Annotated in this window: 47 protein-coding genes (1 of these 47 running past the window's edge); 24 read left to right on the top strand and 23 right to left on the bottom strand. The window is 44.5% G+C overall.

The annotated features are described in order from the left end of the window. Positions 1–240: 240 nt before the first annotated feature. The 4 genes from rplT to thrS all read right to left on the bottom strand — a co-directional run bounded on the left by rplT (position 241) and on the right by thrS (position 3418). Complete coding sequence (rplT, locus tag L3V33_RS07735) at positions 241–594, bottom strand: 50S ribosomal protein L20 (RefSeq protein WP_004733517.1); 354 nt, start codon at positions 592–594, stop codon at positions 241–243. A 42-nt stretch (positions 595–636) separates the two neighbouring features. Then, positions 637–831 (bottom strand): 50S ribosomal protein L35, encoded by a 195-nt coding sequence (gene rpmI / locus L3V33_RS07740; RefSeq protein ID WP_004733518.1) that lies wholly within the window; start codon positions 829–831, stop codon positions 637–639. Positions 832–935: 104 nt separating this feature from the next. Next, on the bottom strand, positions 936–1487 hold the full coding sequence (gene infC, locus L3V33_RS07745) for a translation initiation factor IF-3 (RefSeq protein WP_076646145.1): 552 nt from the start codon (positions 1485–1487) through the stop codon (positions 936–938). A gap of 2 nt (positions 1488–1489) precedes the next feature. Then, a complete protein-coding gene (gene thrS, locus L3V33_RS07750) occupies positions 1490–3418 on the bottom strand; it encodes a threonine--tRNA ligase (protein ID WP_029222173.1) in 1929 nt (642 codons plus the stop codon). 403 nt (positions 3419–3821) lie between these two features. On the opposite strand from thrS, the gene L3V33_RS07755 reads away from it, so the two are divergent. Continuing rightward, the gene (locus L3V33_RS07755; RefSeq protein WP_171316109.1) at positions 3822–4805 is read left to right on the top strand and encodes a DUF3187 family protein; all 984 of its coding nucleotides are present in this window, start codon (positions 3822–3824) and stop codon (positions 4803–4805) included. 115 nt (positions 4806–4920) lie between these two features. Here the strand turns inward: L3V33_RS07755 and L3V33_RS07760 are convergent, their stop codons facing one another. Next, complete coding sequence (locus tag L3V33_RS07760) at positions 4921–5664, bottom strand: sporulation protein (RefSeq protein ID WP_237290184.1); 744 nt, start codon at positions 5662–5664, stop codon at positions 4921–4923. Between the two features lie 181 nt (positions 5665–5845). On the opposite strand from L3V33_RS07760, the gene hutC reads away from it, so the two are divergent. From hutC to L3V33_RS07790, 6 genes are all read left to right on the top strand, one after another. After that, entirely contained in the window at positions 5846–6559 is a 714-nt protein-coding gene (hutC, locus tag L3V33_RS07765) for a histidine utilization repressor (protein ID WP_054547395.1), read from the top strand. Positions 6560–6672: 113 nt separating this feature from the next. Continuing rightward, positions 6673–7923: an imidazolonepropionase gene (gene hutI / locus L3V33_RS07770; protein WP_237290185.1), complete on the top strand. Its 1251-nt coding sequence runs from the start codon at positions 6673–6675 to the stop codon at positions 7921–7923. After that, positions 7910–8974, top strand: coding sequence for a formimidoylglutamase (gene hutG, locus L3V33_RS07775; RefSeq protein ID WP_237290186.1), 1065 nt, complete (start codon positions 7910–7912; stop codon positions 8972–8974). Before hutI ends, hutG begins: the two co-directional genes overlap by 14 nt. 84 nt (positions 8975–9058) lie before the next feature. After that, entirely contained in the window at positions 9059–10753 is a 1695-nt protein-coding gene (hutU, locus tag L3V33_RS07780; RefSeq protein WP_102474737.1) for a urocanate hydratase, read from the top strand. 14 nt (positions 10754–10767) lie between these two features. Further along, entirely contained in the window at positions 10768–12300 is a 1533-nt protein-coding gene (hutH, locus tag L3V33_RS07785) for a histidine ammonia-lyase (RefSeq protein WP_065204796.1), read from the top strand. 226 nt (positions 12301–12526) lie between these two features. Further along, positions 12527–13252, top strand: a complete 726-nt coding sequence (locus L3V33_RS07790; RefSeq protein WP_010438254.1) for a DUF3581 domain-containing protein — start codon at positions 12527–12529, stop codon at positions 13250–13252. A gap of 141 nt (positions 13253–13393) precedes the next feature. Here L3V33_RS07790 and L3V33_RS07795 read toward each other — a convergent pair whose 3' ends face one another. Together L3V33_RS07795 and L3V33_RS07800 are read right to left on the bottom strand one after the other, a co-directional pair. Beyond that, positions 13394–13855: an isoprenylcysteine carboxylmethyltransferase family protein gene (locus tag L3V33_RS07795; RefSeq protein WP_237290187.1), complete on the bottom strand. Its 462-nt coding sequence runs from the start codon at positions 13853–13855 to the stop codon at positions 13394–13396. A gap of 66 nt (positions 13856–13921) precedes the next feature. Continuing rightward, positions 13922–16957: an FAD-binding and (Fe-S)-binding domain-containing protein gene (locus L3V33_RS07800; protein WP_237290188.1), complete on the bottom strand. Its 3036-nt coding sequence runs from the start codon at positions 16955–16957 to the stop codon at positions 13922–13924. 221 nt (positions 16958–17178) lie between these two features. Here L3V33_RS07800 and L3V33_RS07805 point away from each other — a divergent pair, with 221 nt between their 5' ends. The 7 genes from L3V33_RS07805 (at position 17179) to L3V33_RS07835 (ending at position 23323) form a co-directional block, all read left to right on the top strand. Beyond that, positions 17179–17862 (top strand): DUF3334 family protein, encoded by a 684-nt coding sequence (locus L3V33_RS07805; protein ID WP_004733423.1) that lies wholly within the window; start codon positions 17179–17181, stop codon positions 17860–17862. A 208-nt stretch (positions 17863–18070) separates the two neighbouring features. Beyond that, positions 18071–18760: a DUF2786 domain-containing protein gene (locus L3V33_RS07810; RefSeq protein ID WP_004733422.1), complete on the top strand. Its 690-nt coding sequence runs from the start codon at positions 18071–18073 to the stop codon at positions 18758–18760. Between the two features lie 142 nt (positions 18761–18902). Continuing rightward, the gene (locus L3V33_RS07815) at positions 18903–19571 is read left to right on the top strand and encodes an OmpA family protein (RefSeq protein WP_004733421.1); all 669 of its coding nucleotides are present in this window, start codon (positions 18903–18905) and stop codon (positions 19569–19571) included. Positions 19572–19728: 157 nt separating this feature from the next. Then, the gene (locus L3V33_RS07820) at positions 19729–20802 is read left to right on the top strand and encodes a tetratricopeptide repeat protein (protein WP_237290189.1); all 1074 of its coding nucleotides are present in this window, start codon (positions 19729–19731) and stop codon (positions 20800–20802) included. A gap of 165 nt (positions 20803–20967) precedes the next feature. Beyond that, positions 20968–21156: a hypothetical protein gene (locus tag L3V33_RS07825; RefSeq protein WP_017059767.1), complete on the top strand. Its 189-nt coding sequence runs from the start codon at positions 20968–20970 to the stop codon at positions 21154–21156. 329 nt (positions 21157–21485) lie between these two features. Next, the gene (locus tag L3V33_RS07830) at positions 21486–21893 is read left to right on the top strand and encodes a SulA-like leucine-rich domain-containing protein (protein WP_004733418.1); all 408 of its coding nucleotides are present in this window, start codon (positions 21486–21488) and stop codon (positions 21891–21893) included. Positions 21894–22219: 326 nt separating this feature from the next. Then, positions 22220–23323 (top strand): phosphoribosylaminoimidazolesuccinocarboxamide synthase, encoded by a 1104-nt coding sequence (locus L3V33_RS07835; RefSeq protein ID WP_004733417.1) that lies wholly within the window; start codon positions 22220–22222, stop codon positions 23321–23323. Between the two features lie 216 nt (positions 23324–23539). Here the strand turns inward: L3V33_RS07835 and L3V33_RS07840 are convergent, their stop codons facing one another. Next, complete coding sequence (locus tag L3V33_RS07840; protein WP_054547386.1) at positions 23540–23917, bottom strand: hypothetical protein; 378 nt, start codon at positions 23915–23917, stop codon at positions 23540–23542. 203 nt (positions 23918–24120) lie between these two features. Continuing rightward, a complete protein-coding gene (locus L3V33_RS07845; protein ID WP_237290190.1) occupies positions 24121–26499 on the bottom strand; it encodes a helicase-related protein in 2379 nt (792 codons plus the stop codon). A gap of 184 nt (positions 26500–26683) precedes the next feature. Between L3V33_RS07845 and L3V33_RS07850 the strand changes: the two genes are divergently transcribed. The 3 genes from L3V33_RS07850 (at position 26684) to L3V33_RS07860 (ending at position 30914) form a co-directional block, all read left to right on the top strand. After that, complete coding sequence (locus L3V33_RS07850; RefSeq protein ID WP_004733414.1) at positions 26684–28372, top strand: NAD-dependent malic enzyme; 1689 nt, start codon at positions 26684–26686, stop codon at positions 28370–28372. A gap of 174 nt (positions 28373–28546) precedes the next feature. After that, a complete protein-coding gene (locus L3V33_RS07855; protein WP_054547384.1) occupies positions 28547–29347 on the top strand; it encodes an ElyC/SanA/YdcF family protein in 801 nt (266 codons plus the stop codon). A 196-nt stretch (positions 29348–29543) separates the two neighbouring features. Continuing rightward, the gene (locus L3V33_RS07860) at positions 29544–30914 is read left to right on the top strand and encodes a DASS family sodium-coupled anion symporter (RefSeq protein WP_054547383.1); all 1371 of its coding nucleotides are present in this window, start codon (positions 29544–29546) and stop codon (positions 30912–30914) included. A 332-nt stretch (positions 30915–31246) separates the two neighbouring features. Here L3V33_RS07860 and L3V33_RS07865 read toward each other — a convergent pair whose 3' ends face one another. Next, the gene (locus L3V33_RS07865) at positions 31247–31597 is read right to left on the bottom strand and encodes a GlpM family protein (protein WP_004733411.1); all 351 of its coding nucleotides are present in this window, start codon (positions 31595–31597) and stop codon (positions 31247–31249) included. 124 nt (positions 31598–31721) lie between these two features. After that, positions 31722–33017: a GGDEF domain-containing protein gene (locus L3V33_RS07870; protein WP_237290191.1), complete on the bottom strand. Its 1296-nt coding sequence runs from the start codon at positions 33015–33017 to the stop codon at positions 31722–31724. A 304-nt stretch (positions 33018–33321) separates the two neighbouring features. On the opposite strand from L3V33_RS07870, the gene L3V33_RS07875 reads away from it, so the two are divergent. Continuing rightward, entirely contained in the window at positions 33322–34146 is an 825-nt protein-coding gene (locus tag L3V33_RS07875; RefSeq protein ID WP_171309139.1) for a DUF2797 domain-containing protein, read from the top strand. A gap of 325 nt (positions 34147–34471) precedes the next feature. Here the strand turns inward: L3V33_RS07875 and L3V33_RS07880 are convergent, their stop codons facing one another. Together L3V33_RS07880 and L3V33_RS07885 are read right to left on the bottom strand one after the other, a co-directional pair. Then, positions 34472–35695: a sensor domain-containing diguanylate cyclase gene (locus tag L3V33_RS07880; RefSeq protein WP_054547439.1), complete on the bottom strand. Its 1224-nt coding sequence runs from the start codon at positions 35693–35695 to the stop codon at positions 34472–34474. Positions 35696–36097: 402 nt separating this feature from the next. Then, positions 36098–36982, bottom strand: a complete 885-nt coding sequence (locus L3V33_RS07885; RefSeq protein ID WP_237290192.1) for a LysR family transcriptional regulator — start codon at positions 36980–36982, stop codon at positions 36098–36100. Positions 36983–37221: 239 nt separating this feature from the next. Here L3V33_RS07885 and L3V33_RS07890 point away from each other — a divergent pair, with 239 nt between their 5' ends. After that, positions 37222–37893 carry a type 1 glutamine amidotransferase domain-containing protein gene (locus L3V33_RS07890; RefSeq protein WP_102555981.1) on the top strand — a complete coding sequence of 224 codons (672 nt, stop codon included), beginning with the start codon at positions 37222–37224 and terminating at the stop codon, positions 37891–37893. A gap of 194 nt (positions 37894–38087) precedes the next feature. Here the strand turns inward: L3V33_RS07890 and L3V33_RS07895 are convergent, their stop codons facing one another. The 4 genes from L3V33_RS07895 to L3V33_RS07910 form a co-directional block, all read right to left on the bottom strand. Next, positions 38088–39323, bottom strand: a complete 1236-nt coding sequence (locus L3V33_RS07895) for a cysteine desulfurase-like protein (RefSeq protein WP_237290193.1) — start codon at positions 39321–39323, stop codon at positions 38088–38090. After that, the gene (locus L3V33_RS07900) at positions 39307–39963 is read right to left on the bottom strand and encodes a 2OG-Fe dioxygenase family protein (protein ID WP_029224756.1); all 657 of its coding nucleotides are present in this window, start codon (positions 39961–39963) and stop codon (positions 39307–39309) included. Before L3V33_RS07900 ends, L3V33_RS07895 begins: the two co-directional genes overlap by 17 nt. Before the next feature lie 1079 nt (positions 39964–41042). After that, positions 41043–41636 carry an NAD(P)H-dependent oxidoreductase gene (locus L3V33_RS07905; RefSeq protein ID WP_237290194.1) on the bottom strand — a complete coding sequence of 198 codons (594 nt, stop codon included), beginning with the start codon at positions 41634–41636 and terminating at the stop codon, positions 41043–41045. Continuing rightward, on the bottom strand, positions 41633–42541 hold the full coding sequence (locus L3V33_RS07910; protein WP_237290195.1) for a DMT family transporter: 909 nt from the start codon (positions 42539–42541) through the stop codon (positions 41633–41635). The genes L3V33_RS07905 and L3V33_RS07910 overlap by 4 nt, the downstream gene beginning before the upstream one ends. 130 nt (positions 42542–42671) lie before the next feature. Between L3V33_RS07910 and L3V33_RS07915 the strand changes: the two genes are divergently transcribed. Together L3V33_RS07915 and L3V33_RS07920 are read left to right on the top strand one after the other, a co-directional pair. Beyond that, complete coding sequence (locus L3V33_RS07915) at positions 42672–43154, top strand: MarR family transcriptional regulator (protein WP_237290196.1); 483 nt, start codon at positions 42672–42674, stop codon at positions 43152–43154. A gap of 305 nt (positions 43155–43459) precedes the next feature. Continuing rightward, positions 43460–44257, top strand: a complete 798-nt coding sequence (locus L3V33_RS07920; protein ID WP_237290197.1) for a CPBP family intramembrane glutamic endopeptidase — start codon at positions 43460–43462, stop codon at positions 44255–44257. A gap of 143 nt (positions 44258–44400) precedes the next feature. Here L3V33_RS07920 and L3V33_RS07925 read toward each other — a convergent pair whose 3' ends face one another. Further along, positions 44401–44787, bottom strand: coding sequence for a DUF6575 domain-containing protein (locus tag L3V33_RS07925; protein WP_237290198.1), 387 nt, complete (start codon positions 44785–44787; stop codon positions 44401–44403). A 313-nt stretch (positions 44788–45100) separates the two neighbouring features. On the opposite strand from L3V33_RS07925, the gene trxB reads away from it, so the two are divergent. From trxB to cydC, 3 genes are all read left to right on the top strand, one after another. Continuing rightward, positions 45101–46060: a thioredoxin-disulfide reductase gene (trxB, locus tag L3V33_RS07930; protein ID WP_050052961.1), complete on the top strand. Its 960-nt coding sequence runs from the start codon at positions 45101–45103 to the stop codon at positions 46058–46060. Positions 46061–46221: 161 nt separating this feature from the next. Beyond that, complete coding sequence (cydD, locus tag L3V33_RS07935; protein ID WP_237290199.1) at positions 46222–48006, top strand: cysteine/glutathione ABC transporter permease/ATP-binding protein CydD; 1785 nt, start codon at positions 46222–46224, stop codon at positions 48004–48006. Beyond that, positions 47999–49720, top strand: coding sequence for a cysteine/glutathione ABC transporter ATP-binding protein/permease CydC (cydC, locus tag L3V33_RS07940; protein ID WP_237290200.1), 1722 nt, complete (start codon positions 47999–48001; stop codon positions 49718–49720). The genes cydD and cydC overlap by 8 nt, the downstream gene beginning before the upstream one ends. Positions 49721–50146: 426 nt before the next feature. Here cydC and L3V33_RS07945 read toward each other — a convergent pair whose 3' ends face one another. The 5 genes from L3V33_RS07945 to L3V33_RS07965 form a co-directional block, all read right to left on the bottom strand. Beyond that, positions 50147–52030 carry a methyl-accepting chemotaxis protein gene (locus L3V33_RS07945; protein ID WP_017083880.1) on the bottom strand — a complete coding sequence of 628 codons (1884 nt, stop codon included), beginning with the start codon at positions 52028–52030 and terminating at the stop codon, positions 50147–50149. A 298-nt stretch (positions 52031–52328) separates the two neighbouring features. Continuing rightward, on the bottom strand, positions 52329–53900 hold the full coding sequence (locus L3V33_RS07950; protein ID WP_017093820.1) for a BCCT family transporter: 1572 nt from the start codon (positions 53898–53900) through the stop codon (positions 52329–52331). A 272-nt stretch (positions 53901–54172) separates the two neighbouring features. Next, complete coding sequence (locus tag L3V33_RS07955; protein WP_108156071.1) at positions 54173–55771, bottom strand: BCCT family transporter; 1599 nt, start codon at positions 55769–55771, stop codon at positions 54173–54175. Between the two features lie 169 nt (positions 55772–55940). Then, on the bottom strand, positions 55941–56579 hold the full coding sequence (locus L3V33_RS07960) for a response regulator transcription factor (RefSeq protein WP_004733393.1): 639 nt from the start codon (positions 56577–56579) through the stop codon (positions 55941–55943). Next, positions 56572–57671 carry the 3' portion of a cache domain-containing protein gene (locus L3V33_RS07965; RefSeq protein ID WP_102553388.1) on the bottom strand. 256 nt of this gene lie beyond the right edge of the window, so only the last 1100 of its 1356 coding nucleotides appear in the window; its start codon lies beyond the right edge, outside the window; it ends in the stop codon at positions 56572–56574. The genes L3V33_RS07960 and L3V33_RS07965 overlap by 8 nt, the downstream gene beginning before the upstream one ends.

A 57671-nucleotide genomic window follows, 5' to 3' on the forward strand; every position in this document is an offset into this window, starting at 1 on the left:
TCCTAAGGATAGTGCTACTGACTTAACGGTATCAGAAGAATCGAGAGATCGCTGAACAGCTTCTCGTTTAAATTCGTCTGTATATTGTCTTTGTGATTTTACTTTCATGACACTCAATGCTCTGTATTAAGTGTCTACTTTTATGGGGTCACATCAGAGAATATGGCAAAGACAAATTACAGGCAATAAAAAAGGAGAACCGAAGTTCTCCTTTTCTTAAACCTTTAAGCTAACTCTAAATTATAGAGATGCTTTCGCTTTTTCAACTAGAACAGCAAATGCTGCTTTGTCGAATACTGCGATGTCAGCAAGAATCTTACGGTCGATCTCGATAGATGCTTTCTTAAGGCCATTGATGAAACGGCTGTAAGATAGACCATTTTGACGAGATGCCGCATTGATACGTGCAATCCAAAGTTGACGGAATTGACGTTTCTTGTTGCGACGGTCACGGTAAGCGTATTGACCAGCTTTGGTAACTGCTTGGAAAGCTACGCGGTAAACACGTGAACGTGCTCCGTAGTAACCTTTAGCTTGTTTTAGAACTTTCTTATGACGTGCACGAGCTTGTACACCACGTTTTACGCGAGGCATTATGCTTCTCCTAAACTAAACGAATTTATAAACTAAAAAGAATTAAGCGTATGGCATCATACGTAGAACTGCAGCCACTTCACATTTTGGAAGGATTGAGTTCGGACGAAGCTGACGCTTGTTCTTAGTAGTACGCTTAGTCAGGATGTGACGTTTACCAGCGTGCTTAAACTTAATACCACCAGCAGTTTTCTGGAAACGCTTAGCAGCACCTTTGTTGGTTTTCATCTTAGGCATGATGAATAACTCCGCATTGTTGAGTTGTTAATAACATAGTAATTAGGGCGAATAAAACCCTACAGCCTATGGCTGCAAGGTTTAATTACTTGCAAAGCCGTTAATTACTTCTTTTTAGGGGCCAACACCATGATCATCTGGCGACCTTCAATTCTCGTTGGGAAAGATTCGACAACTGCAAATTCTTCAGTATCGATTTTCAAACGATTAAGAACGTCAACACCGATTTCTTGGTGAGCCATTTCGCGGCCACGGAAGCGAATTGTTACCTTCACTTTGTTGCCGTCTTCAAGGAAACCAGTCAGGTTGCGTAGTTTTACCTGATAGTCTCCAATATCAGTTCCAGGTCGGAATTTAATTTCCTTGATCTGAACCTGCTTTTGCTTTTTCTTCTGCTCTTTCGCAGCTTTGCTCTTCTCGAAGAGGAACTTACCGTAGTCCATCACACGACAAACTGGCGGCTCGGCGTTAGGGCTGATCTCTACGAGATCCATACCAGCTTCATTTGCAGCTTCCATCGCTTCAGCGATTGTTACTACACCAACAGCTTCGCCGTCTGCGCCAGTTAGACGCACTTCACGAACGCCACGAATGTCACCGTTTAAACGGTGCTGGTTTTGTTTGGCCGGTTGTTGGCCACGTCTTCCGCCTTTAATAGCTATTCCTCCAGATTGAGCTTACGGTTTGAAACCTCGGCTTGGATGTATGAAATAAAGTCATCCACTTTAAATTTACCAAGGTCCTTACCTTTACGTGTACGTACTGCAATTTCGCCGGCTTCCATTTCTTGGTCACCACACACAAGCATGAACGGTACACGTTTCAAAGTATGTTCGCGGATTTTAAAGCCAATCTTCTCATTTCTCAAGTCTGCTTTGACTCTAAATCCACTTTTTTGCAGTTTTTTCGCAATTTCTTGTACATATTCAGACTGTTTGTCTGTAATGCCCATAACAATTGCTTGTTCTGGCGCCAACCACGTTGGGAAGAAGCCAGCGTATTCTTCAATAAGAATACCGATGAAGCGTTCTAGTGAACCTAAAATCGCGCGGTGGATCATAACTGGCGTGTGACGCTCGTTATCTTCACCTACGTAAGTTGCACCTAAACGTTCTGGTAATGCAAAATCGAGCTGCACTGTACCACATTGCCATGCGCGGTCCAAACAATCATGCAAAGTAAATTCAATCTTAGGTCCGTAGAACGCACCCTCGCCTTCTTGAATCTCGTATGCAATCTCCATCGCCTCAAGCGCTTGCTTAAGATCGGCCTCTGCACGGTCCCACATTTCGTCTGAACCTACGCGCTGTTCTGGACGAGTAGATAGCTTAACAACAATGTTTTCGAAACCGAAAGTTGTGTAAGTATCGTAAACCATTTCAATACAAGCTTTAACTTCTTGTTGAACTTGGTCTTCAGTACAGAATACGTGAGCATCATCTTGAGTGAAGCCACGAACACGCATAATGCCGTGAAGTGCGCCAGACGGCTCGTTACGGTGACATGAGCCGAACTCAGCCATACGTAGCGGTAGATCACGGTAAGATTTCAAACCTTGGTTAAAGATTTGAACGTGACCAGGACAGTTCATTGGCTTGATCGCGTATTCACGGTTCTCTGAAGAAGTCGTGAACATCGCTTCAGCGTACTTATCCCAGTGACCAGAACGTTCCCAAAGAACACGGTCCATCATTAATGGGCCTTTTACTTCTTGGTAATCGTACTCAGTCAGCTTCTGACGAATAAATACTTCTAGCTCACGGAAGATAGTCCAACCGTTGTGATGCCAGAAAACCATGCCTGGTGCTTCTTGCTGCATGTGGAATAGATCTAAGTGCTTACCGATTTTACGGTGATCACGCTTAGCCGCTTCTTCTAGGCGCACTAGGTGAGCCTTAAGCGCTTTCTTGTCGTGGAATGCAGTGCCGTAGATACGTTGAAGCATCTTGTTGTCACTGTTACCACGCCAGTAAGCACCCGCTACGTTAAGTAGTGTGAAATGTTGGCAGAAGCCCATATGTGGAACGTGTGGACCACGACACATATCAATGTATTCTTCATGATGGTACAGGCCTGGACGATCGTCTTTAGAAACGTTCTCATCCAAGATTTCGATTTTGTAAGTCTCGCCGCGAGCTTCGAATGCGTCACGCGCTTCCTGCCAGCTAACTTTCTTCTTAACAACCTGATACTTGGTCTTCGCTAGCTCTTTCATACGCTTTTCAATCTTTTCTAGATCTTCTTGCGTTAGAGAGTGCTCAAGGTCGATATCGTAGTAGAAACCGTTATCGATGGTAGGACCGATCGCCATTTTCGCTTCTGGAAAAAGCTGCTTAATCGCGTGACCTAAAAGGTGAGCACAAGAGTGACGAACGATCTCAAGGCCATCAACTTCATCTTTAGCTGTGATGATTTCTAGGCTTGCATCGTTTTCGATAAGATCACAAGCATCAACACGCTCGCCGTCTACACGACCAGCAATCGTTGCTTTCGCAAGACCAGGACCGATTGATAGGGCAACATCTAGAGTTGATACAGGGTTGTCAAATTGACGCTGACTACCGTCAGGAAGAGTAATAATTGGCATTATTTGTCCTTTACAGTGGTGTTGCACACCAAGCAACACATGAAAATGTTTAATATATGTTTTTCAACCAACAAGTATGTTGATCGGAGATATATGCATAATAAATATACCCACATAGAAGCAAATACAGATGCCCCATTTGTGAGTAGCCGAACATTGTAACGAAATTATATGAAATGACAATGACAGAGAGAATCTGCCCGCTCTCCAACCACTTCGTTTGATAAGGTTTTATCATAATAGCGGTAACTTCCCTGCCCCTCCGAACCCTCTTTCCAATCGAGCAGTATCAACCCTACTAATTCTCCTATCTCCTGTAAGGTCGCTCTTCCAACTTATCTCTTACAAACGAGTTATTTAGAACTAAGCTATATAGAAGCAACGGATTGCGGATGAGGTGCATATGGGAAAACAGGCTACTTTTATATCGCTCATACCACCTTTATCGTTAATAGTAGCCACAGCTATGTATGCTCCCGCGACATGGGCCAACAAAGATTACGGCCCGCTAATCAGTTATACCCAAGCACCATTACAGTCCGTTCGTCTTACTCCAACGCTCCGCTCTGGCTTTCCGCTCGAAGAAAACAAGCTTGAAGTGTTTGCTTCTTTAACCGCCGCGAGTATCTGGGCCAATTCCCACGACTATCATTTAGACTATTATCAGAACCAACTTCAAACAGGCCTGAAATGGCAACTAACCACAGCATGGCAAGTCGAGTTCAATTATCGCTGGCTATACGCTGCTAACAATCACCTAGATAAAATAACCATCAACTACCACGATTTACTTGGCCTCGACCAAGCAGGGCGAACTCGTAAAGAGCGACACCAATTTGATATCTACGCACCAGACCACGACATAAATACTAGAGACTTCTCTGGCGACACGTTGACTAGCGCTTTCACCCTCTACACCCAATACCAAATCATAGACCTTGAAAACCACGGACTATCTTTTGGTGTCTCCCTTTATCACAACAACGTCAACCACGGTGCATTTAAGGGAAACAGCACCGAACAAAGCGCTCAACTCAACTATGCATACCAACTCGACATCAATACCTTCTATACAAGCTTAGGGTTGGCCAATCAGTCTAATCGAGAGGTGGAAAATAGTTTTACACATAAGAAAACAACATGGTCATGGATGGGAGGATATCAACTCACGCTATTTGAAAACCATGAGTTGCACCTTGAGTATCGTTGGTATGAAGGCGCCGAAGACGGCGACACTGAGTTTTCAGAAGCCGCAAATGAAATAATGCTTGGATATCGCTATCTCATGCAACGTTCAGCGATCGAGATATCCATTATCGAAAACATCTTCAACATGGACAACTCCACCGACGTTGCCTTCCAATTGGCCTATCGTCATCAGTGGTAAGTCCATTTAGGGTCGAGATAGTAGAATTAAAAAAGCCGAACGGTTAAGTTCGGCTATAGAAATCGTACTGTCTTGTCTCTATTAATAGAAAAAGCGACTACTAACAGAAAGGGAACTACGCACTCATGATTCTTGAGACTGCGTTACGAATGTCTGAATCCGCCGCGTTTGCTGGCAAGCTGAATGAGATGTATTGATCGCCGCGGAAGCTCATTGAGCGGTCGATTTCTGCTAGGCAGTGAACCATTGAGCCTTCAACAATGAATGACAGTTCTATATCTTTTTTGTTCATGAAACCACCACTGCGAAATTCAATCTCTTGGTAACAGCCCGAACGAGAAGCAAAGCTGTTGCCTTTTAAGAAGCCCTTCTCAACGTCGGCTTTCACCATTGCCATACCCGATGCTTCGACACCTTGGATGATTTTAGCGACTGTTGGCAATGGGTGTACGGAGATGAAGTCGCGGTCTTTAGGATCAATCGCGAAGCCTATATCTAGGTTGGTTTCAACCCACACATGGCATTGGTTCATTTGTGCGTTCAACGCGGTGACTGGCGTTTCATCATTTAACTTAAGTCGGAATGGAACCAGTTTGGTTTCGCCCGGTTGGATAACGAAAGGCTCTACGGCTTGAATACGACCCAGTGAAAAGGTTTCGTAGCTGGTGCTGTCTTCCGTTTCTACTTTCACTTCTGTGTTGAGAACTAAGTTGATCAAGTCAATTTGTTGCTCAACGTCGCCGCCAACAATGTGAACATTGCCAGACAACTCCCCACCTTGGAAAACTTCAATATTATCTAAGACAGTATCAACCTTTGCTGCACCGATGCCCAACGAGGCCTTTAATTTCTTAAACATATTATTTCCCTTTCAAATTATCTGATTTACGAATAGTTATTGCGTGACAATTTGCGACACTTGCCTCACAGAATCAAGCAATTTGCCCCATCTATGTTGAATAAAGTCACATTGCCCGAGGAAATGTTGAAATCATGAAAAAATCCGTTACTCTATTTGTATAGTCAAATAAGGTTTCATTATGTCGAAAGCGCCGCTCTACCTTCAGATAAAACAGTTCATAGACGACAATATCACCAGTGGTCACTGGCCAGTGGGTTATCAAATCACCACCGAACTCGAGCTCACAGAGCAGTTCAAAGTGAGTCGAATGACGGTCAATAAAGCCATTCGAGATCTGGTGTCTGAAGGCAAGCTCATTAGGAAGCCAAGGCTAGGTACTTTTGTTTGTGAACCCGACGAAAAAGCGCAATCTCCCCTGCTTGATATCAACAACATCGCGCAAGAGATCAAAGACAGAGGCCAAACGTATACTAGCCAAGTTATCAAACACGATAGCATTAAGGCTGATGAAAGCACCGCCACACGGTTAGGTGTAATGATTAACGCAGAAGTATTCTATAGTGAAATCATCCACTTTGCGGACAACGCGCCGATACAATTGGAAGCGCGCTGGGTGAACTCTCAAGCCGCCCCAAAATACCTAGAGCAAGACTTTTCAACCTCTACGCCCAACGAATACCTTTCAAAAAACTGCCCGTTGAGTGCTATCGAGCATACGGTTGAAGCCATTATTCCTGACTCTCAAATCAGAACGTCACTAAAACTTTTTGAATCAGAGCCTTGCCTACTTTTGAATAGAAGAACGTGGAGTAAAGAGCGTCTCATCAGCTTTGCATTACTCTACCATCCTGGCTCTAAGTACAAATTAAGCTCCAAGATACTTCTAGATTAAAGAACATCATCCTGATCTCCGATCACATTTTTGCAACATCAACTTGATTCGGGTCAGCGTTTAGCCTATTTATTTGTATATACATTTAATGTTTAGCAAAGATCTAGGTGATTATGAATTTGATCCTCAAAAACGCACGAGTGGTCTCCATGAGTTCGGGAGCCGATGGTTATCAGCCCTCTTCCCCTCAAGATATCGTTATCGGAAACGGTAAGATCGTGTCCATCTCTTGTTCAAACCACGAGGGACATGCTTCTGAGGTAGAACAACCGAGCACTGATAGCTCTGCGGATTACATCACCTATGACTGCAAAAACAAGCTCGTCACTCCTGGGCTGATTGATTGTCACACTCACCTCGTATTTGCGGGTAATCGTGCCAACGAGTTTGAGCAACGTTTGAATGGTGTGTCTTACACCGACATCGCCAAGCAAGGCGGTGGCATTCTAGCGACAGTCACTGCAACACGCGCAGCACAAGAGTCTGAACTGGTTGAAATGGCGTTACCGAGACTCGATGGTCTGCTAAGAAGTGGCGTAACCAGTATCGAAGTAAAATCTGGTTATGGTTTAACACTTGAAGATGAGCTCAAGATGTTACGTGCAGCCAAAGCGTTAGAGAATCATCGCCGTATTAAGATCACCACCACTCTCCTTGCTGCCCATGCTATTCCACCAGAATATAAAGAGAAACCGGACAGCTATATCGATCTGGTTTGCCAAGAGATCATTCCTAAAGCTGCAGAGCAAGGGCTCGCCGATGCAGTTGACGTGTTCTGCGAATCTATCGGCTTCAACCTAGAACAAACCGAACGTGTCTTTGCAACAGCCAAAGCGCATGGGCTAGCGATTAAAGGCCACACTGAACAACTTTCGAATATGGGTGGCAGCGCGCTTGCAGCTAAATACGGCGCACTCTCTGTTGACCATGTTGAATACCTTGATGAAACCGGAGTAAAAGCACTGGCAGAATCAGGCACAGTTGCCACCTTGCTACCCGGTGCTTTCTACTTCCTGAAAGAGACTCAACAGCCTCCTATTGCTTTACTTCGTGAACACAACATTCCAATGGCAATAGCGACCGACTTAAACCCCGGCACTTCTCCCTTTGCTGATTTAACTCTAATGATGAACATGAGCTGCACCCTGTTTGGTACAACGCCTGAAGAAGCGCTGCGCGGTGTAACTTGTAACGCTGCTTCTGCCATTGGCGACTCACAAACCAAAGGCAAAATTGAAATTGGTTATGCCGCTGATTTGGCTATCTGGAATATCGAGCACCCTGCCGACTTAAGCTATCAAGTTGGTGTTCCTCATCTGTATAAACGCATTGTTAACGGCGAGGTGTGTCATGACTCAATCTAAGTCTAACGGCATCCGAGATAATGCAGCAACCACACATAACTTTGTATGGACTGGGCGTAATGATCTTGAAGATGGCGCACTCGGTACTCGCGTTCATCACATTACCAAACAAGTTCACAGTAGTGAGTTAAGTAACGAGCTTACTGATGGCGCTATCGCCTTAGTTGGCTTTGCCAGCGATGCTGGAGTTGCAAGAAACAAAGGACGCGTAGGCGCGAAACAAGCACCTAACCTGATTCGCCAAGCGTTGGCTAATATGGCTTGGCACAGTGACGCGCACATCGCGGATCTTGGTGATATCGAATGTAATGATGGCCAGCTCGAAGTCAGCCAAAAACAGTGTGCTTCTGTAATTACTAATGCTTTATCAACCAACAAAGTGATTACCCTTGGCGGTGGTCACGAGGTTGCTTGGGCGTCTTTCCAAGGACTTGCTGAGCATTTACACCAAACGGAACACCGACATAAAACTAAACACCTTCATAAAGATCAGTCAGAACGCAAACCTAAGATCGGCATCGTTAACTTTGATGCTCACTTTGATCTTCGTGAATTTGAAAGCGAAATCGCCGATGTTAAACCCAGTTCAGGTACGCCTTTTAATCAGATAAGCGATTACTGCCACAAACATCAGTGGCCGTTTCATTACGCTTGTCTTGGTGTGAGTGCTGCCAGTAATACCAAAGCGCTGTTTAACAAAGCCGACCAACTGGGCGTTTGGTACGAACACGACCGCAACATGACCCAAGTAAACCAAGTCCCTCAACTGGTTAAGTTACAAAAATTCATCGCTGCGTGTGATTACCTCTATCTCACCATTGATCTAGATGTATTCCCTGCGGCGACTGCGCCGGGTGTCAGTGCACCAGCAGCAAGAGGCGTGAGCTATGAAATACTCGCTCCTTTTCTAGAACATATTTTCAAACACAGTGAAAAACTCATTATCGCGGACATTGCGGAATACAACCCAGACTACGACATCGATGGCCAAACGGCTCGATTGGCGGCACGTTTGTGTTGGGATATAGCCAGTGCAATGGCCAGCGACTAATCCAGCTATACCGATAACTACAACTACAACTACAACTACAACTACAACTACAACGATATAACGTGAAACAGAAGGAATTCCAAAATGACGGAACACCACAACAGTGACCCTCGTCTCGACACGACTCGCGAAATTCGCGCACCTCATGGCACCACTTTGCGCGCTAAATCTTGGTTAACAGAAGCACCACTGCGTATGCTGATGAATAACCTAGACCCTGATGTGGCAGAACATCCACATGCACTGGTTGTGTATGGCGGTATCGGTCGCGCGGCGCGTGATTGGAAATGTTATGACAAGATTGTTGAAGTATTGGAGCGTTTAGAAGACGACCAAACGTTACTTGTTCAATCAGGTAAACCTGTGGGCGTGTTCCCGACTCATAAAAACGCGCCTCGCGTACTGATCGCGAACTCTAACCTTGTTCCACACTGGGCAAACTGGGAGCACTTCAACGAGCTCGATAAAGAAGGCTTGATGATGTACGGCCAAATGACAGCAGGCAGCTGGATTTACATTGGCTCACAAGGCATCGTTCAAGGTACTTATGAAACGTTTGTTGCTATCGCGAAAAAGCACTTCCAAGGCGAAGCGAACGGCAAGTGGGTTCTAACGGGTGGTCTTGGCGGCATGGGTGGTGCTCAACCTCTCGCAGCGACTATGGCAGGCTTCTCGATGATCGCGGTTGAATGTGATGAATCACGGATCGACTACCGCTTACGTACTGGCTATGTAGACAAAAAAGCCACCAGCATAGATGAAGCGATGGCAATGATTAAAGAATCAGACACGCCAATCTCTGTTGGCTTATTAGGTAACGCTGCAGACGTATTCCCAGAGCTTGTCGAACGCAATATCACCCCTGACGTAGTGACCGACCAAACCTCTGCCCACGATCCGCTGAACGGCTACTTGCCGCAAGGTTGGACGATGGAGAAAGCAGCGCAAGAACGTTTAGTTGATGAAGCGAAAGTAGTGAAAGCCGCTAAGCAATCAATGGCGATTCAAGTTCAAGCGATGCTAGACCTACAATACCGTGGTGCTGCAACCGTAGATTACGGCAACAACATTCGCCAAATGGCACTGGAAGAAGGTGTGGAAAACGCATTTGATTTCCCAGGTTTCGTTCCTGCTTATATTCGTCCTTTATTCTGTGAAGGCATCGGTCCGTTCCGTTGGGCTGCCCTTTCTGGCGACCCAGAAGACATCTACAAAACAGACCAAAAAGTAAAAGAGCTGATTCCAGATAACCCGCATCTACACAACTGGCTAGATATGGCACGTGAACGTATTCAGTTCCAAGGCTTACCAGCGCGTATCTGTTGGGTCGGTTTGAAAGATCGTGAACGTTTAGGCCAAGCATTCAATGAAATGGTTAAAAATGGCGAACTGAAAGCGCCGGTTGTTATCGGCCGTGACCACCTAGATTCAGGCTCAGTAGCAAGCCCGAACCGTGAAACAGAAGGCATGATGGATGGATCAGATGCCGTATCAGATTGGCCTCTATTGAACGCCCTTCTAAATACTGCAGGCGGCGCGACATGGGTTTCCCTGCACCACGGTGGCGGCGTTGGCATGGGCTTCTCACAACACTCAGGAATGGTGATTTGTTGTGACGGCAGTGAAGATGCATCACAGCGTATTGCTCGCGTACTTCACAACGACCCAGCAACCGGCGTTATGCGTCATGCTGATGCGGGTTACGATATTGCCAAGCAGTGTGCTAAAGAGCAGAAGCTTGATTTACCTATGCTAAACGAAGAACTTCGTCGCCTTTAATGTCTGGAGAAAACATGTTGAATTTATTACTTAAACCAGGACTTCTTGGCCTACCTGAACTGCGTAAGATTAGCCGTAGCCCTGTAAATTTATCACTCGACCCTGCTGCAATCCCTGATATTGAAGCGAGCATGCACGTTGTCGAACAAGTGATTGCTGAAGATCGCACAGTGTATGGCATCAACACGGGTTTTGGATTATTAGCGAATACCAAAATTGCCCCTGAAGATTTAGAAGTACTACAGAAAAGTATCGTACTTTCTCACGCTGCGGGCATCGGTAAATTCATGTCTGATGAAACTGTGCGCTTGATGATGGTACTTAAGATTAACAGCTTGTCTCGTGGTTACTCGGGTATCCGACTCAAGGTCATCAATGCTCTTATCGATCTAGTGAACGCGCAGGTTTACCCATGTGTTCCACAAAAAGGATCTGTGGGCGCTTCTGGAGATCTCGCTCCCTTAGCCCACATGAGTACAGTACTGCTAGGTGAAGGCCAAGCACGTCACAACGGCAAGATCATCACTGGCTTAGAAGCAATGCAGATCGCTGGCTTGGAGCCAATCACACTAGCACCTAAAGAAGGTTTAGCGCTGTTAAACGGCACACAAGCATCAACCGCCTTTGCATTAGAAGGTCTGTTCGCAGCTGAAGACTTGTTTGCGTCTGCAACCGTGTGTGGTGCAATGTCTGTTGAAGCTGCGCTGGGTAGCCGTCGTCCGTTTGATCCTCGTATTCATCGCGTTCGTGGTCACCGTGGCCAGATGGATGCAGCACTTGCCTACCGTCATATGCTTGATCAAAAAAGTGAGATTGGTGAGTCACACACTTGTTGTGAAAAGGTTCAAGACCCTTACTCACTGCGTTGTCAGCCTCAAGTGATGGGTGCTTGTTTACAGCAGATTCGTAATTCAGCAGAAACCTTAAACATTGAAGCAAATGCCGTATCCGACAACCCACTTGTTTTCGCTGACGATGGCGACATCATTTCGGGCGGTAACTTCCACGCAGAACCTGTCGCAATGGCAGCCGATAACCTTGCACTAGCGATAGCTGAAATCGGTAGCTTGTCTGAACGAAGAATGGCACTGCTGATTGATAGCGCACTAAGCAAACTTCCACCTTTCTTAGTCGATAACGGTGGCGTGAACTCAGGCTTTATGATTGCTCAAGTAACGTCTGCTGCACTGGCTAGTGAGAACAAAACCTTAGCTCATCCTGCATCAATAGACAGCCTTCCGACATCAGCAAACCAAGAAGACCACGTATCGATGGCCACCTTCGCAGCACGCAGGCTTAGATACATGGCCGAAAATACACGAGGGATTTTGGCCGTAGAATATTTAGCTGCAGCACAAGGGTTAGACTTCCGAGCGCCAAACCTTTCGTCTCCTCGCGTAGAAGAGGCGAAACAAATTCTGCGTGAGAAGGTCAGCTTCTACGACAAAGATCGCTACTTCTCACCTGATATTGAACAAGCGAATCTGTTACTTAAGTTGTCCGTTCATAACCATCTAATGCCAGAAGGCACTCTGTGTAGTTTTTAAAGCAAAAACACTCTAAACAACACCTCTTAAAGTGTTGTATAAACAAGGGCTATTAATTAGCCCTTGTTGCATTGAGTCAAAGACCATACCCTCTTAAAAATCGTCACATACCATCCAACGTATTTATCTAATTGACTGATATATAAACAAAGTTAACTGGATAGACCATTAGATCGAAGTTAGTTAGCTATAATCCACGCCAGATTTGATGACTAATAGCGATACTATGTTTCTGACACCTTACTTTTCAACTGAAGACAATCAATTTCAATTCACTCGTGAACAGGCTAGCCACTTTGCTAAAAAAGTAGCCGCTGACTTCAACCCAATTCACGATGAAGACAACAAGCGCTTCTGCGTGCCTGGCGACCTTTTGTTTGCAGTTCTTCTGCAGAAAGAAGGCATCAGCCAAAAAATGCGTTTTGATTTTTCAGGTATGGTGGGTAACGGTATTGCGCTAAGCGTTGACAACAAGTGTGAGAAAGAAAGCTCACTGGTTGACGAGAAAGGCAAAGAATACCTACACATGTCTTGTGAAGGTGAAAAGAGCCACGATCAAGCATTCATCGAACACGTAGTAACAAACTACGTTAAGTTCTCTGGCATGAACTTCCCACACATCATGGTTCCTCTTATGGAAGAACAACAAATGATGATCAACTGCCAACGTCCTCTTGTGATTTACGAGAGCATGGAAGTTGAATTTACTCGCCTAGACCTATCTCACCCAGAAGTTGAATTCTCTGGTGCGACTTTTGATGTTGAAGGCAAGCGTGGCATCGTGACACTGAACTTCGATTTCAAAGAAGACGGCGAAGTTGTCGGTAAAGGCGTGAAACGCATGGTAGCAAGTGGCCTTAAGCCATACGACCAAGCTTCTGTAGACGACCTAGTAAACCGCTTCAACGAGCGTAAAGAGATGTTTCTAGCTCAGTTCGCAGCTGCCGCTTAATCAGCATCCTTATTTACACATCTCGATGTAAATAAGCTCTAGAATAAGATCAATAAAGCCCAGCTTGACATCCTCAAGCTGGGCTTTTTTAGTACGATCCCTGACTACACGAAGACACTCAAGCCTGCTCTCAAATCATCACTAAATCCAGCGTCTAACCTTTTGTTTGTAATCAACATATTCCGCACCGAATAATTGCTCTAGAGCGCGTTCTTCTGGCTTGATTTGGAACTGATTCATGTAGATTACGAATACAAAACTGAGTAAGACACTGAACAGGTTTTGGAAGAAGTAGCCAAAGCAAAACAGTAGGATGAATAACCCTAGATACATTGGATTTCGCGTGTAGCCAAAGATTCCACTGTCCACGACCGAAGACGCGGTTTCTACTTTAATCGGGTTAACGGTGGTTTTCTGTTTTCGGAATTCCCATATGCCTGATATTCCAATCACACCACTCAATATGATCCCGATGCCTAGCACAACCATCCCATAAGGTAATGCCAGTGCCCCTTGGCTCAACTGCTGAGCGCAGAAGTATGATGCTGCGAATGCAATAATGAACAGTGCAACGGGTGGTACTTTTAATTCTAGAAATTTCATACTTTTCCTTATTAACATTCCTTTGTTAGTTTAGAAAAAAGCCCAGCAATTGCTGGGCTAAATGTATTAAAGAATTTTTGCTAGCGCCTGTAATGGGTGAGCAAGCTTCTCACCTTCAAAACGCTTCACTTGGCTACGGCAAGAGTAACCCGTCACCAAACAACGATCTTTTGGTAAGTCTTGCATCCTTGGCTTCCAACTTAGACCGTATATATCTTTCGACATTTGAAGCTTATCGACTTCGTGCCCGAAGGTGCCCGCCATACCACAACAGCCGACAGGAACGCTGGTTAACGCAGCGCCAAAGTGTTTAAAGATAGCGCCCCACTCTTTTTCAGCGTTCGGCATTTTGGTCTTCTCAGTACAGTGAGCGAACAAGTACCACATCTCTTCACTTGCAGAACGAGCTTCGAACTCACCTAACGATGGCATTAACCATTCATGCACGGTCAGCACATCAAAGTCGCCACGCTTGTCACCTAAGATCTCGACGTATTCATCGCGGTAACAAAGCACCAGTGCAGGATCAACACCGACCAAAGGAATACCGATATCCGCCACCATCGACAAGAAATCCGATGTAGATTTCGCCTCACGAGCAAAACGATTTAAGAAGCCCTTAATGTGCAGTGCTTTACCATTTGGCTTAAACGGCAGTAACACAGGTGTTTTGCCAAGTTTTTGAGCCAGAGTAACGAAGTCTTCAACTACTTCTGCATCATAAAAGCTAGTAAACGGGTCTTGAACGATCAGCACATGCTGTTTCTTCTGCTCAGAAGACAAGCCTTCTAAGTACTGTAAGTCGAAGAGTTGCAGTTCTTTACTCGCCAAACGATTTTTAAGTGTAGGCACCGACATCAGTGGTGCATCAACATAACCGACCGTTTTAGCCGTTGCGGTTTGTATCCACTTTTGACCCAATGCCGCGTTCACAACTTTCGGCGCTTTCGCCATCAGCGGCAGCATGGTTTCAATGTTGGCAACTAAATAGTCTTTTGCTGGGCGCTGATAGCGCGAGTAATAGATGTTTAAGAATCGAGAACGGAAACTCGGCACATCGACTTTGATCGGACATTGGCTCGCACACGCTTTACACGCAAGACAGCCATTCATCGCTTCGTGAACTTCATGAGAGAAATCGTATTCATGACGTTTGTTCATGGTATTGCGAACGCGATCAATCATGGTTTTAATCGGAGTATTGTCTTTCAGCGCTTCTTGCTCTAAATCGAGAATATCGACGCCTTGCTCAGTTAACTGACGAAGCCACTCTCTTACCAAGCCTGCGCGGCCTTTTGGTGAGTGACGACGGTCAGCCGTAACTTTCATCGAAGGACACATTGGCGAGCTCGTATCGTAGTTGAAGCACAAGCCGTTGCCATTACATTCCATCGCTTGTTTGAAGCTATCACGAACTTGTACGTCGATCTGACGGTCGTAGAAACCACGCTTGGTATCGGTCACTTTCACCAATTCCGCATCACTTTCTAATGGCGTACAGATCTTGCCTGGGTTCATCTTGTTGTGCGGGTCGAATGCTGCTTTAACTCGTCTTAATTCGGTAAACAGTTCCTCACCAAAGAAGTCAGGGCCATACTCAGAGCGGAAGCCTTTACCGTGCTCACCCCACATCAAGCCGCCGTATTTAGCCACCAACTTAACCACTTCATCAGAGACTTCGTGCATCAATGCTTCTTGCATCGGGTCACACAAATCTAAAGCCGGACGAACGTGCAGTACGCCCGCATCCACGTGACCAAACATGCCGTAGTTCAACTCTTTTGAATCGAGTAAGACTCTAAATTCAGAGATGAAATCGGCCAAGTTTTCCGGTGGTACACAGGTATCTTCAGCAAAAGCGACCGGCTTAGCTCGACCTTTCGCCGCACCTAACAGACCCACCGCTTTCTTACGCATGTTGTAGATTCGGCCAATGCTCGCCAAATCGCTGCATACTTGGAAACCAATCACACCGGCTTCTTCGGTTTCAAGCATGCTTTCAAGTTGTGCCGTCAGTGCTTGAACTTGTTGTTCAACTTCCGCTTCATCTTGGCCTGCAAACTCAACCATGTTGATGCCAAGCATCTCTTTATTGGGAACATCCATAAGCAGGTCGCTCACAGTGTGCCAAACGATGTCTTGCTTCGCTAGGTTCAATACTCTTGAATCAACCGTCTCAACAGACAGCGCTTTCGCTTCTACCATGAACGGAGCATTGCGCAGCGCAGAATCGAACGTGTTGTATTTCACGTTGACCAGCGTTCGCGCTTTGGGAATCGGCGTTAGGTTGAGCTTAGCTTCCGTAATGAAGGCTAATGAGCCCTCGGCACCACATAGGACGCGAGTCAAGTCGAAGCTGTCGTCTTGTTCGTTGATTGCGTTCTTTAGGTCGTAACCTGTTAAGAAGCGGTTCAATGGTGGGAATTTATTAAGAATTTGAGCGCGCTTGTCTCGACAAACTGCCTCAGTAACCGCAAGGGCATGGTGAGCAAACTCACCCTCAACTGGCAAGCCGTGTGATAAATCAGACTCTAGACACGAACCATCCGCGAACACCGCTTGCAATGACAATACATGATCTGACGTTTTTCCGTACTTCAACGACCCTTGGCCCGAAGCATCGGTATTGATCATGCCACCTAAGGTTGCTCGGTTACTGGTAGAAAGGTCTGGAGAGAAAAAATAACCGTAGGGACGCACAGCATCGTTCAATTGGTCTTTAACGACACCAGACTGAACTCTTACCCAGCCCTCTTTCTCGTTTATCTCAAGAACCTTGTTCATGTATCGGGAAAGGTCAACCACGACACCTTTTGTTAAAGATTGTCCGTTGGTTCCGGTACCGCCACCACGAGGGGAAAAGGTCACGCGTTCGTAAGCGGATTTAGCACCCACCTGACCGAGCAACACAACGTCTTGAGTTGTTTTAGGAAGGATGACCGCCTGTGGCAATTGCTGATAGACACTGTTATCAGTCGCCACAGCCAAACGGCTAGAATATTGAGATTCAATGTCGCCAGTAAAGCCCGCTGTTTTTAGTTCATCTAAAAAGCGTACGACTACTGGATCGACATCAGCATTAAGTTGAAGTCTTGGTAACATTTGCTTCCTGCCCCTACTTCGCTGATCCAATCAGCATTGGGTTATCTGAGATTTTTAATAATTTTCTTTGAATTTCGTCACTTTACTACTATTAAGATCATATAAAAAGGTGATCAAATCAGAATCTCAGTGCAAGAATGGAGAAATAGTCACTTTCGTCTTAATTCAGTCCAATATACTGAATAACATTTTGTTTAAGACATCTCCATGAGCACATCACAATGAAAAAGAACAAAACAGTCACAACTGAAGATATTCTTCTTAAGCTATGCCAATCAGTCTCAAGCGTACTCACTTCAGCGACGGCTTCTCAGGTGTCGTATTCAGCTATGGTTCAAAAGATCAACAAGACAAGTCTGAAGCCAGACTTTGGTTGTTTCGTCTTATTTGACGGTGGCTTTTCTGGTCTTGTTGTCATCAATTTTACGTCTAAAGCCGCGCTAGAGATCTATACCAATTACATGCGTAACATGGGCATGCCAGAAGATGAGCTGGCGGTACTGCACACTTCAGACGAAGTGGGCGATGTTTTAGGTGAGCTGATGAACCAGTTAGTTGGTGATTTCACCAATAAAATCCGTAAAGAACTGCAAACCAACATCACACAGAACCAACCGAAAATGCTGGCATTGAACAAGCAAGTAAACCTTTCTGTTGATACTAATCTCGATCGTCCACAAGCCCGTCGTGTGACCTTCTCGACTGCAAACAACAACATCTTCTACCTAGAGCTTGCAATGGATAAGACAGAATTCATCCAATTGGAAGAATTTGAGATCGCTGAAGACGAATGTCCAGACAGTATTCTTGAGGCTACTCAGAAAAAAATGCAGGAAGCGAATAAGCCCGCTCAAAGTTCAGGTAATGATTCGGCAGCCGATCTACTCGATGAACTTGGTATCTAGTTTGCTAATGCTCTAGTTAATCCGGAAAATCGTGTCACTAACGCCATCAATACGCTTGATGGCGTTTTTGTATGACCCAGAAGCCGCCTCTTCCATCCTTCATAATGGCTCACCGCGTAATAACAAATGACTTTTGACTTTGCTGTTACCTGCCAAAACATGTAAAATGTCGGACTTTTCAAAATTTGCGGTAATGATTAAGTAGTCGATGGATAAGAAAAAAGCCCTAAAGAAAATTGCCAAGTGCCTTGAGCTTGGAAATTCTGCGAACGTCAATGAAGCGGCCAATGCGATAAAAATGGCGCATAACTTGATGCTGAAATATGGTCTCGAGAAAGACGATATTGAATTTATCAAGATGGGGAAAACTCAGTCCAGTCATCTGTTACCTGCAAATATCAGCTCTACACTGCTGCGTGTTATTCGTGGTATTAACACCAAGTTTGGCGTAGAAGCCGTATTACTGAACCACAAAGGCCTTAAGCGTGTGGAGTTCATTGGTGAAGCTGATCGAGCAATCTTTGCTGCCTTTGCTTTCGATATTATTTATCGCGAATTGAACGAGCATACGGGTCAATTCAGAAACAGCTTTGCAGGATCTGGTACCGGAACTCTCGAAGTCACTCGTCGTGTGAACTCTTACGTCTCTGGTTGGGTAGAAGGTGCGCTTGAAAAGTTGCCAATCATTACCCCGGACGACGAGTCAAACAACAAAATCAATAACTACATTGATAAAGAATTTGAAAATATTGACCGTGAAACCTTCAAACAACAACTCAGAGAAGCGATGAAAAACCTCACCGCTGACTATGAAGTTGGCTTGAAGAAAGGTCGTAAGCTTTCGGTAAACCGCCCTGTTGGCGGAACTCAAGCAGCTAAAAAAATCACCAAATCGTAGAGTATGCCATTTAGCTAAATCATAATGCTTGCTCTTTACATTTCCTCAGCACATTGTTAAAACCATCAATAATACTTATAGGACTATATGTTTGTCATTCGCAATCCATGCGTTTGACAGAAGTACATGATGGAGAAATACGTTGAAAAAAATCACACTAGCCCTAGCGCTTACTGTCGCTCTAACGGGTTGTCAGGCAACTCAACGCCAAAATGCTACAACAGGCGAATCTGAGACGAACTCTGCAACTCAAGGCGCTCTAATTGGTGCAATCGCTGGTGCCGTTGCTGGTGCTGCTACTGGTGACGATTCTAAAGATCGCCGTAAACGTGCACTCATCGGTGCTGCTGGTGGCGCAGCCGTTGGTGGTGGTATCGGTTACTACTTCGACCAACAAGAAGCTGCACTTCGTGAAGAACTCATGAACTCTGGTGTTCAAGTTGAACGCGTTGGTGAGAACCAGCTTCTACTTCGCCTAGAAAACGGCATTGGTTTTGGTTCTGGCTCTTACGCTTTAGAGTCTAGTATTCACAACACACTACGTGGTGTTGCTCGTATCTTAGTTGAATACCCAGACACTAGCCTAGTGATCGACGGTCACACTGACAGCACTGGCAGCGAGTCGTCTAACCAAATCCTTTCTGAGCGTCGTGCTGAATCTGTTCGTGCATTCTTGATCTCTCAAGACGTTGCTGCAGGTCGTGCCATTGCTCGTGGTAACGGTGAACGTTACCCTCTATGTGACAACAACACGTCTCAAGGTCGTGCTTGTAACCGTCGCGTAGAAATTCAAATCTTGCCGCTTAAGTAGCACGATTACAGCCCAGTTACCTTTATCTATTGAATTAACCACTATATAGTTGCTTGTCATTCGTATCGCTTATTTTAAGCGTTACGACTTAACACTCAGGCACATAGCGTATTCATCCTGATACATCGGGACTGGGCTTTTTTACGAGACTTATCTTTTGCTTATCCTATCCAACTTTCTGTCATCGTCATTTCTTAGGCCTCTATTTCTAGCCCTCATTTTTTCCACGATACAGTTGTCCATTCCACATTTCGTTCACGCAGAAAGCAGTGATGAATTTTCAATAAAGTCACAACCTCAAGAGTCACAACCTCAAGATCCAGTTTCTCAATACCAATTAGCTCAAGCTTATGAATCGGGTGTCGACGTCCCTTTGAGCACCAGCGATGCATTTTATTGGTACTCGCAATCAGCGGATAACGGCAATACAAATGCGCAATTTAGGCTGGCTGAATTATATTTATCAGGGACAGGTGTAGAGCAAAGCAACAAACTAGCTTTAGAATGGTTTATCAAATCAGCATTGCAAGGTAACAAACGCGCCTCAGTTGAGGTCGCAAAGATCTATGAGTCCTCGCTTGAGAAAGATCTACTCCAACCATTAGATGCAGCACAGCTATGGTATGAAGCGGCCCTAAAAGACAACCCTGATGCAGAAGATGGTTACAATCGCGTTCTGGAAGCACAATTTAACCAACAACGCGCCAAGCAGATCTCTTCGATTGAGCAGCTCAATGACGGCATCGATACAGAAGCCAGCACAAGCCAAGAGATGTCTGGTCAACAACGACCTAATCACGAGCTAACAAGCTCTGACTATATAAGTGGCGCAGTACTGGCCGTTTTAATTGCAATAGTGAGTATCAGCGCGACTCTGGTTGTATCGCGAAAGCGACAGATCCTGAAGTCTGGTGAGTTAAATCAGCAACAACAGACACTTGAAGCGCAGCTTAGCGCGAAAGACTTCACCATCAAACAGCAAAAGCGCCAACTTCAGACTATCTATAACGAACTGAAGAAGCAGAAAAACAACAAGAGTTTGAACAATTTTCAGGTAGCCTGTGCGCTATTTGGCTACACGCCTAGCTCAATTCCGGACCAGAAAAGCATCAAGATACGATACAAACAATTATCAAAGATCTACCATCCAGATGGTCACGGATGTGACGAAGAAATGAAACGTTTGAACAATGCGCTAAAAACCATTTTACAAAATGTTACAAAATCGTAAACAACTACACATATTAAATTTTCAAGGTCGCAAAGATATCGATTTTATTAGTGTTGCAATCGATCCCCCTCTCAAAAACGGGTAACAAACTATTAACTAATGGGTCTTACTTGTGTCATAATTTGCGCCGAAAATACACCTGACTTAAACAGGTGAGGAGAGAATATGTTCACAATAGAAGGCGTTTGTGATTGGTGCAAAAAGCCAAGCCTAGTTAAAAAGCACGACTACCTAGATGGTAAGTGTCATCATGCATGTAATGAGTGCAATGATATTGCAACCATTGATGTTCGCCAGTTCAATATTGGTGAAATGGAAATGAGAGCAAAACTCTCCCAAGCGACATTGAGATAAGCAACACCGTTGAAATATAAGAAAGCGCCTAAGGCGCTTTTTTTGTGTCTGTGGTTTTAGATTTTCTCTCTTCTCTCTTCTATACAGGCGTATACAGTACTTTTCTGTCAAACCACTGTATACACCTGTATAAAGCTCACATTTCTTCAAATTATGAGACAAAACAGAAAATTCATTCGAATTTAATTTATTAAATAATTTCAATCACTTAACAACATAACACTTATAACGTCAGACAGAATCGTCCAATAATCCCGCAAAAAACGCTTGATCTTATAAGCAACTAAAACTACTGTATACACATACAGCATGTATATAAGGACAGCAAAATGATTCAAGCACACGTTAAAGCCCAACACTCTAGCCCGCTAGTTCACTGCGCATTTACATCAGTTTCTCGTAAAAGCAAAAATTCAAACGAGGAAGCGTTATTTGCAAGAATGGCGTTGCTGTCCAACCAACATCAGTGGCTACTATTTACCGCTCAAACACCGAGACCATCCGCTAAGCAGCTGAAGCAACATAATGTTTGCTGCGACCGAGTTATTCATATGAAAGCCTCTCATCAAATGACTGAGGTAGAAACCGTAGAGAAAGCCATTCGCTCTAAGAATGCGAGTGCGATTGTGGCAAGTGCATCGATTGATCAATTCAGTCAGCAATACCTAAGAACATTAGGAATGCGCTTTCAGTGTGAAGTGTTCTTTATGGATGCGAATTCAGAGCGCATTCACTAAGCCACCTTGCTTAATAAAATTTTGGCTTAATAACATGTTGGCTCAAAAACATGGCCCACAAACATAGCTTAATCGTTTAGCTAACAAACTTAAGTTAACTTAACCGCATAGCTCCAAAACACAGTCCAAATATACTGCCTTCCCCTGCCCTACGATTCGCCTATTTTTTGGCGAATTGTTAGGCGGGGGTTTTTATTTAAACAATAGATTTAGCAATCGTTTGCTTTTTATCTGGAAGGAAATAGTAGATTGAGTATAATGCCCGTCTAATCATGTGCACACCGCACTTCTCTGTATGACGTTTGATAAAAGATAGGAATGTCTAAATGAGCCTTGCTGATCAAGTTCTTGCCGTAAATGATGACCTACCAATCCGTACTGACAAACCTGTCCACAGTGGCAAAGTTCGCTCAGTCTACTGGTTAACTGAAGAAGATAGTCAACGACTAATCAAAGAGAAAGGCTACGATGTAGCACCAGATGCGCCTTTAGCAATCATGGTGATCAGTGACCGTATCTCTGCATTCGATTGTATCTGGCGTGGTGAAGGTAATCTTAAGGGTGTTCCAGGTAAGGGAGCGGCTCTGAATGCTATCTCTAACCACTGGTTCAAATTGTTTAAAGACAACGGACTTGCTGACAGTCATATTCTTGATATCCCTCACCCGTTTGTATGGATTGTACAAAAAGCTCGCCCAGTTATGATCGAAGCAATTTGTCGTCAATACATCACAGGTTCAATGTGGCGTGCATACGCAAACGGCGAACGTGAATTCTGTGGTATCGAAATGCCGGAAGGTCTCGAGAAAGACAAGAAGCTACCTGAGCTACTGATCACGCCTTCAACAAAAGGGATTTTGAAAGGTATCCCTGGTGTTCCAGAAGCTGACGATGTGAACATCTCGCGTAACAACATCGAAGATAACTTCGCAGCGTTCAACTTTACTCAAGCAAGCGATATCGCACACTACGAGAAGCTGCTAAAAGAAGGCTTCAACGTTATCAGCCAAGCACTCGCGAAAGTCGACCAAACCTTTGTGGATACAAAGTTTGAATTTGGTTACGTCAACGATGCTCAAGGTAAAGAAAAGCTGATCTACATGGACGAAGTCGGTACTCCGGATTCATCTCGTATTTGGGATACTCAGGAATACAACAAAGGCAACATCGTTGAAAACTCTAAAGAGGGTTTCCGTCAGTTCTTGCTTAACTACTTCCCTGATGCAGACATCCTTTTGAACAAAGAACGCATGCCAGAACGTGAAGCATTAGCTCGTGACAATGAGTTACCTCTTGATTCACTGATGTCTCTGTCTCGTACTTATCTTGATATCGCAGCGAAAATCACAGGTGCAGAGATCGTACTGAGCGAAAATCCTAAGCAAGAAATTATCGATGTACTGCGTGCTGACTATGGTCTAGTTGACTGATTGCATTCTAGAAAGCGAGTAAGCTCGTAAACACAAGTTCCAGATACTAAAAGGGCCTCATCATTATTGAGGCCCTTCTTACATGTGCGGTTTTAATATTCTTTAAGCTAGCTTCTAAGCTGCATGCTATAAGCTCTAAGCTCTAAGCTCTAAGCTCTAAGCTCTAAGCTCTAAGCTCTAAGCTCTAAGCTCTAAGCTCTAAGCAATACTGAGAGATTACAGCTTGATAGTAAACTCTTCTCCAGTATTCTCGGCGATCACCAAATGACTGCGCGTCTCAATGTACTCTATCTGCTCTTCTTCAAGAGAATATGGCATAACAACTTTGAGCTCATTGATCCCTTCCAGCCTAGCTAGCTTAAGTAAGGTAACAATGTTCGACTCATCACTTTTACGCGTCGACATTGATTTTAATGCCATCTGCCATAAACGATCTTCAGGGCTTGCTAGCTCTTTAATGCTATCTCGCCAGACGGTACTGAATACTGGTGCAATTGTGGTTAGTGCTTCCAGAAAAGTCCATTTTTTACTGCATGAGGCGCCAAGAAAGGTTGTGTAATCGAACTCTACACGCGTCTCTATCTGTTTATCCATGATGTCCCCCGACACTTTGACAACACAATATACTCAATATCTATCAACTCTTTCTTTATAGCAATAGGATATAGAAGAATAGTCTTTTATGACCTTTTGATTGGTTAAAAAGGCATATAAAAATCAATTTTGTAACAAAATAAGCACTGAATAATCATATATGCACCTATTTGATTAATATTTTAGAGATAAAACTTATCTATCTATTTTATATCAATTATCCGGCTCGCTTTTTTGTATTGAATACGCCAGCCAGACCATGTAGGCAGCTCCCAGCGTTTTGGTGATAACTTTCGGCTACCCGATTGATAGTGCACGTAAATCAGCTTTCGCGCGGGCAAGTATTCTACATCGAGTTGTAAGTCGGCAAGGCTCAGTGCAAACGGGTATTTTTCAGAGAACTCTGAATAGAGCCATTCTGGGATACCATCAAATGGAATGTCTGAATGTTCAAACATTTCTAGCTCGCTGACATCGGTAACCCCTAACACCTCAAGCTGTTGTATAAACCATAGTTCAAAGCTAAGTTGCTCGATCTCAGGAGTATATTTTGTTTGTTCATCGAGCCCAAGTTTTACATACAACTGCCAGTGTCTGATTTCTTGAGTACGATCCTTTGCAAAACCGGGCAGTTGGACGCCTTTTAACACAAGATCGACAATAGGCTTTAATGATAGTTGCCCTTCAGCCGCGACGAGCTTGGTCGCAATTGTACGGCCTGCGTACACCAAAGCCATTTCGGTAAAGACTCCATCATCATTTACTCTTGTTTCACCTTGCTCCCACTCTCCGAGTTCAGCTTCAATGATAAGATCAAGAGGAATAGGTGCCGTGACCGTCGCTAAGGTCAGTGTTTGCTTAACACCTCTTCCCGGCAAACTATGGGTATCAAGCACCAACATCGCTTGTGCATTGTCCGGGAAACGATTCTGACGGCCGAGTACTACCTCTAACACTCCATTGGCAAAGGCTTCTTTCCTCTTCAGTCGGCACACAAACACCAGCTCAGGATGCAAATTCACAATAGTCTTAAGCAGTTCAATACGTTGGAAACGTGACGCGACTTCTAACTGAGGAAGTTCAAACACCTCACGCATTTGCTTTGCCAGCCCTTGTGCTTCATTCAGTGCCTGTTGGTCGATTTCTAAATGCGGATAATCGCGACCACGAACAATCTGAATCAACAGGCTTAGATCACACCCTTCCTTTTCTTGCTGAGCCAGCGCTTCCAAATGTTCTGCATTGTTTGGTAATTGGTACAAGCGAGCAGGAACGGACAACGCCGCTGTGAGATCGACCATCGCTTCTTTTAATGCTTTGGTTTTGATTCGAGTAACAATATCGGCATACAAAGCATCAATCGGCAGCGGATAAAGTTTCTTTCCATGCTCGGTAATTTGATGATTGGCGTTAATCGCTTCCATCGTCAGCAAGGTTTGAATCGCGCTGTTTAATGACTTCTCAGGAATAGGATCAAGGAAGGACAAGCTCTCAAGCGGAGCACCACAACATGCCGCGGCCAACATAGGTTCTGTCAGCTCTTCACGCTGCAATTCAGGAGGCGTGACTAACTCTAATGCCGCGTGTTCGCCATACAGACGAACGCAAACACCATCCATCACCCTACCCGCACGGCCAGATCGTTGCTTGGCACTCGCTCGTGATATGGATTTAAGCATCAGTGTGGTTCTTCCGTTTCGTTGAACGGTGCGTCTTTCTAATCCTGAATCTATCACCACACCAATATCAGGTATGGTGAGGGAGGTTTCAGCAACGTTGGTCGCAAGTATGACCTTTCTCAGGCCATTACCTTCAGTATTGATATTACGACCCGATAACGCTAGATCTCGTTCTTTTTCACTGACCGACGCATGCAACTTCACCACTTGGATATCTGGATTCTTTGCCAAGGCTTGTTCACATTGCACGATCTCTTTTTTACCCGGCAGAAAAACCAAGATATCACCTTGAGAAGCTAAGAGTTGGTGATTCACTTCTTCAGCAATGCGTTGCTCTAGATGTCGAATATCGGGCAGTGCTCTTGATTCATTCGCCCTGTGTTCAATAGCAACTTGATAAGTTCGGCCTTCACAGCTAATTCGATTCGCATCCAAGTAATGAGCAAGACGCTCCCCTTCAATGGTTGCTGACGTGATCACCAAGCGCTGGCTCTCTTTTTGTTTGAGAATCGCCACCAGCAGATCAATGTCCCATCGCCTCTCGTGAAACTCATCCACCACAATCACATCAAAACTGGCTAATCCATCTTCTGATAACCAACGCAGCGCAATACCGGGAGTCGCAAAAACAATATTGGTTTGCTCGTTGTACTTCGACTCAAGTTTAATCGCATAACCAACCTTGTCACCAATCTTCTCACCCGATTGCTGTGCGAGGTATTTAGCCAATGACGTACACGCGATACGTCTTGGTTCCACCACCAGCACTCGTCCATGCTGAGAAGCCCAAAGTGGCAAACGCGTTGATTTACCCGATCCGGTTTCAGCTTCGACTACAAGGTGAGAATTGGCGATTTGCTCGTGGAATACGTTTTGATAAGAATCGATAGGAAGTAATGACATAAAAAGGAGGAGTCGCGAAAAAGTGTGAGCGAAGTATAACGAATTATGGCGCTAGAATTCGATAAGTGTGGGACATGGGTAAGAATATCATTTTGTTTGCAAAGATCGGAGGGAAACTATTTACAATTGAATAACTAAACCGTTATCATTTTTCGGTTACCCTTTCTCCCATATTAGGCATCCAATGAACAACGATAAACGCCCTCTATATATCCCTTATGCTGGTCCTGCTCTACTAAGTACCCCTCTTCTAAACAAAGGCAGCGCATTCTCTGCTGAAGAGCGCAGTTCTTTCAACCTTGAAGGCTTGTTACCGGAAACGACCGAAACAATCCAAGAGCAAGTAGGACGTGCATACAAGCAATATTGTAACTTCGAAAGTGATATGGATAAACATATCTACCTTCGTAACATCCAAGACACTAATGAAACGCTTTTTTATCGTTTAGTTCAAAACCACATTTCTGAAATGATGCCTATCATTTACACGCCAACGGTTGGCGCAGCATGTGAGAACTTCTCAAATATTTACCGTCGTGGCCGTGGTCTGTTTATCTCATACCCGAACCGCGATCGTATCGATGACCTACTGAACAATGCGACAAACCACAACGTTAAAGTTATCGTGGTTACGGATGGTGAGCGTATTCTTGGTTTGGGAGACCAAGGTATCGGTGGCATGGGTATTCCAATTGGTAAGCTAGCACTGTACACAGCTTGTGGCGGTATCAGCCCAGCTTACATGCTACCAATCGTGCTCGATGTGGGTACAAACAACCCTCAACGTCTTGCAGACCCAATGTACATGGGCTGGCGTCACCCTCGTATCACAGGTGCTGACTACGATGCATTCGTTGAAGAGTTCATCCAAGCGGTTCAACGCCGTTGGCCTGATGCATTAGTTCAGTTCGAAGATTTCGCACAAAAGAACGCAATGCCACTGCTTGAGCGTTACAAAGATCGCCTCTGTTGTTTCAACGATGACATCCAAGGCACAGCAGCCGTAACGGTTGGTTCTCTACTTGCAGCATGTAAAGCAGCAAACAGCAAACTTTCAGATCAACGCATCACCTTCTTAGGTGCGGGTTCTGCAGGTTGTGGTATTGCTGAAGCTATCATTGCTCAAATGGTGTCTGAAGGTATCAGCGATGCACAAGCACGCTCTCAAGTTTACATGGTTGACCGTTGGGGTCTGCTACAGGAAGGCATGCAAAACCTGCTTGATTTCCAACAGCGTCTCGTTCAAACCAACGAAAACACCAAAGACTGGGAAAGCGACGGCACTGGTTTCTCTCTACTAGACGTTGTTCGCCACGCGAAACCAACAGTATTAGTTGGTGTATCTGGTGCTCCAGGTCTGTTCAGCAAAGAAGTCATCAAAGAGATGAACCTACACTGTGAACGCCCTATCGTGTTCCCACTGTCTAACCCAACAAGCCGTGTTGAAGCAACTCCAAACGACATTATTCGTTGGACTGATGGCCAAGCACTGGTTGCGACAGGTAGCCCATTTGAGCCAGTAACTCATAACGGCACCACTTACCCAATCGCTCAGTGTAACAACAGCTACATCTTCCCAGGTATTGGCCTTGGTGTATTGGCTGTGAATGCTTCACGTATCACTGATGAAATGCTGATGGAATCAAGCCGTGCGCTTGCTACGTGTTCTCCACTTGCGATCAATGGTTCAGGTGCGCTACTTCCACCATTGGAAGAGATTCACACCGTATCTAAGAAGATTGCTCTTGCCGTTGGTAAAAAAGCGATTGAGCAGGGTGTTGCACTAGAGATCACTGAAGAAGCTCTTCAACAAGCGATTGACCAGCACTTCTGGCAGCCGGTTTACCGTCGCTACAAGCGTACTGCATTCTAATAAAGCGTGTTGCGCTTTGAATAAAGAGCGTTAACTATACTCTTACAAGAGCCTCTGCAATTGCAGGGGCTTTTTTCTTTACACTGTCTTGTCTTTTTAACTGATTTTTCTCATTTTTATTTGGTATTATCGAGCACTCAAAAATTAATGCTCAGTCAAAGGACTATACCGAGAGTGAAATTTGATTCTCACATTTTCCGTAGCTACTTATCAAAAGCTTACAAAAAACTGCAAGGTTTTCTGTTTGGCGCTTTCCTCGTGTTCTTAGTTGGCAGCGCTGCGGTTATTGCGATCGATTATTGGGTTTCATGGCAAGCGGAAGATCGCATCATCTACGATATTGATGACGTGCCCGAGCTTGAGGTCGCGGTTGTGCTTGGCACAAGCAAATATCTGGGTAGAACACTCAACGACTATTATAAACACCGAATCGAAGCCGCGATTGAGCTGTTCGATCGTGAAAAAGTTGACCAATTTCTACTGAGTGGCGATAACGCTCATCGCTCTTACAATGAGCCGTGGACGATGAAACGCGACTTGTTGAAAGCGGGTGTCCCCGATGAACGCATCAATCTAGATTACGCCGGTTTTAGAACCTTGGACTCGATTGTTCGCGCTAAAAAGATATTCGATACTGATAATTTTCTGATCATCACTCAGAAATTCCACTGTGAAAGAGCGCTCTTCATCGCCAATTCTTACGATATTCATGCGCAGTGTTTGGCGGTTTCAGGACCAACTCACCATTCGGGAACCTCAATACGTTTACGTGAAGTGTTTGCGCGCACCAAAGCATTCCTTGATCTGTATATTATGGGGACAACGCCAAAGTTCCTTGGACCTAAAGAGCCGATTCAACCTAGTCCAAAACCGGAATCATTTCCGATTCCAAACCCTATTACTGACCCCACTGTAAACCCTGTTGTAGACCCTACAACAAGCCCTATTTTAGAACCAGCAGAGACCGATGTGTAGAAAACTACACATTTTGAATTTGTTGCCTCACACTTCCCCATTGTTAAGCAAAAACACACCAACACTCCTTTATTAACTTGAGTAACATTCTTCCAACAAAGTCTGACCCTACATCAAGCTATATACCTCGAAAATAATAAGCACGACTCAATGAAGTCGTGCACCAATAAAACGAGGATAACAAAAGGAGCGTCTTATGACGGCACTTGTTACTACACTGAAACACTGGTTGTTTACCCGCAACAGCATGATATTAATTGGTAATTTCACGTTATTTGCACTTTTGCTCAATACCCTGCCATTCGAAGCGCAAGTGAATACGGGTTTGAGTATTCTCGTGTTCGTTGCCATTTTATGGTTAACAGAAGCGATTCACGTCAGCATCACCGCTTTGCTCGTTCCCCTATTGGCTGTCTTGTTTGGTGTATTCAACACGCCCGCTGCGCTGGCTAACTTTTCGAACCCAATCATCTTCCTATTCATGGGTGGCTTTGCATTAGCAGCCGCACTGAACAAGCAAGAGCTAGATAAAGCGATTGCTGACAAAGTACTGTTGATTGCAAAAGGCAGAATGTCGGTCGCCGTGTTCATGCTGTTCGGTGTGAGTGCGGGCTTATCAATGTGGATCTCAAACACCGCAACCACAGCAATGATGCTTCCTCTTGTTCTAGGCATCATGAACAAAGTTGACCAAAGTGAAGACCGTAACACCTACGTATTTGTGCTACTAGGCATCGCTTACTGTGCATCGATTGGTGGCATCGCAACCTTAGTGGGTAGCCCACCAAACGCAATTGCTGCGGCAGAAGTCGGCTTGAGCTTCACAGAGTGGATGGCACTTGGCCTACCTATCTCAATGATCTTATTGCCAATCACGATGATTGTTTTATACGTGATGACTAAGCCCAAGCTCGACCATAAATTCGAGCTAGACCACGCTCCTGTAGAGTGGACGAACAGCAAAAAAATCACACTGTCTATCTTCCTTTTAACCGTAACGCTTTGGATATTCGGAAAACCAATCAACGCAATGATTGGCGGTTTCTCTAAATTTGATAGCTTGGTGGCGATTGGTGCCATTGTACTGCTTGGCGCTTCAAGAGCGGTTGAATGGAAAGATGTCGAGAAGACAACGGATTGGGGTGTACTTATCCTGTTCGGTGGCGGTATCTGTTTAAGTAACATTCTGAAAGCGACCGGAACCAGCGTATTCCTAGCACACTCACTAAGCGGGTTTTTAGAAACAGCAGGCGTGCTTCTTACAATTCTAGCCGTGGTAGCGTTCGTGGTATTCCTAACGGAATTTGCGAGTAACACAGCGAGTGCGGCATTGCTTGTCCCTGTATTCGCAACCATTGCTGAAGCGCTGGGTATGTCACCTGTTATCTTATCTGCACTGATTGCGATTGCCGCATCTTGTGCCTTCATGCTACCAGTCGCGACACCACCTAATGCGATTGTATTCGGCTCTGGTCACATCAAACAAAAAGAAATGATGCGAGTCGGTATGGTGTTGAACTTAGTTTGTATCCTAGTACTAACACTGTTCGCTTGGATCTTCTGGTAAGCAGCAAACGCTTATAGAGAAAGCTTTATAGGCAAGTGCTTAGAAACACATATTTATAGGTAAATGCTTATAGATAAATGTTTACAGGAATGCCCCCTCAAAAAAATCTGGTTGCAGCTTCCCTCGGCTCAACCAGTACAAAAATGCCCGCTCAGCTCACAAGATCAGTTTAACGAGCAAGATCCGTTTAACTAACCAGATCAGTTTAACTAACTAAATCAGCTAAACGGGCATCTAAAAACAAGAAACGCTTTTCCCTTTTGGTGGCCCCGCGCCACCTTTTTTGTGTCAGCTTGCCATCAAGCACTCATTACCGTTCTAAGATCTGGCTCTCACGCCACACTTGGCACCAAACGCGTCCAACCTAACAGCAACATAGAAGCACACATGACCCAAACGACAGTGGCTAAAGAAAGCGTCGATACCAAATTGTAGCGATAACTGAACACATAAACCGCGCCAAGATAAGCCGCGTATGGCACAAGCGAGAACAAGCCAAAGAGTGCCGTGGTACGTAACTCCACCATGGTTTGTTCCGTGCCAACAATGTAGTGAGCAATCAGAGCAAAGGTAGGAAACAACGGCACTAAGCCTGCGATGTAAAAGCTCTTACTTTTCGACAGCAGCGCAATCAACAAAACAGCCGCCGCACCAAGCAGACATTTAAAGAACAGTGAAATCATTTTTTACACGTTATCCAAGCAAATCAACAAAGGCTCTAGAGGGTAAACTCATATAGCGCCCATAAAAATGCCACACGTCACATATGCACGTGTGGCTTATAAACTAACCAAAACAATTTTCAGATTAGTGACTCAAGATCACCTGATTTCGGCCTGAATGCTTCGCTTGATATAGAGCTTCATCAGCGCGAGCAATGGTCTCTGTCACCCGCTCTTGTTTCATCTCGGCAACACCAATACTGCATGTCAGTGGATCGCCATGAACCCAAAGGTGCTGGCTGACTAAAAGTCGGATTTTCTCGGCCTTTCTTTGTGCTTCGCCAAGATCAGTCTCCGGGCAAAAAACAATGAACTCTTCACCACCCCATCTCACCAATTTGTCGGAAGCGCTGATCGAACTGCCGACCACCATGCTGAATTCTCGTAAAATATGATCACCCATTTGGTGTCCGTATTTATCGTTGACGCTCTTGAAGTAGTCAATGTCGAGATACAACATACTCAGCTTTCCATGTCCCTGCTTTACCTGCTGAGACTGCATTTTTAGCCAATCACGAATCGCGTGTCGGTTGAGAATCCCAGTCAGTTCATCACGATGAGCCTTTTCTGAAAACTCAAAGTTTTGCTCTCTCAGTGCTCGATTGACGTTCTTTAAGTGATGATGCCTTTTCTCTGCAAGCACCATACGTTTTCTTGAACGGTTTAACTCAGACAATAAGAATACGGTGCCTGTGCCAACCCAAACAAACAGTAAGATAAGGAACAAGCTTTCGCCTGAAATATAAGATCCCTCGAACTCAATACTGCGGATGACTATTCTGTGGTGACCCAGTTTCGCACCAGACGCGGTAGCAAACTCGACCATATTCACATTCGAATACTCAGGCGCCGAATGCTCTAGCGCAATCTCGTTATCCGCTAACCACCATGTCATTACTTGCAGGTTTTTGATCGGAATCTCAATCACACCACCATCCACGCCAGGAGAAAACTCCATCCCGTTGTACTTATGCGTGTACTCGTCATCAGGAACCGAATAAGCAGGATTATAATTACGCAGGTAAGTTCGCAAACGACCGCTAGAATCGGCCTCCGCATGGTAATCAATATTGACTCTAAAGGTGTGGTACTGAGAAAGGTCAAGGCCAGTGGTAATGTCTGGGTTGATACGAATCGATAGGCCGCAATAAGGCCACGGATACTCAGACTTTTTAAGCTCACAGTCGAGAATATACTGGCCACTTTGATAAGATAATTGGGACGTACTGACACCCCTATCCACTTGATCGCTGGTCGCGATAAACTCATATTTATCCGGCGTAATTGCCGTTATCACACGATTTCCGCTCACACGGTAATACTGGACAATCGCCAGTGTCGTGATAACTAAAAAGATGACTATTTTATGGATCCACTTCACGTCTAAGCTTCCGGCTTAAGGTCCCTATAGTTGGGATTTCACGATAAAAAATAAGTTAGGTAAATTAGTGACCTTAATGCCAATAATTTACTAAAAAACGTTATATCACGCCTGAACAAAATGTCATACCATAATTTTGAGCGAGCGTTTACTCATCAATTATCCATCGCAATAATCAAGTAATATTGCGTATTAAAACGGACTCTATTTGTTATACTCATCGCATAATCATCGTTAACCGTAACGCCTGCTTACAGAGCGTCCGAGTCGACGAAATAATAATCAAAATACAACGAGTAATGTCATGTCTTTATTAGCAAAAGGAACACTCAAGAAAATGAGTGCTTCGCTCGATGGTGCGGTTACCTACCGTTTACCTGTCGGTGAAGAGTTTGTAGAGCTAAACCCTCTGATTGGTAAAACCATCAACCTCACTCACACCGGTAATATTTTTTGCTGCTCATGTGGCAAGAAAACCAAGAAAAGCTACTCTCAAGGCCACTGCTTTGTGTGCATGAGAAAGCTAGCAAGCTGCGACATGTGCATCATGAAGCCTGAAACTTGCCACTACGATCAAGGTACTTGTCGTGAGCCTGAATGGGGCGAAGCGAACTGCATGGTTGATCACTTCGTTTACCTATCGAACACATCAAGCCTAAAAGTGGGTATCACTCGTCACACTCAAATTCCTACTCGCTGGATTGACCAAGGAGCCACTCAAGGCCTACCGATCTTGAAGGTAAAAACACGTCAGATTTCTGGCCTGATTGAAGTTGAGTTAGCCAAACACATTGCCGACAAAACCAACTGGCGCACGTTGCTAAAAGGCGACGGTGACGATATGGAGTTGGTAGAAAAAGCCAAAGAGCTATTGCCATTGGTTGAGGATAAAATCCAAGAGATCAGAGCGAAGTTTGGTGACGATGCCATCGAGATTCTTAGTGAGAACATCACTTCACTGAGCTACCCAGTTGAGCAGCACCCGGTGAAGATTGTTTCTCATAACTTTGACAAGAACCCTGAAGTATCTGGCGTGCTGCAAGGCATTAAAGGCCAATACCTTATCTTGGATACTGGTGTGATTAACATCCGTAAATTTGGCTCTTACGAAGTAGAAGTTTCTGCTTAGTAAGCCAACGGTTTTGAGATGATCGCTGTTTTGATAAACCAAAGCTAAACGGCTTTGATCGGTGAAAGCTAAACGGCTTTGATGAGCTAAAACTAAAATGCCCTCAGCAATTGCTTGAGGGCATTTTTGTATCATGACCAAACATTATAACGGGGTGACACCCTAGTTAGCTTTATTTTTATGCTTCTAAATTTATGGCTTAAGCTTCTAGATTAATAGCTTATGCTTCTAAATTTATGGCTTTAGCTTCTAGATTTATAGCTTATGCTTCTAAATTGATTGGGTGTACTAAATTGATCGAGTTTACTCAATAGATTGAAGTCGTCTAGTGCGGTAATGCTTGGCTTATATCGCTAGAAAACACTTCTCCGCACACGCAGTTCTTTCCATTCGCTTTGGCTCGATACAAAGATTGGTCTGTGAGGTTGACGAGTGCATCGATGGACACTTTTCCATCGCAAGATCGACTATCACTCACTCCGATACTCACACTCACATTAAAACGAATCTGTTCGCCCACTTTGAACTCGACCTGATTAAATTGCTGTCTGATCTGATCAGAAACTTCTCGCGAAACGTTAGGTGACGCATTGGGAATAAAGAGAATAAACTCTTCTCCACCCCAGCGGCCTGCCACACCACCCACTCTCTCAACATTACGTTTAGTAATGTTAGCCAATGCGCAAATAACCTCATCGCCCACCATATGGCCGTAAGCATCATTGATCGATTTGAAGTCATCGATATCAAGCAGCATACTGACGACATGAGTATCAGAGGCAATATGTTCCCTTAACCACTCATAAATCGCTCTGCGATTGAGTAAGTCAGTCATTTCATCGTAATTCGCTTGATGAACCAATTGCTTTTCCAACATCACTTTTTGAGTGACATCTTCGAGCACAACCTGAACAGCCGGCTGACCTCGCCAAGTAATCGCATTATCGTAAATATTGAAGAATCGATGAATGCCATCGAAACCAATGTTTTCAACCACAGTGCTGGTTCCCGACAACTCACCCGACACGATCGCTTGATAGTGCTTACTGATACCATCCGTATTCTGTTTTGGCACCAATGTAAGGATAGAGTCCAGCTCTAAAACTTGCTCTATGGAAGAACCACCCTGCATTTTAACCCACGATTGATTGACCATCAGCGGTTTGAACTCTCGGTGAACCAAGATGCCCTGCCCTGATTGCATGATCATATCGTGATACATCTTATCTTGTTCACGCACCGCATTTTGTAGCTGGATCGCAGGGGAAAGGTCGATCACCGTGACTTGCAGTGCTGGCCGACCTTGCCACTCTGTCACATGGTCAATAGAGAATACTGTGAACTCTCGACCATTGCGATCAACATTAACATAGGTGTGGACCTGCGGATCGCGTTGACCACTGATCGTTTCAAGGTAATTTTGATAGGCTAAAACATGGTATTCTTCTGAGATTAGATCTAGGAAGCTATCTATATTAGTAAGTAGTTCTTCGGGTGATTGGTATCCATAGATGCGAGCATAATTAGCGTCAACACTAACTACATTCATATCTTGAATAGTTATTACACCGTACGTGGATTCGAAATTTATTGAAGACATTGCCAACTCCGCACTCTCGCTACACTCCACAAACTGGAGCATAACAACACATCCTGCCAACGCTTCCACACAATCTTTCACGCGTTAGGGGCATTAATATGGTATCTAGTATATCGTACTGCTACAGGCTTCTCTACAATTCTATCGCTAACACGAGTCACTAAAAGTAGACAAGTATCTCAATCCTATTACTCGCGTCAAAAAACAAAAAAAGATAACGTATATCTATGTAAGCATTAGCTTTTCTGTTTTCCGCTTTAAAGTCGGTAGCTAGAGCTAATCACGACTCTTTTCAAATCCTTTTATTATTCCTTTTCTATCTTGTTGGCTGTTAGCTTGAAACCTTGTCGGTTATTCATTCCAATCCGAAAAGTAAGCGACTAAGAAGTCGATCGCTAACCGTGCTCTCTGGGGTAAAAAACGACGGTTTTGATATACGACCCAACTGCTGGTTCCCGCTCCCCAATACTCTTCTAACACCGGGACCAGTTTTCCATTACTAAGGCCACCATTGAAACTGCTCTTAGGTAGATAGACAACACCAAGTCCCTCTTCACATGCTTTAAGTACTGCACTCGAATTATTACTGCGCCAGCGCCCATGCACTCGCACTGCATTTAACGGTTTGCCCTCTTTCTCAAATAGCCACTGATCACTGTTGGCGATAATACAGCTGTGTAACTTTAACTGCTCTGGGTGAGTTGGCGCACCAAATTGATCTATATAATCTTTACTGGCTGCTGCCGCCATCGGGCGATCGACGAGCTTTCTTGCCACCAATCCTGAATCGTCTAATCGGCCATAACGAATCGCGAAATCGATGCCATCTTCGATGAAGTTAACCATCTTGGTATTGAAATTCATTTCTATGGTGAGCTCAGGATGCTCTTTAGCAAATTCCATCAGCGCCGCCGCGACATGGTTTTCTGCAAATGCACCTGCGGCACTCACACGCAAAGTACCGCTAAGCTGAGTCTGCTGAGAAGTCACTTGCTCGTTCGCTTGCTGAAGCCCAATGACCAAATCTCTACACTGCTGATAATAGGTGTGACCCGATTCGGTCAGGCTCACCATTCGTGTAGAGCGTGCAAGCAATGCCACACCCACTCTCTCTTCTAACCTTGAAACTTGACGGCTTACATGACTGGTACTGCAACCCAGTTGTTTTGCTGCTGCAGAAAAGCCGTGACACTCGGCTACCGCAACAAACTCATTAATACCTTCAAAGCTATCCATACTTCACCTGTTTACATATAACGAATTCACATCCGACTAATTCTCACCCTACTATTGCTATATAGCAATAATGTTTTGTCTATTCGGCATATTATCACTCAAATGGTTTGCTACTAGTATTACAGCTAACGAAACAGCGGTATCTCAATTGAAAACTTTGGTTTTCTAAATAAAAACCACGATGCCTAAAGCAAAACAACGACGCTGAAACCAAACAAACGTGCTCAAAGGGACGAATCATGAAAAAAATACTAATACCTGTAACTAACCACGCAACACTAGGCGATACCGATCAAGCGAACGGTACTTACGCGCCTGAACTGACTCATGCTCTCAAAGAGATCATTGCTGCGGGTTTTGAATACGACATCGCTTCTATCAAAGGTGGCAAAGGCCCATTGTATGGAACCGATATTGAAGGGGATTCAGTAAACGCCGAGATCTTGGCTGACGATGACTTCCAAAACCGTATTAACAACACGATTCCTGTAAGCCAAATTAACGTAGAAAGCTACGATGCTATCTTCTACCCAGGTGGTTTCGGTTTGCTTTCTGACTTAGCAACCGACGAGCAATTCGCAGCTATTGCGGCTAAGCATTATGAAGATGGCGGTGTGATCGCGTCTGTATGTCACGGCCCAGCAGCACTGCTTCCGATTGTTTTAAGCAACGGCGAGAAGCTATTGAGCTCTAAATCGGTGACTGGCTTTACTCGTGAAGAAGAGATCGACTTTGGCACCATCAATGACATTCCGTTCTTATTGGAAGAGTCTCTTGCTCGCAGCGCAGCGCGTTTCAACAAGGTTCAACCTTGGCAAGAGCTTGTGATTGTTGATGAGCGAGTGATTACCGGTCAGAACCCAACCAGTGCGCACGCAGTAGGTGCAGCTCTCGTTAAGCAGTTGTCTTAGTTCAATCACGAACTTTTTCGATTAGCGATTAGCGATTAGCGATTAGCGGCTTTAGTCTTAATAGACTTAGCTAAACAGATATAAGTTCATGAAACAAAAAGAGCATACTTCCTACTCAATGTTATTGAGAGAAGTATGCTCTTTTCTGATTCTTTAGCTATTAAGTGCTAGTGGCTTCTTGTTAATTACTTCTGCTAGTAGCTTCGCAAGATCCCTTCAAGCACATTGAACAGCAAGTCGATCTCTTCAATCGAGTTGTAATGCATACAACCAATACGCACCACGCCTTGCTCTTCAATACCCAACTGTTTGACAAGCCCTAATGCATAGAAGTGACCATTCCACACACAGATATTATGCTCACCTAACTTCTTAGCGATGAACTCTGGAGAGTAATTATCAAAGGTAATCGCAAAAGTTGGGGTTCTTAGGTTCGAATCAAATTCGGTTTTCCCGTAAAGCTTTGCCCCTTCAAGGTCGGCCAAGCGTTTAAGGAAGTACTCACTGAGTTGGCTTTCATGCTTATTATACAGCGCGTAGCTTTGCTCTAAACGAGAACGCAATGAATCGGCGGGATCACCTAACTGTGCCAAGTAATCCACCGCCGCAATCACACCAGCAAGGCCTTCAAAGCTCTGTGTTCCTGTTTCAAATCGACCAGGGCCGATATTGGTCGCAGGCTCAACCTTGTAAGGCTTTAACGTGTGCAGCCATTGAGGCGCAACATAAGCAATGCCCACATGCGGGCCGAAAAACTTATAAGCGGAACACGCTAAGAAATCACAATTCAGTTGCTGAACATCAATCAAATGATGCGGTGCGTAATGAACAGCATCGACATAAACCTGCGCACCATGCTGATGGGCAAGCTCGATAACTTTCGCCATATCAACAATAGAGCCAGTGGTGTTCGACGCAAACGTCACCGCGACAAGCTTGGTTTTCTCGTTAAGCAGCGACTCAAAATGCGCCATATCCAAACTGCAATCCGACTCATCGACGCGAACTTGACGAACAATCGCGCCTTTGTCGTCTGCCGCTTGCTGCCAGCTCGATACATTCGAATAATGGTCTAACGCCGTGACGATAACTTCATCGCCCTCTTTCCAATCGCGGCTGATCGCTCGGCTAAGTTGGAAGGTCAACGATGTCATGTTCGCACCGAACACAACGTTGCCAGAAGACTCCGCATTGAGCAGTGCTTGCGCCGCTTCTCTTGCTTGCTGCATTAAGCTCGTGGTCTTTTGGCTAGAAAAATAGTGGCCACCTAGGTTTGAATTGAAATGCCCTAGGTATTCGGTCATTGAAGCTAAAACATTCTCAGGCACCTGAGATCCACCGGGCCCATCAAAAAAGGTCACAGGCTTGCCGTTATGATATTGGCCTAAAGCACTAAATTGTTGGCGTACATCATTAAGAGTGAAGGACATTGCGCGCATCCTTAGCCGTTAGAACAAACACATCCATATAGCCCATTTCATCGTGGTCTATGGTGCGAATCGGTTGTGCATTGTGCCAAAGCTTACTGTCTGCCAGCATCGCAACTTCGCCATCGCCTAACACTTTTCTAAAGAACGGCGCTTCATGACTGTCTTGATAAAGCATCACTTCACCACCAACAATGTTGTGGCGAGTAACACCAATAATCGCAATGTGGTCAAAACCGTCTTGGTGAACACCTTCAGGTGCTACTTGAGTTTCTTCGTAAATAGCAGCGATACGGATTTGATGGATTTCGATTTCTTGTCCGTCTTCAAGCCCGTTGGTTTCAATAAACAGCTCACACATTTCCTGCATGCCTTGACCGTTTAGAATATTTTGTTCAACAGCTTCGAATTGACGAACCACATCACCTTGAAAGTGATTAACATCTTCAGACTGAACAAAGTTATGTTTGTCTTGCTCAACGACTTGTCCATTACTGAATTGAACCACTGAGTACCTTCTCAATCGAAACTGTCCATCCGCATGCTCTGTGCTTGGTAGCTTAGAGAATGATGGTGACAACTCCTTAACTGCGTGGTTACTTAGGTGGGTAATATGTAGGGTATTTTCGTGAGCATGTAACATCATCGACTCCTTAATGATTGTTAATTTACTTTCGATATTTAACGTTTTATTTACATAAAGGATACTTGAAGATCTTGTCAAATCAACATTAAACAATCATTTATCCCGTCAGATTTAATAATTAAGACACTAAATCCAAATTGAAATTCAAAAGCAGTGTATAACACCAGAATAAAAGATAACCAACTCTTAAAACTAGCACACTCCACTAGCTAGTTATAAATCCCTACAAATTAAAATTTAACGATATTATTAACTAGCAAGCTATGTTTCATATTGTGTCAGCCCTTTCGCTTCAATACGCCAGCCTCCTTGCATGAGCTCAGGCATCACTCTCGCCATCATTCATTTCTATGCTTTTGCACAGCAAAATACGACCTACCTATCAGTTGCCAAGCTATTGATTATTTACACAACAAACTGAAATTGGTTAATTTATGAGTAAGCCAGAAACCAAACGCCTTTGCTTGCGCGTCTGGAACAGGTCGAGTTCGGGGGGAACTCGGCCGCCCTCAATTCAATTTGCTTCCTTTCAAATAGCGGCTTCACTGCCCTTTAATCCACGAAAACGCTTATCTCGATTAAGCTTCAAACGGCGTGCCGCCTAATTCGAATTGATGATGTAGTTTATGTAGATTGCTTGAAGTGGAATATTGCGCAGGGAATTTACTTAGTGGTTTCAGGCAATTAAGAGGTAAGCGTTTGAGCGAGTTTGAACAATGGAGGTTGCTTCAAAATCATCGGCATGTATTCACAAATATTAGACGTTCATCGCTAGCACGTTTCTGCACAAAAATGGTTTAGATAAACAATCTAAACCGCTTCTGCTCTATTTATTGTTAGTGCTAATTCTAGTTTATGGGCTGTTAATTCAGGCATTCAATCCCAGAGCTAATATGAAGATGAATAGGGTACTACGCTCACTTTATCCTTATACGGTGTATTCGAATAATTTGGATAATGTGGATAATGTGGATAATGTGGATAATGTGGATAATTATAAGCGAGCGTATGACTATTCATCTTCGTTCTTAACAAGAACCACATGTTTGGGCAGGTGACTTTTGTATTGCTAGTGGCTACATCCCATAGCGGTACTTTTTACCTATATTGACCATATCGCGATGCACCGGAGCTAGTGCATTAGCGTAGGCAGCTAGTAGCTTCATGGTATATTCGCTGCGGTCATGCAGATGCAGGTCGGTACATTCGTGTTCAGTTGTCAGAATATCTTCGCAGTTACGAAACATCAGATGATCAGGCAGAAAACACACATGATTGTTTTTATTACCCGTCATCCGTAATTCACTGATCGGGTAGACACCATTTACGCTCGCTGAAACGCTCACCAGCAGCGCTGCTTTATGAGCCAGTTCCTCGTCAGTGGTCAGCATCAAAAAGTTCTTTAATGCCGGCGTTGCCATTCCATGCCATTCTGGGGTAATAAAAATGAACGCGTCCGATTTCTTAAGGATTTGAGCGACAGGTTTCCATTGTTTCCACTCCTCACTGTCTTGCCATACTCCTTCATTCCAAAACGGTAGATTCAGTTGGTGTAAATCGAGAACGGTTGCCTTGTCAAAATGAGGCTCAGCCAGTGTTTGTAGGTAATAGGCAACATTTAGGCTCTGAGAATGCGCTCTTTGACTTCCTGATACGATTGTAATATTCATATTAATTCCTTTTTACGGTCTGAAATTGTGTTAGTTGATTGGTTTGATGGTGAGCTAGGCGTAGCCAGCACAATTGAAAATAGAATTACAGAGGCACCAAGTAATTGGGGCCAAGTCAGTGTTTGATTTAGGATTAGATATCCAAGAAAACAGGCAGAAACACTGCTTAGAAATCCGAGAAAAGAGACGGTCACCGGAGGCAGTTTCTCGATACCGCGAAACCACAGAAAGTAACCCAAGACGGCACCAATCAGGCTTAGGTATCCATAGCCTAAGTAGTTGATTGACGTAAGTTGGTTTGGAACACCTTCTAGCCAAAGCGAGACTGGTAGCAAAATGATGCCGCCAAATAACAATTGCCAACCTGTAAACCCAAGCATCGTCATGCCCGTAGGACGTCCCCATTTTTTTGTCAGCACCACTCCTAAAGCCATGCTCAGCGTTCCAAGTATGGCGGTAGCCACACCTTCAATATTGATTTCGGCTGAGCTGTTAAGCACTAGCAGGCCTACGCCGAGAATTCCCAACACACTAGCGGTCAGTTGTTGTGAAGAGAAGTTGGCACTCAATAGGTACCAACTCATGATCATTACAATCACCGGCTGAATAGACATCACCATCGATGCCATGCCACCCGGTAGGTAGGTTGCCGCGAAAAATAAGCAATAGAAAAATAGCCCGATGTTCAGAAAACCTAGCACTGCCATACGGAGCCACCACAATCCAGTTAGCCCCGCTCGGCTAATAAGCACAAGCAATATACCAGCAGGAAGCGAACGGATTGTTGAAGCAATAAGCGGACTTTCTGGAGGTAGCGCTTCCGTTGTGACTATATAGGTACTGCCCCAGATAATAGGTGCAATTGCGGTTAACGCTATTGTCTTAACTTGTTGAATCCTGTTCATAACTCTCCTTAACTGATTAGTTATTACTTTAATAAAAGTATCTTTCACAAAAGATACTTTTATTAAAGTAATGGAAGCCTAATCTTTAATCAAGTATATTTTTGAAAAGATATTTACTTGAGAGATAAAAATGACATCAGATAAAGTTGATAAAATTCTTGCTCAATGGCTTGCAGTCAGGCCGGATCTGGATTGCTCAGCAATGGGTGTTGTCGGGCGATTACGTCGAACCAGTGGTATATGGAAGAAGAATTTGGAGTCGGTTTTTCAAGAACATGGGTTGAGTAGTATTGAGTTTGATATTTTGGCTACTATGCGCCGCAGCGATACTGTGGTCACTCCTACTGAGCTGTATCAAACTCTGATGCTTTCTTCTGGTGCGGTCAGTACACGTATTGAACAGTTGGTAAAACGTGGTTATGTCCAACGTATTGCCAGTGAAGAAGACAGACGCAGCTGTAAAGTTACCCTGACTCAAAAGGGAGTTGAGTTGGTGGACACAGCATTAAATGCACATGTTGCTAATATGGATAACATGCTGAGCGTATTTAGTAGCCAAGAACAAGATCAGTTGGCAAGTTTGTTGAGAAAGATACTGTTGGAAAGGCAATAACGAACAGTCGCTTTTTAGGTTTTCAATATTCCTTTACTCGTTTACTGGCTGTTAATGTTGGCTTGCGATACTAAAAATTAACCGGAACGCTGTAATTAGAGCTGAAGAGCTAGCAAATTTCTGTCCAGAAGCTTCTCAGGTTGACTTTTTACCCGTGGCTCGTTCTACCTCAGAAATGCCTCAAAATCCGTCAGAGTTAAACCCATACGTATCCTGTTCCAGTTTTTCACCAGATTATTTAGTCGTGAAGATCTCGATACGATTGAAATTAATGTGAGGCTGATGATATAAAATGTACTCTTTAAATGCAGGAATTAACAAATTTAGATATGGTACAAATGGATAACTTTCCCACCGTAGGACTTAAGACCTCGTTACCCATAAGCATATTGGCACTTGCCTTATATTACCTATGGGGCGACATGAGTTTTAATGATCTTCGAGGCCTTTTTTTGGTGGTGGCGTTTGTGATGATGCTTACTTTAAAGAAGAGTGAAAATAGCCTCTTTTCAGTAACTCCACAGGTTTCCTCTTTTACTCATCATGTATTCCCAATTACTGTGCTAGCGATTGGCGTGGCTTGTTTCACTTTGTTCTATATGGAATTTATCCGGCAATATGTCACGGGGCAAGAAGTCGACTATATCGTAGGATTTCTCGTTAGTGGTGAACTGGAAGTAAGCGAGAAACTAAATTATCTTTTCGAAACCGTTATATTAGCTCCGTTATCAGAGGAGTTTTTCTTCAGGTTTATCTTGCTAAGTAGCATATGCTTACTTTTGAGAAACAAGTTTGTAGGCGTAATTTTATCGTCACTCTTATTCGCCTACGGCCATGAAGACCCTGTCGTTGCTTTTTCTCTAGGTATCACTGCATCCATAGTTCTACTGAAATACATGAGTATATATAGCGCTATAATTCTTCATGCGATTTATAATTTGTGGATATATACAGTGGAAGTTTTTATCGTACCCGCCTTTTTCTTTAATGATTGGTACTTTGCACCAAGTGGGAACATCGGAACAATCGATTCTATAATGGCATTAGCTGTATCTTTTTTGGCACTATTGATTATTAAACGCAAGGAAAAATCAATACAATAAGGTTTTAGCAACCGCTTCATCACTATAAGGACTGAGGCAATAATCAATGAAATCACCACACTTATCGACACCTCGATAGTAAAGTTGCTGACACACTTTTGTCTAATTGTGAGTTTCAGAGCCCGTAAGTCCCCTTGTGCAAACTAAAACACACAAGCTTCTTCAAGGTCGATTTCAAAATCAACGGGCGGTAGGTTTAGTAGGTGCTTGTTCGTAGCATTCAGTAGTTCAACTTTCGCAGGCTTCCCTACTTCGTTTGTGTAGATAATCGCTAGATAAAGCTTGTCTGATCGGTGGAACGCATCGTGAAAGCTCATTTCTTTGCTTAGCAAGCTGGCTAGCAATGGTTTGGTTACCGGAATGTAAGCCCACTGAATGCATTGGCCATTGTCGTAGTCCCCACTCCAATACACCATAAACCTTTGGGTGTTTTCATTCTTAACCGAGAAGCACTTCGGCCCTAAAACGTCTTGATACACTTCCAGTAGTTCCAATTTACCTAGCTGTGTGCCTGTTGGGAGTAAGTTCATTGCTCGTTCCTCATCTTTCTAACGTTGCCTATCAAACATTACGTGTAATCTTATAATTAAATACTGTTTTTATATACAGTTATTTGGGCGTATTTTGATATGGTAGTTAGAAACCAAAAAGTCGGCAGCAACAAATCTTGAAGAAGGCGGTGGTTTCGCCGATCTTTAAGCCACGAAAACGTTTGTCTCCATTAAGTTCTAACCTATAACGATTAATTACACTTCAGCCCTTGTTTACACTTTTATTGCCTCCATATTTTCCATACAATCCTAAGCGATTATAAATAAAAACAATTTCAATTTCGGAGTCCTCATGAGCGACGTAAAGCACTGTAATTTATTGATTCTTGGTTCTGGCCCTGCTGGCTATACAGCTGCAGTTTACGCTGCTCGTGCAAACCTAAACCCAGTACTTGTTACCGGTATGCAGCAAGGTGGTCAGCTTACAACCACGACAGAAGTAGAAAACTGGCCGGGTGATGCTGAAGGTTTAACGGGCCCAGCACTAATGGATCGCATGAAAGAGCACGCAGAGCGCTTTGAAACAGAGATCCTGTTCGACCACATTAATGAAGTCGACCTATCTAACCGCCCTTTCCGTCTTAAAGGCGATTCTGGCGAGTACACGTGTGATGCGTTGATCATCTCAACAGGCGCATCGGCTAAGTACCTAGGTTTAGAGTCTGAAGAAGCATTCAAAGGCCGTGGCGTTTCCGCTTGTGCAACGTGTGATGGTTTCTTCTACCGCAACCAGAAAGTGGCGGTTGTTGGTGGTGGTAACACCGCTGTTGAAGAAGCACTTTACCTGTCTAACATCGCATCTGAAGTTCACCTAGTTCACCGCCGTGACACGTTCCGCGCTGAAAAGATTCTAGTTAAACGTTTAATGGACAAAGTAGAGAACGGCAACATTGTTCTTCACACTGACCGCACGCTAGACGAAGTTCTGGGCGACGACATGGGTGTGACTGGCGTTCGTATTAAAGATACTCAGTCTGATAAAACAGAAGACATCGAAGTAATGGGCGCCTTCATTGCTATCGGTCACCAACCAAACACTGAAATCTTCAAAGGCCAAGTCGACATGAAAGATGACTACATCATCGTTCAGTCAGGTCTTGAAGGTAACGCAACACAAACCAGCATCCCAGGCGTGTTCGCTGCTGGTGATGTAATGGACCATAACTACCGCCAAGCAATCACTTCTGCAGGCACAGGTTGTATGGCTGCACTGGATGCTGAACGCTTCCTAGATGGCCTTAACGATAAGTAAATCTGAGATTGCAGATTTGATTATCGGTGCTCTCGCCTCAGTAGATGCAGGGCGTCATCACATTTTGTTGTAAATCCCTAGAGCCCAGTGGTATATCCACTGGGCTTTCTTTTGTATACTAGCCGCCCTCAACAAATAATAATTATCATTAAGCCTTCATAATGGATAAGAAAAAACAACGCAGCTTGAACAAGTGGCTTAAGCAACAAAGTAAGTTAGCAAAACGCTGGCTTATGATTGCTATTGGCCTTGGCGTACTTTCAAGCGTGTTTTTAATTGCTCAAGCAGCGCTTCTCGCCTCTATTCTTCACCAGTTAATTATCGAAAATGTCGATAAATCTGAATTGGTTGGTCACTTCGCAGGCTTGGCATTATCGGTCGTTGGCCGTGCTGGGTGTACATGGGGACGTGAAATCGCAGGTTATCGCTGTGGTGAACAGATCCGTGTCTATATCAGGCAGCTCATTCTCGATAAATTACGAGAGCTTGGCCCTGCTTACATTAAAGGTAAACCTGCCGGTACGTGGGCAACGCTGTTGCTAGAACAAGTAGAAGATATGCAAGATTTCTTCTCTCGTTACTTACCTCAGATGTCTTTGGCGGTAATGATTCCATTCATTATTTTGGTCGTGGTATTCCCAGTAAACTGGGCAGCGGGACTGATTTTCTTGATTACGGCTCCACTGGTGCCGATGTTCATGGCACTTGTCGGTATGAAAGCGGCCGATGCGAACCGTAAAAACTTCAAAGCACTGCAGCGTCTTTCTGGTCACTTTTACGACCGTTTGCAATCAATGACAACCATCCGTCTATTTGACCGCACGAACGCTGAAACAGAAGTACTCAAAGGTGCATCTGAAGTGTTCAGAACGCGTACCATGGATGTGTTGAAAATCGCCTTCTTGTCTTCCGCTGTACTTGAGTTCTTCACGTCGATCTCTATCGCGATGACTGCTGTCTACTTTGGTTTCACTTACATTGGTGAACTTAACTTCGGTCACTACGGCGCCGGTATTACTCTATTCGCAGGTTTGTTTATCCTTATCTTAGCACCAGAGTTTTACCAACCTCTACGCGATTTGGGTACTTTCTACCACGCGAAGCAACAAGCGGTTGGCGCTGCCGAAAGTATTGTCGAGTTCCTAGAAACAGACATCACTAAAGTTAAATCCGGTGACACTCAACTCGATTCAGCTCAAGGCATCAATATTGAAGCTACCGACCTCAAAGTGTTAAGCCCTGAAGGTGTTCAACTGGTTGGCCCTATCTCGTTTGCGCTTAATACTCGCCAATCGACTGCGTTAGTTGGCCCAAGTGGTGCGGGTAAAACGAGTTTGATCAATGCCATCCTTGGTTTCATGCCTTATGAAGGAAGCTTGAAAATCAATGGCATTGAATTGCGTGACCTCGATTTAGTCTCTTGGCGTAAAACCATTAGCTGGGTTGGTCAAAACCCATTGCTATTGCACGGCAGTATTCGTGACAACGTCACCCTTGGTAAGCACAATATCACTGACCAAGTGATTGATAATGCGCTTGAGCAATCATTTGCCAACGAATTCGTTAACGAGCACGGTCTAGACTATATGGTCTCTGACCGCTCTGGTGGCTTATCTGTGGGTCAATCTCAACGTTTAGCCTTGGCTCGAGCAATGGTTCAGGACGGACAGTTCTGGTTGTTAGATGAACCGACAGCAAGCCTAGACACTCGTAGCGAACAGTTAGTGATGAAAGGCATCAATAGCAACATTGAAAGCCGCACTGCCTTGCTTGTGACGCACCAGCTCGCTCCTCTACAAACGGTCGATAATATTCTGGTTATGCGTGACGGTGGTATTGTTGAACAAGGTCATTACTCTCAACTTTCGACTGCAGGTGGTTTGTTCGAAGAAATGCTCAACGCTAACTTAGCTCAACAAGACAAAAAGGGTAATTTAGATGCGTGATTTACTGCCTTACCTGAAACTCTATAAAAAGCATTGGTTTGGCCTATCGCTAGGCATGCTATTGGCTTTTGCTACTCTGTCGGCTTCTATTGGCTTGTTAACGCTATCAGGCTGGTTCATTTCAGCTTCTGCGGTTGCAGGCCTTACGATTGCACGTGAAACCTTCAACTACATGCTGCCGGGCGGCGGTGTACGTGGTTTGGCAATGAGCCGAACGGCGGGTCGTTGGGGTGAACGTGTTGTCAGCCACAATGCAACATTCAAGCTGTTAACTGATTTACGTATCTTCTTCTTCAAGAAGCTAGCTCCGCTGATCCCAGGTCGTATTTCGAACCTTCGTGATGCTGACCTTCTCAACCGTTTGGTTGCCGATGTAGACGCCATGGATCACGTGTACTTACGCTTAGTAAGCCCTGTGACTGTGGGTGTGTTCGGGATTTTCTTCCTGACTCTGTTCTTGATGTGGTTCGATAGCTCACTAGGTTTGATCTTAGGTTCTATCCTTCTGATCATGCTGTTGGTTTGGCCAATCTTGTTCTACAAGCTAGGTAAACGTAACGGTGGTGAGCTGACACAGAACAAAGCTGATCTTCGTGTGACTACGCTAGATTGGATTGAAGGCTACAGCGAACTGACTCTGTTTGGTGCTGAAGAGCGTTACCGCAATGCGATTCTAGAAACGCAGCAGAAGCTGATGGCGAATCAGTTTGTGAATGCTAACCTAACTGGTATGGCTTCAGCAGCTCTGATGCTGTTCAACGGCCTGACGCTTGTTCTTATGCTTTGGCTTGCGGCTGATGGCGTGGGTGGTAATGCACCAGACCCGTTCATCGCGCTAATGGCATTCGCAACTATGGCAAGCTTCGAGCTATTAATGCCAATCGCAGGCGCGTTCCAGCATTTAGGTCAAACTCTGTCTTCTGCTCGTCGCTTGAACGAAGTTATTCTGTCAGAGCCTGAAGTTCAGTTCGCTGAAGAGAAACTCGACATCAACAAGCCGCTTGATATTACGTTCTCAAACGTGACGTTCAACTACCCTGATTCTGAGCGCAGTGTTCTGAACGCTGTTGACCTAACGATCCCTGCCACACACAAGGTTGCGATTGTGGGTCAAACGGGTTCAGGTAAATCGACTCTGATTCAGCTTCTGACTCGCTACTGGGATCCTAAGAAGGGTTACATCTCAATCGCGGGCATTGAACTGACTCAGTGGAACGAATCACAGCTTCGTGAATCAATCAGTGTAGTAAGCCAACGTGTCGACATTCTAAATGGCACTTTGCGTGACAACTTGTTGATTGCAAGACCAGAAGCAACCGATGATCACTTAGCGAATATCCTAAAAGACGTTGGCCTAGAAAAGCTGCTTGAGAACAACGCGCTTGATAGCTGGTTAGGTGACGGCGGTCGTCAACTGTCTGGTGGTGAGAAGCGCCGTATTGGTATCGCACGAGCCATTCTTCATGATGCCCCTATCCTGCTTCTAGATGAGCCAACAGAAGGCTTAGATAAGCAAACTGAGCAGAGCATCATGACGCTGTTCGAGAAGCACTTCGAAGGCAAAACGGTTATCTTCATTACGCACCGTTTGATTGGTCTGGAATCGATGGATTCGATCGTTCTGATTGAACAAGGCGAGATTGTTGAAAACGGCTCTCATGAGAAACTGTTAAACGAAGAAGGACGTTACTTCCAACTTCGTCAGGCAATCTAGCCTGCTTTCATAAGCACAGATAAATAGTTCAAAGCCCGAGTTTATACTCGGGCTTTTTTGTGTCTGTGATTCTCCTGAACTACACCTTTCTCCAATCAAACTTGGCCAGTCACTTACAATAAGTACTGACCTTGATGCAAATACCCAAACAGCTTAGAAACGACAAGCGAACGACCCTGCGATGGTTAAATTTATGGAGCAGTACTTCCCTACTCGTGCAGCGATTAAAGCGAAGTTTCCAGGTTACCCGAACAACTAGTTTGGATTCATAACTCTAACTAGCACGTACAAAAAAGCCGAATGTGATAATCACATTCGGCTTTTTGATAACATTCTCGCGAATTGATCGCTAGTACGCTTTTTTCTGTTCTATCGCTATTTGCTATTCGCTAAGAACTTAAAAATAAGCACTCTAATACTAAGAGCTTACAGCTTGAAGCGGCTAATTTCGCTTTCTAGCTCGTGAGACAGCTCAGAAAGTTGAGCGGCTTGTTCTGCAGCTTGGTGCGCTTCGTCTGCTAGCTCGTTAGATACGTCACGGATTCCCTCAGTGTTACGAGTAATCTCAGACGTTACTGATGCTTGCTCTTCTGCAGCAGAAGCAATCTGTGTCGCCATGTCACTAATGCGTTCAACAGCAGCATGGATTTGCGTTAAGCTTGCAGCCGCTGAGTTCGCGTCATCAACACTGGTTTCAGCAAGACTACGGCTATCGTTCATGATGCTAACCGCTTTACCTGTTGTACCTTGTAGCAACTCAATAGTTTGCTGAATCTCTTGCGTTGAACCGTGTGTACGTTGGCTCAGAACTCGAACTTCATCCGCTACTACTGCGAAACCACGACCTTGCTCACCGGCACGTGCAGCTTCAATAGCGGCGTTAAGTGCAAGTAGGTTCGTTTGTTCTGCAATACCTTGAATGTTAGACAAGATAGCGTTGATGCTGTTGCCGTGCTCTTCAAGTTCTAGGATCACGTTAGTTGCGATTTGAACTTCTTGAGCAAGGTTTTGGATAGAGCTTTGAGTCTGTGTCACTTGACCAGTACCGTGCTCACACGCGCCAACTGCTTCAGATGAGTTCTGTGCAGTGTGGTCAGCGTTACCCGCGATCTCTTGTGTTGCTGCAGCCATTTCGTTAACGGCTGTTGCTACCATGTTGATCTCGTCTTGTTGCATTTGGATACGAGCACTACGTTCTTCAGCTTGAGAAGCTGTTTGACGTGCTTGGTTGCCTAGCGCAGCAGATACTTCGCTTAGCTTGATCACCATGGTGTGCATGTTGCCTACAAAACGGTTGAAGTTTTCAGCAAGCTTACCAATCTCGTCATCGCTCTTAGGCTCAAGACGTTGAGTAAGGTCACCCTCACCTGAAGCAATTTCTTCCAGTGCCGCTGAAACACGGTTTAAATCGCGGAATAGGAAGCTCACTAACCAAGACACTAATACGATTACGATTAACGTAATAATGACCGCCGTTGTGATCAACTGAGTAAGTAGTGTTGAGTGGTTCGCTTCTTCTGTTGCTTTGTCCATCTGAACAGCGAAGATCCAGTTAGTGTTAGGCACCTTCGTGAAGTAAAGCAGCTTCTCTGCGCCGCGCTCTTTGATGATCTCGATGCTACCCGTACGCACTGCGTTTTCGATGATAGGCATAGAGATGTCGTTTGAAAGCTGGCTTACCGGCTTCAGGCTCAGTGCAGAATCTGGGTGTGCGAGGAATGTGCCGTCAGAGGCATCAATTAGCATTGCGTTCGCATTGTCACCAACATCAAGGCTGATTACATCGTTCACTAGTTGGTCGATAAGTACGTCTGCACCCACTACACCAACAAGTTTGCCGTTATGACGCACAGGTTCTGCAATCGTTACTAGCAATGCTTTGGTGATCGCATCTTGGTAAGCCGTTGTGATGATTTGCTTACCTGCAGCGTTTGCTTCTTGGTACCAAGGACGTTGACGAGGATCGTAACCAGCACGATTACGTTCAGGGTGTGAACGGTACATTCCGCCTTCTGGAGTACCTAAAAAGATATCGTCAAAGCCACCCGCTACACGAGCTTGCTTAAGGAAAGGAACAACATCATCCTCTCGTGAAAAGTCATTAAATGCTGATGCGATATCGGTGCGGATATCAATCCAGTTTTTAATACCTTCAGATGCTGCTTCTGATACGCTTTCAGCTCGCAGGTATACGCCATTACGAGTCTGTTCAAATAATTGGTTTGCTGATAACCAAGTTAACGCTGTTGCCATAACGACAACAGCAGATAGGCTAGCACCTATTAACTTCTGCTTAAGTGTTAGTTTCATGTCAAAGTTTCACGAGTAGTGGGAAATCTCGCGCATACTACCCAATATCAGTATTAAATTCGAGCGATTTTATAATTTAATAACGTAATATAATTTTAAGCAAACCATTGGCTTATCGAATGTCAATTACTTGGCTAATCGCCAAATTTAAGACGTTATTTTGAAGGTAATTCCATCGAAATATACTGTTCTCTAGACTGTAAAATAGATACAAAAAAGGCAGGAGAGTTTCCTCTTCTGCCTTTCTTTTTACTTTATATTCGACTTCAACCAAATGGAAAGTCGATTAACGATCAGTCTATCGCTTCTCGGTGCGCATACCCATTAGCAAGCTCACACACATCAGTAATAGAATGATGGTGAATGGCAATGCCGTAGAAATTGCGCCCGCTTGTAGAGCTTGTACTGCTTCAGTACCGCCAACCCACAATAGAGCGACAGCAATCGCACCTTCTAGGAACGCCCAGAACACACGTTGAGGTACAGGCGTATCAACTTTACCACCAGCAGTGATGCTGTCGATAACTAGAGAGCCTGAGTCAGACGACGTAATGAAGAATACTAGAACTAAGATAACCGCAATGATTGATAGCAGCGTACCGAACGGTAGAGCATCAAACATTTGGAACATCGCTAGTGATACATCAGTCAAACCATCTTGACCAAGGATACCAACGTTATTCACGATTTGGTCAATCGCCATGCCACCAAATACTGACATCCAAATGATAGTAACAGTCGTTGGAACAATCAGAACCGCTGTGATGAACTCACGAACCGTACGACCTTTAGAAACACGCGCGATAAACATACCTACGAATGGTGACCATGAAATCCACCAAGCCCAGTAGAATACAGTCCAGCCGTGCATCCACGCTTCATCTTCACGACCATGAGGATTACTCAAAGGAATGATGTTTTCAACGTATGCCATAAAGGTTGTTGGGATAGAACCTAAACTCACCGCATAGCCGATTAGAGCCACTAAGATAAGCAGTAGGAAAGCAACCAACATGTTGATGTTACTGATAACTTTAACGCCGCCATCAATACCGCGAAGCACTGACACGACCGCTAATAACGTTACTACGGTAATAACAACAACTTGTAACCCTAAGCCAGCCTCGATTCCGAAGACATGTTGAATACCACTTGCTGCTTGTTGTGCACCTAAGCCCAGCGACGTCGCCAAACCAAACAGCGTTGCAAGAACCGCCAGAATATCAACAATGTGACCAGCCCACCCCCACGCTCTATCACCCAAGATTGGGTAGAAAATAGAACGAATAGAAAGAGGCAATCCCTTGTTGTAAGAGAAAAACGCAAGTGACAGTGCTACTACGCCATAAATCGCCCAAGGGTGTAGACCCCAGTGATACATGGTTGCACCTAGCGCCAACTTAGCAGCTTCTGGTGTGTTTGGTTCAACACCTAACGGGGTTTCAAACCAACCCGTGAAGTAAGCAGCGGGTTCCGCCACACTCCAGAACATTAGGCCGATACCCATACCTGCGGCAAACAACATCGATAGCCAAGACATGAATGAGTAATCTGCCGTCGCATCAACACCACCAAGGCGGATTTTACCATACGGAGAAACAATTAAGCCTAAGCAGAAAACAACGAAAACATTACCCGACCAGATGAAAAGCCAATCAAACGAATTGATGATCTGGCCTTTAACGCCATCGAGTGCTGCCTTTGCTGAAGCGGTATCTGTAATCAGAATGCCGATCAGGAACAAAGCAATAAGTCCTGCACTGATACCAAATACTGGGTTATGAACATCAAAACCCCATTTTTGGACGTTATCTTGACCGACAGTGTAATCCGTACTGTCGATACTGTATTTATCTATACCTTTAGTCATTATCCCTCTCTACGGAATATTGATAGGGTCTGTTGACCTTACTATCCCTTACTTACTTGTGACTGAATCACAAATTCGAACACACGATCCAAGTAATACAAGCTGTTGTCACAATAATTCAAATACTTGGATGTCTGAAGTTTAGCAGGTTAACTTATTGTTTTCAGTAAACCAGAATCGGTTCGATGGGTTTTCATCCAATATTCACGTAATTACTCAAATTACTGACGAAAAAAAGGCCGAACAAGTCGGCCGTTATTTGAATAATACTTTTAACTCAAAGCATTTTGCTGCTTAACCAATTGATTTTCGGTACGCAAACCTAGCAATAAGCTTAGGCACATAAGCAATAATATGAACGCAAATGGTAGCGCCATTGATACCGTTCCAGCTTGCAGTGCTTGAATGGATTCCGTGCCGCCAACCCACAATAGAACCGCTGCAATCGCACCGCCCATCAACGCCCAAAATACACGTTGAGGAACAGGGGCATCAACTTTACCGCCAGAAGTAATGCTGTCGATAACTAATGAACCTGAATCTGACGAGGTGATGAAGAACACCATAATCAAACCAATCGATACTACAGAAAGCACAGAACTCATTGGCAGCGCATCATAAGTGTGGAATAGAGAAAGCGTAATATCTTGCAAACCATTCACGCCTATCTCACCCACCTTGTTCGCCACTTGATCAATCGCGATACCACCGAAAATAGCCATCCAGATGATGATTACTGTCGTTGGGATGAACAATACAGCGACGATGAATTCACGAATCGTACGACCTTTAGAGATACGAGCGATGAACATGCCTACGAATGGTGACCAAGACATCCACCAAGCCCAATAGAATACCGTCCAACCCTGCATCCAAGTTTCATCATCACGACCATGAGGATTACTTAGAGGAATAAAGTTTTCAATGTAGCCCATTAGCGCGGTTGGGATTGCTTTAATACCCGCCATACCACCAGCGATCGTTACGAAGATAAGCAAGCCCAAAGCAACCAACATGTTGATGTTACTTAAAACCTTCACGCCACCGTTAATACCGCGAACCACTGACATTGTTGCTAAGAAAGTGACCACTGCGATAACAATGAGCTGCATGCCAATACCACCATCGGTACCAAACACATGGTTAATACCACTGGTTGCTTGCTGTGCGCCTAGGCCAAGCGATGTTGCAAGGCCAAATAGCGTAGCCAGTACCGCGACGATATCAACGATATGTCCAAACCAACCCCAAGTTCTGTCACCGAGTAGCGGGTAAAATATTGATCGAATAGAAAGCGGTAAGCCTTTATTGAAAGTGAAAAAAGCGAGGGCTAGAGCAACAACGGCGTAAATAGACCAACCGTGTAAACCCCAGTTATAAATAGTTGCGCCAAGCGCCAACTTAGCTGCTTCAGGAGAATAAGCTTCAACACCGAGTGGCGTTTCATACCAACCCGTGAAGTAAGCTACTGGCTCTGCAACACCCCAGAACATCAAACCAATACCCATTCCCGCGGCAAATAACATCGACATCCAAGACAGGTTAGAGTGCTCTGCTTTGGCATCATTGCCACCAATACGTATCTTGCCATACGGGGAGACAATGAGGGCAAAACAGAAGATAACGAAGATGTTAGCTGCCCACATGAAGAAACCATCGAAGTTACCGATGACTTTCCATTTGATTCCATCCAGTGCCGCTTTTGCGGTTTCTGGGTCTGCGACTAGAAGTGCAACCAAGAAGACAATGATCGCTCCTGCACTGATTCCAAATACCGGGTTGTGAACATCAAAACCCCATTTCTGAACGTTATCTTGTCCTACTGTATAATCGGTATTTTCAATACTATACCTATCTTTTACAGGCTCCATGTTTCCTCTCTAATTTGTAGCGCACAGTTTGCAACATTGCATTCGGCGCTTAAATTTCGAAAAGAAGGATATCAACCTGTCGCAAAAATACTAAAAAAACCGCCAAAAATCAGGCATAAATTACAACTTTAGTAATTAAATTACACATTTAATGTAATTTAGCGTAAGATCACTCTACAAGCCCAGAATTAACAGCATATTTAGCTAGCTCTGCCGTAGAGTGAATATCCAGCTTATGCTTAATGTTTTGTCTGTGGGTTTCAACCGTTCGGTAACTGATATTCAAACCCTTCGCGATCTCTTTACTGCTCTCCCCTTTTGCCACCAATTTCAACACCGCTTCTTCACGTCTGCTCAATGGATTCTTCACAGATTGTGTGGGAGTAATCGGCTGAGTAAACAAATTCTGTGTGACTTTTTCACAAAAATAGGTCGAGCCTTGATTGACCGTTTTGATCGCTTGCACCATTTTTTCAGCCGAAATCTCTTTCAACATATAGCCGACTGCGCCCGATTGCATCACCTTCATGATGTATTCACGGTTGTTATGCATAGTCAGCATCAACACCTTCGCTTCTGGGTCTTCTTCTTTAATCAGATGGGTCGCATCAATGCCGTTCATGATAGGCATGCTGATATCCATCAACACCACATCGGGGCGCAGAGATTTAACGACCTCAACCGCTTCTAATCCATTACTGGCCGTACCTATCACGCTAATATCTGGCTCAAGTTCCAATCTCGCCATAAAGCCATCCAGTACCACTTGGTGATCGTCAGCGATCACAACTCGAATAACTTCACTCATTCATTAATCCCTCTAGTGTCAGTAACACTGTAATTTCCGTTCCGAGGCCAATCTCACTCATCAGTTCAAAATCACCACCAATGAACTCCACCCGCTCTCTCATATTACGCAGACCGATCCCTCGTTTTTCCATCGCTTTATAAGTATTGAAACCCACACCGTTGTCTTGAATCAGTAGTTGCAATACATTGCCAATTTGCTGCGCGATAACAGTCACTTTAGTCGCTTGGGCGTGCTTTTCTATGTTGTTCAAAGATTCTTGCACTACTCGATACAAGGTCGTCGCCGCTTCTGATTTCAACTTTCCGGGTTGAGTGCTGAACAAGGTCTCCACTTCAATACCCGAGTGCGCCTGAAAATCCAATAGCAACGAAGACAACGCCGCTTCTAAACCAATATCATCCAATGAACTTGGACGAAGTTGATGTGAGATGTGCCTTACCTCTTCGATCGCTCGCATCAAGGAATGCTGCGACTTATTCAAATGCGCTTTTAGGTCTTCACTTTGTAACTTATTACCAAGTAGCTCTAAGTGGCAACGACTCGATACTAATAACTGGTTGATTCCATCGTGTAGCTCTCGCGCTAAATGCTTCTTCTCGTCTTCCTGAAACATCACCGTTTTATGGGCGAGCTCTTTTAAATTGTTATCCGCGATTCGATGCTCGTGCATGTTAATCGCTAAGGTCAGCACGATAATGACCGCCACCGTCACGCTCAGGATGACCACAATGGAAAAGAACGTGGTTTCAATATTCTTGTTTATCGCGGCCTGCATCGAGGCGACTTCTTGGTGCACATCTTCAATGTATAAACCCGTGCCAATCATCCAATCCCAACGTTCCAACCAAGCGGCATAGCTGAGCTTAGAGACCACTTCTCCGGTTGAGGGCTTTTGCCACAGGTATTGGTGAAACCCTCCTCCGGTTTGCGCTTCTTTCAACAACGCTTCGATTAGAAAGTCGCCATCTTCATCTTGAAGTTGAAGTAGATTTTGTCCAATCAATTCTGGCTGGATCGGATGAACTAAATTGGTTCCGTAACGGTCGTATGCGAAGAAATAGCCATCGGAGCCATATCTAAGTTTAGACA

The sequence above is a fragment of the Vibrio sp. A2-1 genome, assembly GCF_021728355.1.
Classification (GTDB): Bacteria; Pseudomonadota; Gammaproteobacteria; order Enterobacterales; family Vibrionaceae; genus Vibrio; species Vibrio splendidus_K.

Coding starts and splice junctions, on each gene's coding strand:
- rplT (WP_004733517.1), bottom strand. CDS start 594: ATGCCTCGCGTAAAACGTGGTGTACAAGCTCGTGCACGTCATAAGAAA.
- rpmI (WP_004733518.1), bottom strand. CDS start 831: ATGCCTAAGATGAAAACCAACAAAGGTGCTGCTAAGCGTTTCCAGAAA.
- thrS (WP_029222173.1), bottom strand. CDS start 3,418: ATGCCAATTATTACTCTTCCTGACGGTAGTCAGCGTCAATTTGACAAC.
- L3V33_RS07755 (WP_171316109.1), top strand. CDS start 3,822: ATGGGAAAACAGGCTACTTTTATATCGCTCATACCACCTTTATCGTTA.
- L3V33_RS07760 (WP_237290184.1), bottom strand. CDS start 5,664: ATGTTTAAGAAATTAAAGGCCTCGTTGGGCATCGGTGCAGCAAAGGTT.
- hutC (WP_054547395.1), top strand. CDS start 5,846: ATGTCGAAAGCGCCGCTCTACCTTCAGATAAAACAGTTCATAGACGAC.
- hutI (WP_237290185.1), top strand. CDS start 6,673: ATGAATTTGATCCTCAAAAACGCACGAGTGGTCTCCATGAGTTCGGGA.
- hutG (WP_237290186.1), top strand. CDS start 7,910: ATGACTCAATCTAAGTCTAACGGCATCCGAGATAATGCAGCAACCACA.
- hutU (WP_102474737.1), top strand. CDS start 9,059: ATGACGGAACACCACAACAGTGACCCTCGTCTCGACACGACTCGCGAA.
- hutH (WP_065204796.1), top strand. CDS start 10,768: ATGTTGAATTTATTACTTAAACCAGGACTTCTTGGCCTACCTGAACTG.
- L3V33_RS07790 (WP_010438254.1), top strand. CDS start 12,527: ATGTTTCTGACACCTTACTTTTCAACTGAAGACAATCAATTTCAATTC.
- L3V33_RS07795 (WP_237290187.1), bottom strand. CDS start 13,855: ATGAAATTTCTAGAATTAAAAGTACCACCCGTTGCACTGTTCATTATT.
- L3V33_RS07800 (WP_237290188.1), bottom strand. CDS start 16,957: ATGTTACCAAGACTTCAACTTAATGCTGATGTCGATCCAGTAGTCGTA.
- L3V33_RS07805 (WP_004733423.1), top strand. CDS start 17,179: ATGAAAAAGAACAAAACAGTCACAACTGAAGATATTCTTCTTAAGCTA.
- L3V33_RS07810 (WP_004733422.1), top strand. CDS start 18,071: ATGGATAAGAAAAAAGCCCTAAAGAAAATTGCCAAGTGCCTTGAGCTT.
- L3V33_RS07825 (WP_017059767.1), top strand. CDS start 20,968: ATGTTCACAATAGAAGGCGTTTGTGATTGGTGCAAAAAGCCAAGCCTA.
- L3V33_RS07830 (WP_004733418.1), top strand. CDS start 21,486: ATGATTCAAGCACACGTTAAAGCCCAACACTCTAGCCCGCTAGTTCAC.
- L3V33_RS07835 (WP_004733417.1), top strand. CDS start 22,220: ATGAGCCTTGCTGATCAAGTTCTTGCCGTAAATGATGACCTACCAATC.
- L3V33_RS07840 (WP_054547386.1), bottom strand. CDS start 23,917: ATGGATAAACAGATAGAGACGCGTGTAGAGTTCGATTACACAACCTTT.
- L3V33_RS07845 (WP_237290190.1), bottom strand. CDS start 26,499: ATGTCATTACTTCCTATCGATTCTTATCAAAACGTATTCCACGAGCAA.
- L3V33_RS07850 (WP_004733414.1), top strand. CDS start 26,684: ATGAACAACGATAAACGCCCTCTATATATCCCTTATGCTGGTCCTGCT.
- L3V33_RS07860 (WP_054547383.1), top strand. CDS start 29,544: ATGACGGCACTTGTTACTACACTGAAACACTGGTTGTTTACCCGCAAC.
- L3V33_RS07865 (WP_004733411.1), bottom strand. CDS start 31,597: ATGATTTCACTGTTCTTTAAATGTCTGCTTGGTGCGGCGGCTGTTTTG.
- L3V33_RS07875 (WP_171309139.1), top strand. CDS start 33,322: ATGTCTTTATTAGCAAAAGGAACACTCAAGAAAATGAGTGCTTCGCTC.
- L3V33_RS07880 (WP_054547439.1), bottom strand. CDS start 35,695: ATGAATGTAGTTAGTGTTGACGCTAATTATGCTCGCATCTATGGATAC.
- L3V33_RS07885 (WP_237290192.1), bottom strand. CDS start 36,982: ATGGATAGCTTTGAAGGTATTAATGAGTTTGTTGCGGTAGCCGAGTGT.
- L3V33_RS07890 (WP_102555981.1), top strand. CDS start 37,222: ATGAAAAAAATACTAATACCTGTAACTAACCACGCAACACTAGGCGAT.
- L3V33_RS07895 (WP_237290193.1), bottom strand. CDS start 39,323: ATGTCCTTCACTCTTAATGATGTACGCCAACAATTTAGTGCTTTAGGC.
- L3V33_RS07900 (WP_029224756.1), bottom strand. CDS start 39,963: ATGTTACATGCTCACGAAAATACCCTACATATTACCCACCTAAGTAAC.
- L3V33_RS07905 (WP_237290194.1), bottom strand. CDS start 41,636: ATGAATATTACAATCGTATCAGGAAGTCAAAGAGCGCATTCTCAGAGC.
- L3V33_RS07910 (WP_237290195.1), bottom strand. CDS start 42,541: ATGAACAGGATTCAACAAGTTAAGACAATAGCGTTAACCGCAATTGCA.
- L3V33_RS07915 (WP_237290196.1), top strand. CDS start 42,672: ATGACATCAGATAAAGTTGATAAAATTCTTGCTCAATGGCTTGCAGTC.
- L3V33_RS07920 (WP_237290197.1), top strand. CDS start 43,460: ATGCAGGAATTAACAAATTTAGATATGGTACAAATGGATAACTTTCCC.
- L3V33_RS07925 (WP_237290198.1), bottom strand. CDS start 44,787: ATGAACTTACTCCCAACAGGCACACAGCTAGGTAAATTGGAACTACTG.
- trxB (WP_050052961.1), top strand. CDS start 45,101: ATGAGCGACGTAAAGCACTGTAATTTATTGATTCTTGGTTCTGGCCCT.
- cydD (WP_237290199.1), top strand. CDS start 46,222: ATGGATAAGAAAAAACAACGCAGCTTGAACAAGTGGCTTAAGCAACAA.
- cydC (WP_237290200.1), top strand. CDS start 47,999: ATGCGTGATTTACTGCCTTACCTGAAACTCTATAAAAAGCATTGGTTT.
- L3V33_RS07945 (WP_017083880.1), bottom strand. CDS start 52,030: ATGAAACTAACACTTAAGCAGAAGTTAATAGGTGCTAGCCTATCTGCT.
- L3V33_RS07950 (WP_017093820.1), bottom strand. CDS start 53,900: ATGACTAAAGGTATAGATAAATACAGTATCGACAGTACGGATTACACT.
- L3V33_RS07955 (WP_108156071.1), bottom strand. CDS start 55,771: ATGGAGCCTGTAAAAGATAGGTATAGTATTGAAAATACCGATTATACA.
- L3V33_RS07960 (WP_004733393.1), bottom strand. CDS start 56,579: ATGAGTGAAGTTATTCGAGTTGTGATCGCTGACGATCACCAAGTGGTA.